This window comes from Serratia sp. Res13-Sevr-LER1-36-b (assembly GCF_015673035.1).
Taxonomy (GTDB): Bacteria; Pseudomonadota; Gammaproteobacteria; order Enterobacterales; family Enterobacteriaceae; genus Chania; species Chania fonticola_C.
Genome location: NZ_JADACK010000023.1, coordinates 57047 through 113773, shown reverse-complemented (window position 1 = coordinate 113773; position 56727 = coordinate 57047). Strand labels below are relative to the sequence as shown.

The following is a 56727-nucleotide window of genomic DNA, read 5'->3' as shown; positions in this document are numbered from 1 at the left end:
CGCCACCAGCTGCTGCATCGCGTTGAAGAAACCGGCCAATTGCTCCACGTTGCGTACATCGGCTGGCTTGTCGCCCAGTTGGCGATAGACCTGCGCCAACGCCGTTGCCCCCAGGGCATTGTGGCCATTACCCAGGTCGATCAGTAACAGTGCGCTATCACCTTTGTCGGTACGCAGTTGCGGCGTCACGGTGTGGCGCACATCTTCGACGCGAGCAAATGCGGTGATCACCAGCGACAATGGTGACGTCATTTCCCGCTGTTCATTGCCTTCCTGCCAACGGGTTTTCATCGACATCGAGTCTTTACCCACCGGAATGGTAATCCCCAATGCTGGGCAAAGTTCTTCCCCCACCGCCTTCACCGCTTCATACAGACCGGCATCTTCGCCAGGGTGGCCCGCTGCGGCCATCCAGTTGGCGGAAAGTTTCACCCGCTTGAGCGAACCGATTTCCACTGCGGCCAGGTTGGTCAACGCTTCCCCTACCGCCAGGCGGCCAGAGGCGGCAAAATCCAGCAATGCGACGGGAGCACGCTCACCGATCGACATCGCTTCCCCGTAATAGCTGTCCAGGCTGGCTGTGGTTACTGCACAGTCGGCTACCGGGATCTGCCACGGGCCGACCATCTGGTCACGCGCAACCATGCCGGTGACGGTACGGTCGCCAATGGTGATCAGGAAGGTTTTCTCCGCGACGGCTGGCAAGTGCAGCACCCGCTCGACCGCATCGGCAATGGAGATACCAGCACGCTGCAACGCTTCGCCGCTCGCCTGTTGACGTTTCACGTCGCGGGTCATTTTTGGCGTTTTGCCCAGCAGCACATCCAACGGCATGTCGATCGGCTGATTGTCAAAGTGACGATCGTTGAGCGTCAGATGGCGTTCTTCCGTCGCTTCGCCAATCACCGCGAAAGGCGCGCGCTCACGGCGGCAGATTTCCTCGAAGGTCGCCATCTGCTCAGGCGCTACCGCCATCACATAACGCTCTTGGGATTCGTTACACCACACTTCCAGCGGGCTCATGCCCGGCTCGTCGTTGAGAATGTCACGCAGTTCGAAACGGCCACCGCGGCCACCATCGCTAACCAGTTCCGGCATCGCGTTCGACAGGCCACCGGCACCCACATCGTGGATAAACAGGATCGGGTTGCTATCGCCCATCTGCCAGCAGCGGTCGATCACTTCCTGGCAGCGGCGTTCCATTTCCGGGTTATCACGCTGCACCGAAGCAAAATCCAAATCGGCATCAGACTGGCCAGAGGCCATCGACGAAGCCGCCCCGCCGCCCAAACCGATGTTCATCGCCGGGCCACCCAGCACCACCAGTTTGGCACCAACGGTGATCTCACCTTTTTGCACATGATCGGCGCGGATGTTGCCCAGGCCGCCTGCCAGCATGATCGGTTTGTGGTAGCCACGCAGCTCAACGCCGTTGTGGCTATTGACGCGCTCTTCATAAGTACGGAAGTAACCGACCAGCGCCGGACGACCAAACTCGTTATTGAATGCCGCGCCGCCCAATGGGCCTTCGGTCATGATATCCAGCGCGGTAACGATGCGATCCGGTTTGCCGAAATCCTGCTCCCAAGGCTGTTCGAAACCCGGAATACGCAGGTTGGAAACCGAGAACCCTACCAGGCCAGCTTTCGGCTTCGCGCCACGGCCTGTTGCGCCTTCATCGCGGATCTCACCGCCAGAACCGGTCGCAGCGCCTGGCCAAGGCGAGATCGCCGTTGGATGGTTGTGGGTTTCCACCTTCATCAGGATGTGTGCTTCTTCCTGATGATAGTCATACAGGCCGCTTTGCGGCGCGGCAAAGAAGCGCCCTACCTGGGAACCCTCCATCACCGCTGCGTTATCTTTATAAGCAGAAAGCACGTAGTCCGGCGTCTGCTCAAAGGTATTTTTGATCATTTTGAACAGCGACTTCGGTTGCTGTTCGCCGTCGATGACCCAGTCGGCATTGAAAATCTTGTGGCGGCAATGTTCGGAGTTGGCCTGTGCGAACATGTACAGCTCAATATCCGTTGGGTTGCGCCCCAACTCGGTAAAGGCGGCCAGCAGGTAGTCGATCTCGTCCTGCGCCAGGGCCAGCCCCAGTTTGGTGTTGGCCTGTTCCAGCGCGCTGCGGCCTTGCGCCAGGATATCCACCGTCTGATACGGAGCGGGCTGATGATGAGAGAACAGTGTTTCCGCCTGCTGCAACTCGCTGAATACCGTTTCCATCATGCGATCGTGCAGCAGGGTGGCAAGCTGTTGCCACTGGGCCTCGGTCAGGGTCGGCGCTGTGACATAAAATGCCAGGCCGCGTTCAAGACGAACCACCTGCGTCAGGCCACAGTTATGGGCGATATCGGTGGCTTTGGAAGACCACGGCGAAATGGTGCCCGGGCGTGGCGTCACCAACAGCAGTCGGCCTTGCGGAGCATGTTCAGCGAGAGAAGGGCCGTACTTGAGCAACCGCTGCAGCTTGGCCTGCTCTTCGACGCTTAACGGTACGCTGACATCGGCAAAGTGAACGTACTCAGCATAGATATCAACGATCGGGAGTTGAGCATCCTGGCAGCGGGACAGTAGTTTGGTAATACGAAAAGCCGATAAAGCGGGCGAACCACGCAGTATTTCCATAATCAAAGTTCTCTCGTCTTCGAAGCAACTGGGTTCAGCACTTCATTGGGCGCAACAGGGGGAAAACGCGCGCCATTATAGATAATCCAAGTCGCCGACGAAACCGTTTGCGTAGCTATTATTGATAAAAGCTATTCCCGCTGCCGAATTCTCATAACCTATCAATAAAGTTGCGCGCTGGCGTAATGTTGCGCAAAATGCCCCGGCACTGGTGATTTAACCATAAAAAAAACCTGATTACGGTCAACATAAAGCGTGCATTTATTTGAGATAACTATTTGAAACGCCTAAAAATAAATTACATTCTAATCGGTGTTGTAGCCCTACTGCTGGCGCTTGCCCTGTGGCCCAATATCGCCTGGCGTGGTGGACAGGGAGGCCAACTCGAGGCGATCAAAGCGCGGGGGGAACTGCGCGTCAGCACGTTAAACTCACCGTTAACCTATTTCACTACCCCACAGGGGCCTAGTGGCCTTGACTATGAGCTGGCCAAAAGTTTTGCCAACTACCTGGGGGTCAAGCTGGTGGTGATCCCACACCAAAACATCAATGACCTGTTTGACGATCTCGATGATGACAATGCCGATATTCTCGCCGCCGGGCTGATCTACAACCGGGATCGCCTCAGCCGGGCCAGTACCGGCCCAGCGTACTATTCCGTTTCCCAGCAGTTGGTTTACCGGCTGGGAACCACGCGGCCAAAAACCTTTGCCGATATCAAAGGCAAGCTGGCGGTCGCCTCCGGTTCAGCCCACGTCAGCACGCTAAAGCAGCTCAAACAAAGCAAATACCCCGATCTCAGTTGGGAAGCGTCGAGCGATATGACCTCGAAAGAGCTGCTGGAACAGGTGGCCGATGGCAAGCTGGATTACACCATCGGCGACTCCGTGACCATTGCCCTGTTGCAACGCATCCATCCACAGCTGGCCGTCGCTTTTGACATTACCGATGAAGAACCTGTGACCTGGTATCTTAAGCGCAGCAATGACGATAGCCTGTACGCCGCGCTGCTGGATTTTTATAGCCAAAGGGTAGAAGACGGCACGCTGGCCCGATTGGAAGAGAAGTATCTGGGGCACGTGGGCAGTTTTGACTACGTTGATACCAAAACCTTCCTGTCGGCCATCGACTCGGTATTGCCCACTTTCCGCTCGCTGTTTGAAAAGTATGCCAGCGAAATTGACTGGAAGCTGCTGGCCGCCATCGCTTACCAGGAATCGCACTGGAATCCGCAGGCGACCTCCCCCACCGGGGTCCGTGGGCTGATGATGCTGACCAGAGCTACTGCCGACGGCCTGGGCGTCACCGACAGGCTCGATCCGGAACAGAGTATTCAAGGCGGGGCGCTCTATCTGCAGCGTCTGATGGAGAAGGTGCCCGACACGGTGCCGGAAGATGAACGGATCTGGTTCGCACTGGCCGCCTATAACATGGGCTGGGGCCATATGCTGGACGCGCGTAAACTCACCAAAAGCCAGCAAGGCAACCCCGACAGCTGGGTCGATGTGAAACAGCGCCTGCCGATGCTGAGCCAGAAGCGCTACTATCCGTCACTCACCTATGGCTATGCCCGTGGCCGCGAAGCCTATAACTACGTGGAAAACATCCGCCGTTATCAGGTCAGCCTGGTGGGCTATCTGTTGGAAAAAGAGAAGAAAGCGGTAGAAGCGATGAAACAGGCCGAACTGGCCAAGGGCTATCCGGCCGTGGAGGCCGAACTGGCGCTGGCCCTGTAGTTACTCCCGATAATTCTTTACTGCGGGTCTTTTGCGGCCCGCTGCGCCAGTTTCAGCGCTTTTTTCTGATCGCGGCGCATGCGGAAAAAGTTGCTGAGGGTGGCAGCGCACTCTTCTGCCAGCACGCCCGAGACGATTTCTACCTGATGATTCATGCCCGGATGGCGCAGAATATCCACCAGCGAACCCACCGCTCCGGTTTTTTCATCGGCCGCACCGTATACCAAACGACGGATGCGGCTGTGCACCATAGCCCCGGCGCACATCACGCAAGGCTCCAGCGTGACATACAGCGTGGCATTCAGCAGGCGGTAATTCTGCAATACCGCCCCCCCCTGCCGCAGCGCCATGATTTCAGCATGAGCGGTGGGATCGTGGCGGCCGATCGGCCGGTTCCAACCTTCGCCAATCACCTGATTGTCCAGCACCAGCAGCGCCCCAACCGGCACCTCACCTTCTTCCTGCGCACGTTGAGCCAGGCTTAACGCCTGACGCATCCAATACTCATCACTATATTCATTCACCACATCAGTCCTCGTGCGCATCGCGGCGGGCATTATACACACTAGTCCCTTTTGCCGCAGCCACTCGGCCTTGTTGATGCAAATAAGCCTGAACCTGCCACGTTTGTCGATCGCTCAAAACGCCACCAACAAATCAATAACATCATATTTAATGATGATTAAATTTTGTTCACCTCTTAGAATTTCAGATAAACGTTATAAACTGGTGGAAAATCAAGCCGTAAAATTAAGCAAATTTTTTCTAACTAAATTGTGATAGATCATATTCTCTTATGCATTAGCACGATAAGGTTTACCTCACGCAAAAAGCCTTTATAAGGAGTAGGTTATGGCTGCCTCAACATTCTTTATCCCTTCCGTCAACATGATTGGTTCCGGCTGTCTGGAAGACGCGGCAAAAACCATGAAAGAGCATGGTCTGCATAACGCACTGATCGTGACCGACAAGGTTTTGAACGGCATTGGCGTCGTAGCTCAGGTGCAAGCCCTGTTAGCGGCACAAGACATTGAAAGCTGCGTCTATGACGGCACGCATCCCAACCCGACCACGGAAAACGTAAAACAGGGCCTGGCACTGTTGCGCGAACATCACTGCGACTGTGTCGTTTCTCTGGGTGGCGGTTCGCCGCATGACTGTGCGAAAGGGATTGCCCTGGTCGCCGCTAACGGCGGGGAAATCAAAGACTATGAAGGGGTTGATCGCTCAGCTAAACCGCAGCTGCCGGTCGTCGCGATCAACACCACTGCGGGTACCGCTTCCGAGATGACGCGTTTTTGTATCATCACCGACGAAGCGCGCCACATCAAAATGGCGATTGTCGACAAGCATGTCACCCCGATCCTGTCGGTAAACGATCCTCACCTGATGGCTGGCATGCCAAAAGGCCTGACCGCCGCCACGGGTATGGATGCTCTGACCCACGCTATCGAAGCTTACGTCTCCAGCGCCGCCAACCCAATCACCGATGCCTGCGCGCTGAAAGCCGCCACCATGATTGCCGAGTCTTTACGTGATGCGGTCAACGATGGGCAAAACATGCAGGCGCGCGAGAACATGGCCTATGCCCAGTTCCTGGCCGGTATGGCATTTAATAACGCCTCATTGGGTTATGTGCACGCTATGGCGCACCAGTTGGGTGGTTTCTACAACCTGCCACATGGCGTGTGTAACGCCGTGCTGTTGCCGCACGTGCAAGAGTTCAATACTCAGGTTGCCGCTGGGCGTCTGAAAGACATTGCCGCCGCTATGGGCGTAAATGTTGCAGGCCTTAGCGATGAGCAAGGGGCTGCCGCTTGTATCGCCGCCATTCGCCAACTGGCGAAAGACGTGGGAATTCCTGCTGGCTTACGCGATCTGCAAGTCAAAGAAGAAGACTTTGCTACGTTAGCCACTAACGCCCTGAACGACGCCTGCGGATTTACCAACCCAATTCAGGCAAGCCACGAACAGATCGTTGCAATCTTTAAAGCAGCCATGTAACCGCTGCCAGGCTCCCTCGTTTTACTGAGGGAGCCTCATTTAATCCAACTGCTGTAACTCGCCTTCTTTACCTACCCGCCAGCGGTGTTCGCAAAAGTAGAGCAAAGGGTTATCCTGCTTGCTGTCGCTGTAGCCACTGAACAATTTCAATGGCGCTCCCAGACGCTGCTCCAGTTGCACCACCTTTTGAACTCCCAGGCAGCGCATGGGCAATACCCAGCCCCCGTAACGACGCACAATGCTGCTCCCCACCAGTTGTACCCGTGGCAGGAACGCAGAGTCCCGATAAACCTGCTCCACCAGCCGTTCCGGCGAGCCGGTGATCAACCACACCTGAGCATCCTGGGCATCCAGGTACTGGCGCAAACGCATCTGCACGACCGGAAAGGCGGTGACCTTACGGCGAAAATAGTCGACGAATTTCGCCTCCAGTGCTTTCAGCCTGGCCTCTGAACGGCCAAAAGTCATTGCCCACAATAGCAGGCTCATGGGCCAGCGCGTTGCCCGCCCACCGATCAACAAACCCAATCCGATAATGGGCAACAGTGGCACCAGCAGCACCAGGTTCAACGGCAGATGCCGTAGCAAAAAGCGCAGGAAACTGCCAAACATGTCTTCCTGATGCAAGGTGCCATCCAGATCGAAAAATACCACGCGCTGGGCCTGTGCAACCGGTTTGTCAGTCAAGCGTTACTCCTCGGGATCGTTGACCCCATTATGCAGGTGAAAATACAACCGGCTATTATCGTAATCACTAGACCGACCAGATACAACCGACATTGGTCAACGCCAAAGGCGCGTTAACTCATCAAGTCATAGTGTTGCTGCTCGCAAAAATGATTGCTGCCCGTTTTGCCACCGGCATGGCAGAATGCCAGCTGGCTCAAAGGAAAAAACCATGAGTACCCTTCTTCGCATTCGTCAGATTTACCCAACGCTGGCACAAAACGATCGCAAACTGGCGGACTTTCTGTTGGATAACGCCGAACAGGCCCGCCACCTCAGCTCACAAAAGCTGGCCCAGTTGGCCGGTGTCAGCCAATCGAGCGTGGTCAAGTTTGCCCAGAAACTGGGCTACAAAGGATTTCCGGCGCTGAAACTGGCATTGGGTGAAGTGCTGGCTCAACCGCAGGTCGCACCGGTGGTGACTGTACATAATCATATTCTGAGCAGCGATCCACTCAAAACCGTCGGTGAGAAATTGCTGCTGGAAAAGCAGGCCGCATTACGAGCTACTCTGGATATCAACAGTGAACAGCGGCTACTTACCGCCCTGGAGATGCTGCGTGCGGCGCGGCGGGTGATCTTGGTTGGCATCGGGGCTTCCGGGCTAGTGGCCAAAGACCTGTCGTTCAAGCTGCTAAAGATTGGCGTGATGGCGGTGGCAGAAGCGGATATGTACGTTCAACTGGCGACGATAAAGGCGCTGAGTAAGGAGGACCTGCTGCTGGCGATCTCGTTTAGCGGCGAGCGGCGTGAAATCAACCTGGCCGCCGAAAAAGCACGTATTGCCGGAGCCAAGGTGTTGGCACTGACCAGCTTCTCGCCTAATGGTCTACAGCAACGGGCCGATCACTGCCTTTATACCATTGCGCAAGAGCCCAATATCCGCAGCGCGGCGATATCCTCCAGCACCGCGCAGTTCGCCCTGACCGACCTGCTGTTTATGGCGCTGCTCCAGCACGAGCTCGATCAAACCCACGATCGCATCCACCACAGCGAACAATTAGTGAAAAAACGGGTGTAAGGCGTATAATCTGCGCTCCGCGAAATACCCCTGTAAATAATGAGAGAGTTGCCATGGCCCTGCTAATCACACGCAAATGTATCAACTGCGATATGTGCGAGCCGGAATGCCCGAACCAGGCGATTTCGATGGGGGATGAGATTTATCAGATCGATGCCAACCGCTGCACCGAATGCGTGGGGCATTACGAGACCCCAACCTGCCAGCAGGTGTGCCCGATCGATAACACCATCATTACCGATCCGCAGCACGTAGAGAACCAGGAACAGCTGTGGGATAAGTTTGTCGTGCTGCACCATGCCGATAGCCTGTGAGTTAAATGCCCTCACCCAAAGGGAGAGGGGGCCGATCGAGCTATTTATCGTTACTGAGCTCACCTTTGCTCTTCCAACGAAGGTGCCATAGACTTACTTCTGTAACAGACGGCGACACCTAACTAGCTCCTTCTCTCTGTGGGAGAAGGTTGGGATGAGGGGACTAGATTGACTCCGGCACCTGACAACCACTCAGGGCAAATCCGTCCTTACCCCTCGATGATCACCGTAGCACAGGCATAGCGGCGTTCATCCGCCAGAGAAACATGGATCGACTTCACCCCCATCTCCTGCGCCAGCTCGGCAGCACGTTCATGCAGCCGGATATTGGGTTTCCCCAAGCCATCATTGAACACTTCGAACTGATTGAACGCCAGGCCGTTGCGGATGCCGGTGCCGAACGCCTTGGCGGCGGCCTCTTTGACCGCAAAACGTTTAGCCAGGAAGCGTACCGGCTGCTGATGCTGCTGATACACCTCCCATTCGGCCGGGCTTAACACCCGGCGAGCCAGGCGATCGCCGCTACGTTCCACCACCGCTTCGATACGCGCCATCTCCACGATGTCGGTTCCCAAGCCCAGTATCGCCATTAGCGACGCGCTTCCCGCATCAACAGTTTCATGTCCGCCACCGCGGCCGGTAAACCGCTCATCACCGCCTGGCCAATGATGGCATGCCCGATATTCAGCTCATACATCTCTGGCAGCGCGGCGATCGGCTGCACGTTATGATAGGTCAAACCGTGGCCCGCATTCACCTTCAGGCCTTTGCTGGCCGCGTAGGTGGCCGCTTTGGCAATGCGCTTGAGCTCGGCTTGAATCGCCAGATCGCCCTGCGCTTCGGCATAAGCACCGGTATGGATCTCGATATAAGGTGCGCCTACGGCCACCGCCGCGTCGATCTGGCGGTGATCGGCATCGATAAACAACGAAACCAAAATGCCAGCCTGTGCCAGGCGTTCAACCGCCACCGCCATTTTGTCCTGCTGCCCGGCCACGTCCAACCCGCCTTCGGTGGTCACTTCCTGACGTTTTTCCGGCACCAGACAGCAAAACTGAGGTTTCAGCTCAATGGCGATATCGAGCATTTCATCGGTGACGGCCATTTCCAGGTTCATACGGGTCTGGATGGTTTGGCGCAGGATACGCACGTCGCGGTCGGTGATATGACGGCGATCTTCACGCAGGTGAACGGTGATGCCATCGGCACCCGCCTGCTCGGCAATAAATGCCGCCTGCACCGGGTCCGGGTAATTGGTGCCGCGCGCGTTACGTAACGTGGCAATATGATCGATATTGACGCCCAGCAGTAAATCAGCCATGACAACCCTCTACTAAGTCATTTTCAGTAGCAGCAGTTTACACGGGCGGGCAAAACGGCAAAAGCAGAAACCGCTCAGGCTTCGTCGACGGGGGTATCAGGTTGTTTGCGCACGAACTGACGAAACAGTTCACGGCTCTTCAGTGGCTTACCACCGAGATAGGGTTTCAACGCCATACGGGTAAAGCGCTTGGCTGCACGCAGGGTTGCTGCATCGGGGAATTGGCGTTCATACAGGGCACGGAGTTCACGGCCGGTAAAACTGTAATGATCCACCACCAGGCTGGCGATAAAGCCTTTTTCTTCGCGATAGCGATAGGTCATGCCGTCATCCACCGGTTCGCCGCTGCCAGCACAATGTAGAAAATCCAGCCCGTAACCCAGGTGCCCCAACAGCGCCAACTCGAACTGCCGCAGGGCATGTTCCGGGGAACTGTCCTCCGCCGCCAAAGCCTGTAAGCATTGCAGATAATCGAAGAACAACACCGAATAGTTGCCCTCCTGCTCCAGCACCCGTGACAACAGTTCATTCACGTAAAGGCCACTGTAAAGCATCATGCCGCTGAGGGGTAAACCAAGGGAGACCGCTTCGGCACCGCGCAGCGTTTTGACTTCGCCACGACCGCCCCAGCGTACTAACAGAGGAGTAAAGGGTTGCAAACAACCCTTTAGATTGGAACGACGACTGCGTGCGCCTTTTGCCAGCAAGCGCACCCGCCCATGGCCTTCCGTGAACAAGTCCAGCATCAGGCTGGTTTCACTAAAGGGCCGCCCATGCAGGACGAAAGCGCGCTCCCAGCCATCCATTGGATAGTTTATTTCAGGTCGTCGGTATAGCCCAGGCTACGCAGCGCACGTTCGTCGTCCGCCCAGCCGGATTTCACTTTCACCCACAGCTCCAGATGCACTTTAGCTTCAAACATCTGTTCCATGTCCTGACGGGCTTCAATACCGATGGTCTTGATCTTTGAACCTTTGTTGCCGATAACCATCTTCTTCTGGCCTTCACGCTCAACCAGGATCAGACCGTGCACGTCGTAACCACCGCGCTCATTCGGTACGAACTGTTCGATTTCGACCGTCACCGAGTAAGGCAGCTCCTCACCCAGGAAACGCATCAGCTTTTCACGGATGATTTCCGACGCCATAAAGCGCTGAGAACGGTCAGTGATGTAATCGTCCGGGAAATGGTGTTCCGCTTCCGGCAACACTTTGCGCGCGATAGCCGCAATAGTGTCCACGTTCATGCCTTTTTCGGCAGAGATCGGCACCACATCAAGGAAGTTCATCTGCTTGCTTAGGAACGCAATGTGCGGCAACAGCTTGGATTTGTCGGTAACGTTGTCGACCTTGTTGATCGCCAGCAGCACCGGGCTTTTCAGGCTGCGCAGCTTGTTGACCACCATTTCATCATCGGCAGTCCAGTTCGTGCCTTCTACGACGAAGATCACCAGCTCGACGTCGCCGATTGAGCTGCTGGCCGCGCGGTTCATCAAACGGTTGATGGCGCGCTTTTCTTCGATATGCAGACCCGGGGTGTCGACGTAAATGGCCTGATAAGCGCCATCGGTATCGATACCCATAATACGGTGACGGGTCGTCTGTGGTTTACGCGAGGTGATGGAGACTTTTTGCCCCAGCAGTTGGTTCAGCAACGTGGATTTGCCCACGTTGGGACGACCTACGATCGCAATAAAACCGCAGTATTGTTTTTCTTCGCTCATTCAAGCTCCAGCTTTTTCAGCGCTTGTTCCGCTGCCGCCTGCTCGGCTTTACGGCGGCTTGAGCCGGTGCCCACGACGGGCTCGCTCAAACCACTCACCTGACAGTGGATAGTAAACTCCTGATCGTGCGCCTCACCGCGAACCTGCACCACCAGATATGTTGGCAACGGCAGATGACGACCTTGTAAAAACTCCTGCAAGCGGGTTTTCGGGTCTTTCTGCTTATCACCGGGGCTGATTTCGTCCAACCGGCTACGATACCAGTCCAAAATCAGTCGCTCAACGTTTTGAATATCGCTATCCAGGAACACACCGCCAATCAGTGCCTCCACCGTATCCGCCAGGATTGACTCGCGGCGGAATCCACCACTTTTCAGTTCGCCCGGCCCAAGGCGTAAACACTCGCCCAGATCGAATTCACGCGCCATCTCCGCCAACGTATTGCCCCGCACCAGCGTGGCACGCATGCGGCTCATGTCTCCCTCGTCTACGCGAGGAAAACGCTGGTAGAGCGCATTGGCGATGACAAAACTAAGGATCGAATCACCCAGAAACTCGAGACGTTCATTGTGTTTACTGCTGGCGCTACGGTGAGTTAACGCTTGCAGTAAGAGCTCCTGCTGTTGAAAAGTGTAGCCCAGCTTCCGCTGCAGCCTGTTTATTACGATGGGGTTCATGAGTTACCAATAGATCAAGAATGCGTCAAAAACTTGCAGCATACGGAACAGGCCTGCTTTGCCAAAAGCCAATCCAAAGCTGTTTCGTTTGCAGTGGCGCCCAAAAGGGGCCAACTTTTATCGCTCGAGGGGCTATTCTACAACGAGTGGAAATATATTGCTGCGTTTTTCCCGTCGTCTTTCAAGCTGCAGCGTTGTTACCTGCACTATTTCCCCCCAGTCACTTACCCAAAAGTAAGCTCCTGGGGATTAAATAGCGTGTCGCCTAGCTGCAACTCGAAATCCATAGGGATCTTGACCATATAAACTGCAGCCTAATTGGCTGCAGTTGGCAAAACGCTATTAGTGAATACCACCGATACGGCTCAATCTGACGCCCGTTGGCCATTCACCTTCCTGCTTTTCAAAACTCATCCAGATCGCAGTGGCTTTACCTACCAGATTCTTCTCAGGCACGAATCCCCAATAACGGCTGTCTGCACTATTATCGCGGTTATCGCCCATCATGAAGTAATGGCCAGCGGGTACTACCCACTCGCCCAACGGCTGGCCTGCTTGCTGATAGTAAGCGCCGACCTGATCTTGTGCACCTGGCACGGTCAGAATGCGGTGAGTTACGTTGCCCAACGTTTCCTTGCGCTCACCCAGGCGAATACCGCCCTGTGGCACGTTATCCGTCAGTGGGATCTGGAAGAAACCGTTGCTGGCTTCGCCCATGCCGCTGCGGGTAAACATCTGCACAAAATCGCTCGGTTGCATATCGCTGTAGGTGACCGCCAATGCGGTATCACACGCCTGGCCACTATTACAGGACTCTTGCACCGTCACGCGCTTATTCACCGGATCATAGGTCACACGATCGCCAGGTACACCAATCACGCGTTTGATATAATCCAGTTTGGTGTCGCGTGGATATTTAAAGACCGCAATATCGCCGCGCTTGGGATGACCGGTTTCAATTAGCGTGGTCTGGGTGATTGGATCCTTTACGCCGTAGGCAAATTTTTCCACCAGAATGAAATCACCAATCAACAGCGTCGGCATCATTGAGCCTGAAGGGATCTGGAACGGCTCGTAAATAAACGAACGCACCACGAACACCAACAGCAATACCGGGAACACTGAAGCCCCGGTTTCAACCCAACCTGGCTGCCTGGCCACTTTCGCCAAAGCCGCTTCGTCGATCGTTCCAGCCGCCTGTGCATTGACCGCCGCGATTTTCGCCCGGCGTGCCGGCGCCCATTTAAAGCGCTCGAAGCACCAGATGATCCCGGTCACCAAAGTGGCTATCGCCAAGATCAAGGCAAACATATTCGCCATGCAAACTCCCTAGTTACGCGAGCTTTCGCTCTTACTTACCGTCTTTACCCACGTGCAGAATGGCCAGGAACGCTTCCTGCGGCAACTCAACGTTACCCACCTGCTTCATGCGTTTTTTACCGTCTTTCTGCTTCTGCAGCAGCTTCTTCTTACGGCTGACGTCGCCGCCGTAGCACTTGGCCAACACGTTTTTACGCAGTTGCTTCACCGTAGAACGAGCGATGATATGCGTGCCGATCGCCGCCTGGATCGCAATATCAAATTGCTGGCGTGGGATCAGCTCTTTCATTTTCTCAACCAGTTCACGGCCACGATACTGCGCGTTATCACGGTGAGTGATCAGCGCCAGCGCATCTACGCGTTCGTTGTTGATCAACACGTCAACACGCACCATGTCCGAGGCCTGGAAACGTTTGAAGTTATAGTCCAGTGACGCGTAACCGCGCGAGGTGGATTTCAAACGGTCAAAGAAGTCTAGCACCACTTCGGCCATTGGGATTTCGTAGGTCAGCGCCACCTGGTTACCGTGGTAAACCATGTTGGTCTGTACGCCACGCTTCTCAATACATAGCGTGATCACGTTGCCCAGATATTCCTGCGGCATCAGCATGTGACACTCCGCAATCGGCTCACGCAGTTCAGCGATGTTATTCAACGGCGGCAGCTTGGAAGGGCTATCGACGTAGATGGTTTCATTGCCGGTGGTTTCGACTTCATACACTACCGTAGGTGCCGTAGTGATCAGTTCCAGATCGTATTCACGCTCCAGACGCTCCTGAATGATCTCCATGTGCAGCAGACCCAGGAAGCCACAGCGGAAGCCAAAGCCCAACGCGGTGGAACTCTCTGGTTCATAGAACAGGGAGGCGTCGTTCAGGCTCAGCTTGCCCAGCGCATCACGGAAGGCTTCATAATCGTCGGAACTGATCGGGAACAGGCCGGCATACACCTGTGGCTTCACTTTTTTGAAGCCTGGCAGCATTTTGTCTGCCGGCTGGCGAGCCAGCGTCAAGGTATCGCCCACCGGCGCGCCGAGGATATCTTTAATGGCGCAGACCAACCAGCCCACTTCGCCACAGTTCAGCACGTCGCGATCGACACGTTTCGGGGTGAAAATCCCCAGACGGTCGGCGTTATAAGTTTGGCCAGTACTCATGACCTTAACTTTATCGCCCTTGCGCAGGGTGCCGTTTTTCACGCGGATCAGGGAGACAACGCCAAGGTAGTTATCAAACCAGGAGTCGATGATCAACGCCTGCAGCGGAGCATCCGCATCACCTTCTGGTGGCGGGATATCACGCACCAGACGCTCCAGCACTTCAGGCACGCCAACGCCGGTTTTTGCCGAGCAGCGCACCGCGTCAGTCGCATCAATGCCCACGATATCTTCGATTTCCTGTGCAGCGCGATCCGGATCGGCGGCAGGCAGGTCAATCTTGTTCAACACCGGCACCACTTCCAGATCCATGTCCAGTGCGGTATAGCAGTTTGCCAAGGTCTGGGCTTCTACGCCCTGCCCGGCATCCACCACCAGCAATGCGCCTTCACAGGCGGCCAGTGAGCGGGAAACCTCATAGGAGAAGTCAACGTGCCCAGGGGTGTCGATAAAGTTAAGGTGGTAAACCTGCCCATCCTTGGCTTTATAGTCGAGCGTTACGCTCTGCGCTTTGATGGTAATACCACGCTCACGTTCCAGATCCATAGAATCCAGCACCTGTGCGGCCATTTCACGTTCGGTCAGGCCGCCGCAGATTTGGATAATACGGTCAGACAGCGTCGACTTACCGTGGTCAATATGGGCAATGATAGAAAAATTTCTTATGTGTTTCATTTAATTAGTTTTTCTGCCTTGGTATTTCTGAATTACTCGCCTATGGAACCCGCATGGACATAAAGCGACGGTGAATGGGTCGGCTATTTTTCGCCTGAATCGCAGCATTCTACATGCCACAACACTGAAAACCTAGCAATCGGTGTAGGGAAGCTATTCGATTATACGTAGTTTAGTGTTACAACGCGCCGCAGTTGATGAAAGCAGATATTAACGCGGAGAAGGCCTGATAAAAATTGTGGGTTAATTACGCCAATCCTCTTGGCCAGACACTATTTACCCGGTGGTAATACATATTACGCGATTACGCAATAAACCCAATCTTAATTGTTTAATAAATAATATTTTTATCAATAACTTACATTTAAACCACGACGCGACCGCTTTAGGATAAACCTGATATACGCTCCTTTGCCCCTCGGTTACAAGTGGCAAGAACTTTGGATAAAAACAGACTTCAGGGCACTACGACATCGGCAAGCCCACCAGAGTTCACCAGCATCTCCTCTGAACATTGATTGGAAGGTTTATCATGATCGATAAAGGGCAAATGCTGAGCCGGCACGATTTTTCCAAGGTCAACTGGGGCATTTTGGCAGCGGTAACGCTGTTGTTCACTCTCGGTGCGGCGCTGTTGTTAATGCCGTTATTGAGCAACATGGAAGATCCTCACGTACTGGCCTTACTGCAAGCCGGCGCGGCAACCATTCTGTTAGGCACTACTTTGTTGGCATTGCGCCATTATCTGCGGCCAATGCTGACCTATCGCCTGTATGAGCATGGCGTACGCGTGCTGGATCATCACAGTCATAAAGAACGGTTTATCGCGTTTGAAAAGATTGCCGATATCTACCATTCTCGCGGTAGCAGGCTGCTTGGCGGGCTAAACGACAGTATGGCGTTTCGCACCTCGGAGGCGGCTTTCTGGTACAGCATCAAGAGCAATATCTCTCACTCTCGGCAGCTGATTGAAACCCTGATCCAGCAACAGATCCAGCAGCGTGGACCGCTGGCATTAAATTCGCTTTATCAGGGGGAAATATTGACCTTCGGCTATCTCATTAGCGGTAGGGGCTGGCTTGGTTCGTGGCAAGAGAAGCCGACTCAAACATTATGGCTTAGCGCTACGACGCTGAGTACCGCCCAGGCCAGGGTTCAGATCGAAAAGATCCACCGGCTGGAAAACAATATACCGCATGGCACCCTTCGTTTGCTGGATCTACAAGGCAATGAGCTGTTTTCGCTGGGTTATGACTCGCTGTTCAGCGCCGATCTGTTTATTGCGCTGATGGAGCATATGATCAACAACCGCATCCCCGCCTATAACAACCCGGCGATGACGCGGCCAGCATATTAAAGCGAGGATTCGGTTTCGGTGTTCAACCGCAAGGCACCGGGCGGCAAACCGATTTGCAGCACCACGGGTTGATAATTGGCCTGTTCGCCGAGGCGTTTTGCCAAGGCGCGTGCGATCAGGAAAGCGAGGCCGCCCCCTAAAATCCCACCGAGTGCCGCCGCTGCGTCACTGCCCAGCCACCATTGCAGCAGACCACCACCTAGCATCATGCCTAATAGCGGGGTCAGATAGACCAGCATCGCCGAGCGCAACAGGCTGCCTTCGGCGATACCGACTTCAACGCGCTGGCCGGGTTCCAGAGGCTGGGCGATTGCCACCTGCAGGTGATGTTCACTTTCAGGCACCAGTTCGTCGAATGCGCGAGCACCGCAGCCAGAGCGCGCGGTGCAGCTGCCACAGCCAGCTTTAGGCTCACAACGCAGCTGTGCTACACCCTGTTGCCACGAGATGACCGTGGCCCACTCTTTCATCATTTCGGCGCTACCTTGAAAGTAATACTGTCGGCAATGCGTTTCGCCGTTGAAGGAGGTAATTCTCCAACCACGGTAATTTCATTGCCATTACGAATTTCGGTTTGGATGGTGCGCCGGCCCTGACGATAAAACTGTTGGCTGGTATTGCTGCCCGAAGGGCTGATGTTAACCGAGAAGCTGAACAAGCCATCGCTATAAAGCCGCGATTCAACCGGCACCGCCACATTCGGTAACTTGCGGCGATTACGCGCCACCTCGTTAACGCCAGCGGGCAACCAACCGGCATTCCAGGCCAGCTTAACGTCTTCAGCGGCGGGTAAGGTCAATAGCGGTGGCAGATTGGCCTTGAGCAACGGTTGCATGACGTTTTTCACCTGATCGCCCACCACTACCGAGATGACCCGATACTGTTCCAGCGTTTCGCCATCACGATCGAGCAAATCGACCCGAAGCGGCAACTTGGTCTCCATATCCATCCAGACCACATAGCTGTAACGGGAACCGTCACGAGCCACGACGCGGTAGACGTCACAAGGCCGATCGGAAATGCGGGTGCGGCCAACGGAGATGAAGTCGTAGTATTTCGCCAGATAGTCGAAATCGGCAAATACAATGGCGGGCAAGGCGTCGACGATGTGATCGCCAGACAGCGTGAACGGTTCCAGACCAGGCTCAAAATAGCTGATCCCACCACCACGTTGCAGCACTTCCCGACGAGGGCCGTCCATATGCAGTAACTGCCCAAGGGGCTGCTTATCGATCACCGCATGGCGATAGCGTAATGACTCTATCCCCTGCTTGCTGATGCTGATATAGGCGAGTTCATAGTTGAGTGAACGGCTGGCACTGCTCATTTGTTGCAATAACGCCCCGGACGCAGGTTCCTGCGCCGAGGCGATATTCGAATTGAGCAGGCCGCCCGTTAAAAGACAAACGGAGAACCAGATTTGCTTCATTACTGCTGTTGCATTCCTAAAGACTGTGTTCCAGGAACCTGAACTGCGGCCTGCTGTGGCCTGCTTTGTTCAAGTTGCAGCTGATCGGAGTGCAAACGGCGTTGCAGCTCATAATCCTGCAGCATGGCATTGATACGCTTACGCTGTTCCTGCACCTGCTGCTGTTGACCGCTGCCGGTTGAGAAACTGTCTGCCGGGACGCCCAGGCTGACCGGGGAAGCTTGCCCCATGATTGGCAACGTATTGAACGCTGGTGCTTCAGCCGCACCTGATTGGGCTGTTGGCTGATTGTACTGTTGCACACCCACGATCACTGCCAGAGAGACACAAGCGGCAACGCCAACTTGAGTTAGCTGACTAGCCCAAGGACGCACCTTGTGCCAGAACGGCAGTTTACCCCAGGTGTGAGGTTGCGGTTGAGATTCGGGGATTGCCGAAGGAACCAGACGAGCGGGCTCTTTTTCCAATGCGGCAGCAACACGGTCTGCGATATCGAAATGCATGACTTGCCCGATATCACCCCGTAACGTGTCACGGATTAGGTGATAGCTCTGCCAGCTTTGTTGAAGCGCCCGATCTTTACTCAATGAACTCAGCAGCTCATTGTCGAGCATTTCACCATCCATTAGAGCGGAAAGCTTTTCTTTCTGCATGCCTAAGTACCCTTCCAGTGTCCGCTATCGCTAACGTTGGATCAGCGGTTGAACTTTATTATCGATAGCCTCCCGAGCACGGAAAATACGTGAACGTACGGTTCCGACCGGGCAATCCATGATGGCGGCTATCTCTTCGTAGCTTAGACCATCCAACTCCCGCAGGGTAATCGCCATGCGAAGATCCTCTGGGAGTGACTCAATGGTACGGAAAACTATCTGTCTCAGTTCTTCTGACAACATTAAGTTCTCAGGGTTCGAAATTTCTTTCAGTGCACCCGCACTTTCGTAATTTTCGGCATCATTGGCATCCACATCGCTTGACGGTGGGCGCCGGCCCTGAGCAACCAGATAATTTTTTGCTGTATTGACAGCAATTCGATACAACCAGGTGTAAAAGGCGCTATCGCCACGGAACGACTCCAGTGCGCGATAAGCTTTAATAAACGACTCCTGCACCACATCCGGCACGTCGCCCTGTGGTACGTAGCGCGAAACGAGACTCGCCACTTTATGCTGGTAACGAATTACCAGTAAGTTAAACGATTTCTGATCGCCCTTCTGGACCCGCTCAACCAGAACCTGATCCGTTAACTGCTCGCTCATCCGAGGTAAATTCTCCCCAAATCTATCTCCACGCGTGAAATTGTACCGCCAGCCATACATTATTTTCCTGAGCAAGCACTCGCTTGGAGTTCATACGGAACGCTAAGTTCCATACCGCCATTGTTTTTTTGTTGATGTCACCTTGTCCGTGGCTTTTGCCCGGACAAGTAGGCTAACATGAATTTCACTCTTCTTCTGCACACATCATACGTTATGCAACCATCATCTGAACATGTTAGCGATGTATTGATCGTCGGTAGCGGTGCTGCTGGCCTCTCCCTGGCGTTGCGCCTGGCGCAACATTGCAAGGTTACTGTACTCAGCAAAGGTCCGCTCAATGAAGGCGCCACCTTTTATGCCCAAGGCGGGATCGCCGCGGTGTTTGATGAAACGGACAGCATCGCCTCACACGTTGATGACACGCTGATCGCCGGAGCCGGCCTGTGTGACAAAGACGCCGTCGAGTTTATTGCCGGCAATGCACGCCACTGCGTACAGTGGCTGATCGATCAGGGCGTCCTGTTCGACACCGAAACCAACTCCCAAGGTGAAGAACGCTATCACCTGACGCGGGAAGGCGGACACAGCCATCGGCGCATCCTGCACGCTGCAGACGCCACCGGCAAAGAAGTAGAGACTACCCTGGTAGCGAAAGCAAGTGCTCACCCCAATATTTGCGTGATGGAGCGCCGCAATGCGGTCGACCTGATCACCTCCAACAAGATCGGCTTGCCGGGCACCAAGCGCGTAGTGGGCGCTTACGTCTGGAACCGTGAGCGGGAGCAGGTGGAAACCTACCGTGCCAAAACGGTGGTGTTAGCCACTGGCGGAGCGGCCAAGGTTTATCAATATACCACCAACCCGGATATCTCTTCAGGCGACGGCATCGCCATGGCCTGGCGCGCAGGCTGCCGGGTCGCCAACCTGGAATTCAACCAGTTCCACCCAACCTGCCTGTTCCACCCACAGGCACGTAACTTCCTGCTGACCGAAGCGCTGCGCGGTGAAGGTGCCCACCTGAAACGCCCGGACGGCAGCCGCTTTATGCCAGATTTTGATCCGCGTGGTGAACTGGCTCCACGTGATATCGTCGCCCGTGCGATTGACCATGAGATGAAGCGCCTGGGTGCCGACTGCATGTATCTGGATATCAGCCACAAACCGGCGGAATTCATCACCCAGCACTTCCCGATGATCCACGAAAAATTGATGACGCTGGGCTTTGACCTGACACAGCAGCCGATCCCGATCGTTCCTGCGGCGCATTACACCTGCGGCGGCGTGATGGTCGATCAGCATGGCCGCACCGATCTGGATGGCCTGTATGCGATTGGCGAAGTGAGCTACACCGGCCTGCACGGAGCCAACCGCATGGCGTCCAACTCACTGCTGGAATGCCTGGTTTATGGCTGGTCCGCCGCCGAAGATATTCTGACGCGTCTGCCTGCCATCAAGCTGGCCAAACAATTGCCGCAGTGGGATGAAAGCCGCGTGGATGACTCGGATGAACGCGTGGTGATCCAGCATAACTGGCACGAACTGCGGTTGTTTATGTGGGACTACGTCGGGATCGTACGCACCACCAAACGCCTGGAGCGGGCGCTACGCCGCATCAATACGTTGCAGCAGGAGATTGACGAGTATTACGCCAACTTCCGCATCTCCAACAATCTGCTGGAGCTACGTAATCTGGTGCAGGTGGCGGAACTGATTGTGCGCAGCGCGATGGAGCGTAAGGAAAGCCGTGGGCTGCATTACACGCTGGATTACCCGGATATGTTGCCGGAGCCAAAACCCACCATTCTGCAACCCTGAGGCTTCAGTAGTTCAGATAGAAATCGGTAATCAACTGGCGGAAATCGGTGGTGTAGCTGCCATCCGCCAGTTTTATTGCCAGCTCGGCCTCTTCTTTCGCCACCGGTTTGCGCGCTAACGCCAGCATCAAACGGTGTTTTGGCGTGTCGGCCCGGTCGCTGATGTTCAGCCGCCGTGCGGTGTGCCAGCCACGTTGGTGGGCATTCACTTCAAAAGCTTCGCCAATCTCATAAGGCAGCACTACGCAGAACTGCCCCTCGGCCGTTATCAGCCTTTCGGCGCTATCCAGTAAGGCGTTATGAGTCAGGGTTTCGGTATAGCGGGCGTTGGTGCGAGCCAGATCGCGACAGGCGACGGAAGGCTCAAAATACGGTGGATTGCTGACGATCAGATCGTAACAATGGGCATGCTGCTGGGCAAAATGATGGATATCCTGGCTGTGCACCTGGATCTTCTGCGGCCAAGGCGACTCCAACACGTTATCACGTGCCTGCAAGGCGGCGGCGTTATCCAGCTCAACCGCATCGATGGTGACCTCGCCAGCCGTGCGCTGCGCCAACATCAGGGCGATCAGCCCACTGCCGCATCCAATATCCAGCACCCGCTGCACGTTATCCACGGCAGCCCAGGCGCCGAGCATAACCGCATCGGTACCCACCTTCATCGCGCAACGATCGTGGGCGACAAAGAACTGCTTAAAGGTAAAACCGCCGCGCCGCGGGGTCGATTTAGTTTTAATTTGATTACTCACAATAGCCACCAGCAGACAAAACTGGCGTAGCATAAGGCAAACTGATCTAGGGTAAAAGTTAAAAAGGGTGAACCCTGCGGCCATCCCGTCTATAATCGGCGCCCCAAGTAGAGGTAGATAATGACAGCAACCAATTTTTCCGAACTCGAACTCGATGAGCGCCTGATCCTCGCTTTGCGTGATAAAGGCTACGATCGCCCCACCGCTATCCAGGCCGAGGCAATCCCGCCAGCCATGGACGGGCGCGACGTATTAGGTTCGGCACCGACCGGCACGGGCAAAACCGCCGCATTCTTGCTGCCGGTTCTGCAGCATCTGCTGGATTTCCCACGTAAGAAGTCTGGCCCACCGCGCGTACTGATCCTCACCCCGACGCGTGAGCTGGCAATGCAGGTGGCCGATCAGGCTCGTGAATTGGCTGCGCATACCTCGCTGGATATCGCCACCATCACCGGCGGCGTGGCGTATATGAACCACGCCGAAGTCTTTAGTGAAAACCAGGACGTGGTGGTTGCTACCACCGGCCGCCTGCTGCAATACATCAAAGAAGAAAACTTTGACTGCCGTGCGGTAGAAACGCTGATCCTGGACGAAGCCGACCGCATGCTCGATATGGGCTTTGCGCAAGACATCGAGACCATCTCGGCGGAAACCCGCTGGCGTACCCAGACGTTGCTGTTCTCCGCAACGTTGGAAGGCGAAGCTATCCGCGAGTTTGCCGAGCGCATCCTGAAGGAGCCGGTTGAGGTTGAAGCCGATCCTTCCCGCCGCGAACGTAAAAAGATCCTGCAATGGTATTACCGCGCCGATGACGTGAAGCATAAAACCGCCCTGCTGGTGCATCTGTTGCAACAGCCGGACGTGCAGAAGTCAGTGATCTTTGTACGTAAGCGTGAGCGCGTGCATGAGCTGGCCGCCTGGCTACGTGAAGCGGGCATCAATACCTGCTATCTTGAAGGGGAAATGGTGCAGGCCAAGCGTAACGAAGCGGTAAAACGCATGATGGATGGCCGCGTCAACGTGCTGGTCGCCACCGACGTTGCAGCGCGCGGGCTGGATATCCTGGATATCACCCACGTGTTCAACTTCGATATGCCGCGCACTGCCGATACCTATCTGCACCGCATTGGCCGTACTGGCCGTGCCGGGCGTAAAGGCACCGCCATTTCGCTGGTAGAGGCGCACGACCATCTGCTGCTGGGCAAAGTGGGGCGTTACCTCAATGAGCCACTGAAAGCCCGTGTGATCGACGAACTGCGTCCATCCACCAAGGTACCTAGTGAGAAGAGCAACGGTAAACCTTCGAAGAAGGTGCTGGCCAAGCGCATCGAAGACAAGCTGAAGAACAAAGAGAAGGCCAAGGTGAAGGTACGCCATCGCGACGCGAAAAACGTCGGTAAGCGCCGCCAGCCAAAAGCCAAACCAGACGCACAATAATCTCTCTGCCATCAAAAAACCGCCATCACTTTGAAGGCGGTTTTTTATTTTCAAGGCTGAGTATAGTGCCCTGCCAATTTCTGACTTTTGAGCCAGCTCTCCAATTGACGGTACTGCTCACGCAACTCGCTATTCTGTAAATGCACTGGCGTCTGGGCAAAGTAATACTGGAACGTTCTCCCTTGCTGATTTAGTGCCTTGGCATCAGCCCCCGTTTGTAACAGGAGCAGCGCCAACTGTGGTGCGTTGATTTTTGCGGCCAGGTGCAAGGGCGTATCCCCTACTCTGTCACTCAATGTACTGTCGGCCCCGGCATTCAACAGTATACGTACCTGCTCCTCCCGCTCCGCCAGCACAGCGGCGGCTAATGGCGTAGCCCCAGTGACCAGATTACGTATATTAACCTGGGGAGCCTGTTGCAATAGCAAGCGTAAATATTGCGCATCCTTGACCATCGCCGCCGTATGCAATGCCCCGTTGCCCTCCATACCAGGTTGCCCAATATCTGCCCCCGCCTGTATCAATGCCTGCACACTGCCTGGCCTCTGCTGCAGAATCGCCCACTGCAACAGTGTGATCTGCAAATCTCCCCGCACATGAAGCCGTTCAGCTGTTGCTTGCTGGCTAATTTGCCAAACATCATCTTCAGCCACCGCCTGTGATAAAGACAGGCTATCGGTACCCGCAAATGGCGAATTTTGCTGTTCCATATAGTGCTCCTTGGCTACCATCAATAACCCAGCGATCCCAAACAGGGGCAAAACGAGAGCCGCTATCCAGCAGCCTCTGCACCACCTTTTAGGCATTCGCCTTGATCTCCCATGGCTTTTGTTCCGCCATTGAACTGATTACCTTATCGATGCCATGTGCCGTCATGCTGCGATCGAAATATTTGCTTGGCCGCCAAGCATCAGTGCCGCTCAGAGTTTCATTGTTGGCAATGGTTATTTTATGCCCGATAGCATCTGGAAGCAGAGAGGTCGACTCCTGTGTCCCCGTCAACATATCGTATTGTTCACTGTAACGACGGATCCCGCCAGATTCTGCATCTTGCTTTGCCGCAGCGGGATTAATACCGAAACGGTTCAGAGTATGATCGGAAACCCCAGCGGCGTTGAATGTTACCGCCAGAGAACCGGTTGCCAACGCCGCCGTTGCCGCCAATCCTCCCCCCAACGAATGGCCGGTGATCACTAACGCTTCACCAAACGCAGCTTTGGCATTCTTGGCAATCGCCACGGCATGATTGTACTGCACATCGTCGTACCCGGTAGCCTGGCGCACATTGCTCAGCCAATCGCGCATATCATTAGTACCAGCGAAAGCCAGCACATAATGCTGCTTATTCGAATAAATACCCGCCTGTAAGCCCGAGGCTGTATCCAATAGACTTGCGGGGTCAATGCCAACACTCAGCAAATCGTTATCACTCATGCGCGAAAAACCCTCTGCACCATGCCCCGTTAGGTTGTAGACATCCTTGGCCAATAGCGCCAAAGAGTAATCGCCCTGCTGAGACTCTTGCCCACGAGACACCTCCAGCCTAGCAGCCAAAGGGACCGCAGCAGAGAGATCGCGAGTCAGTGAATTCAACAGGTTTTGTGCATTACGACTATTTTCAGAGGGGAACGACACAGCAGTTTTTGTCACCTGTGGCTCGTCGGTTTGGACTGGTTTTATTGCGTTTTGAGCCGGGAGTGCCGCAGCAGATACAGCGGATATGGGCGTCATCGTCGAGATGAAACTCAAAGGCAAACTCATAGAGACTCCTTATCAATAGACAGCCCCAAATGGAACTGATTTAGCTATCGGCGAGTCATACGAGTTCTGTAATGGGAATGATTATTTTTTGCAGGTAATGTGATCAAAATCTATTTTCTGCCGTGAAGGCATTAAAAAAGGGAGCCGAAGCTCCCTTTTGTCTACCTAGCCGAAAATTACAGGCTTTCGGTAAAGGTACGTGCGATAACGTCACGTTGCTGTTCTGGCGTCAGTGAGTTGAAACGCACCGCATAACCAGAAACACGAATGGTCAGCTGCGGGTATTTTTCTGGGTTCTTAACCGCATCTTCCAGCGTTTCACGGCGCAGCACGTTCACGTTCAGGTGCTGACCACCTTCTACGCGCACGGTAGGTTGCATTTCCATCGGCACTTCGCGGTACTCGATCTGGCCCAGTTCGCTAACAGGCACGATCTGATCTTCCGCATAATCCGCTTTGGCACATACACAGCGCGCTTCTGATTTCTCTTCATCCAGCAGCCAGAAAGAGTTCACCAGTGCTTGATTGTTCGCTTTAGTGATTTGAATACCAGTAATCATTTTGTTGCCTCCGTAATAGGGAGAAAAATTTCTACGTCGCCGAAAACTCGGTTGTGGTTTCCGGCCATTTGGTAAAACCAATGTTGTCTTGTTGTTCTGTATACCAGTCAAACCGGGTCAATTCTTTGACTAAAATCAATTTTTACGGGGTACTGAAATGAGTGGTAGAGGCAAATTTATGTTTTATATCAATTTTACCTTTTTACTCATTAAAATTATTTTTGTAAATTTTCAAAAATATTTGTATATCTCGCTCGCCATACCCATTGAAAAAGCGGGTTTCGCCGAGCGAAGGTTAACGGTAAGCTATGCACCATGAATTGCTAACAAAAACAAAGGAGAGTGCTTATGTCTACCTCCCTCACCTGGCACGACGTCATCGGCAAAGAGAAAGAGCAGCCCTACTTTCTGGATACACTCGCCTTTGTAGCTAATGAACGCCAGGCTGGTAAGACCATTTACCCACCGCAGAAAGACGTGTTTAACGCTTTCCGCTTTACCGAGTTGGCAGACGTCAAAGTGGTGATCCTGGGGCAAGATCCCTATCACGGCCCCAACCAGGCCCATGGCCTGTCGTTTTCCGTGCGCCCAGGCATCCCTGCGCCGCCTTCACTGGTCAATATGTACAAAGAGCTGGTGACGGATATCCCCGGCTTTGAACGCCCGACACACGGCTGCCTGCAAAGCTGGGCCGAGCAAGGCGTACTGCTGCTCAATACCGTATTAACCGTTGAAGGTGGCCGGGCGCATTCTCATGCCAATCTGGGCTGGGAAACCTTTACCGACAAGGTCATTGCCGCGTTAAACGAAAATCGCGAGGGTGTCGTGTTCCTGCTGTGGGGGTCACACGCACAAAAGAAAGGGAGCTTTATCGATCGCCAGCGCCATCATGTGTTGAAAGCGCCGCATCCCTCCCCGCTTTCTGCCCATCGCGGTTTCCTGGGTTGCCACCACTTTTCGCAAACCAATCAGTTACTGGAACAACAAGGCCTGGCACCGATTGACTGGGTGCCGCACCTGCCGCAGGAATGATCCAGGCACAAAAAAGGCACCGCGCGGGTGCCTTTATCCTCAGCAGGTCTTATTAGGACTTGGCTTTGGATACCGCTACCATCGCAGGGCGCAGCAGGCGGCCATTCAGCGTGTAGCCTTTCTGCATCACCATCATCACATGGTTCGGCTGATGGTCGGCTGATTCCATCAGGCTCATCGCCTGGTGAACGTCCGGGTTGAATGGCACGTTGAGTTCGCCTACCACTTCGATGCCGTACTTGCGTACCGCGTCCAGCAGTGACTTCAGCGTCAGTTCAATCCCTTCGATCATCGCGACCAGTTCAGGGTTGTTCTTGTCCGCCAGCTCCAGTGCACGCTCCAGGTTGTCGATCACCGGCAGCAAATCACCGGAGAATTTTTCCAGCGCGAATTTGTGAGCCTTCTCGACATCCAGCTCGCTACGGCGACGAACGTTTTCCATTTCGGCCTTGGCACGCAGCACACTATCACGCTCGCGTTGCTGAGCTTCAGCCAGTTGGGCTTCCAACTCGGCAATGCGATCATCGCGCAGATCGGCGCCTGCCGCCATGGCTTCCTCATGCTGTGCTTGCTGTTCCATTTCTTCCGAGGCTTGCTCGTTTGGCGTCTTCTGTTCTTTACTACTCATGAATATCTCCGCGTTTTAGCATTAATCTCGCAACTTGGCTTATTATGGGGATCAAAACCGGGGTTTCAAGTCAACCGGTCACAATGTGGGGCATAAACCGTCCCTGGTGAGGAAAATGGCAGCGATGAAGAAAAAATTTGCATGTATTGGCATTGTTGGGCACCCGCGTCACCCTTCCGCATTGGCTACTCATGAAATGCTGTTCGAATGGTTGGTTGCCCGTGGCTACAAGGTGATCCTTGAACGCCAGATTGCCCACGATTTGGGCATGAAAGACGTAGATACCGGCAGCCTGGCGGAGATTGGTCAACGGGCCGATCTGGCCGTCGTGGTGGGTGGTGACGGTAATATGCTGGGCGCAGCGCGCGTATTGGCGCGTTATGACATCAAGGTGATCGGGGTAAACCGTGGCAATCTCGGCTTCCTGACCGATCTCGACCCAGACAACGCACTCCAGCAGTTGGCGGACGTGCTGGAAGGGGAATATATCGACGAGAAGCGCTTCCTGCTGGAAACCATCGTCCATAAAGAACACCAGCAATGCCGAGTCAGCACCGCGATTAACGAAGTGGTGTTACACCCTGGCAAAGTGGCACATATGATCGAGTTCGAGGTCTATATTGACGATCGCTTCGCCTTCTCGCAGCGTTCCGATGGCCTGATCATCGCCACGCCAACCGGTTCTACCGCCTACTCGCTTTCCGCAGGTGGGCCCATTCTGACCCCATCGCTGGAAGCCATCGCACTGGTGCCGATGTTCCCGCACACGCTTTCCGCCCGGCCGCTGGTGATCAACGGCGACAGCACCATTCGCCTGAAGTTTTCCCATATCGGCAGCGATCTGGAAATCAGCTGCGACAGCCAGATCGCCCTGCCCATTCAGGAAGGCGAAGAGGTACTGATCCGCCGCAGTGACTTCCACTTAAACCTGATCCACCCCAAGGACTACAGCTATTTCAATACGTTGAGCACCAAATTGGGCTGGTCAAAAAAATTATTCTAAAAATGGCGCCAACCGCTTTACTGTATATAAAACCAGTTTATACTGTATGAAATCACAGTTATGTGTTTATACACAGGAAGGTCCCTATGTTGGCGCAATTAACCATCAGCAATTTTGCTATCGTTCGTGAGTTGGAGATCGACTTTCAAGCGGGTATGACGGCAATCACCGGTGAGACCGGTGCCGGTAAGTCGATTGCTATTGATGCGTTGGGCCTGTGCCTCGGCAACCGCGCAGACGGCAACGTGGTACGTCTGGGGGCCTCTCGTGCCGATATCTGTGCCCGCTTCTCACTGGCGGATACCCCATCCGCCCGCGAATGGCTGGAACAAAACCAGCTGGATGACAGCAACGAGTGCCTGCTGCGCCGCGTGATCGGGACAGATGGCCGCTCCCGTGGCTTTATCAACGGCACCGCCGTTCCCCTTTCCCAATTGCGGGAACTTGGCCAGCGCCTGATCCAGATCCACGGCCAGCACGCTCACCAGTTGCTGCTAAAACCCGAACACCAAAAACAGTTGCTGGATGCCTATGCTGGCGAACCGGTCTTGCAGGCCGCCATGCACCAGGCTTACCACCAATGGCATCAAAGCTGCCGCGAACTGGCGCACCATCAGCAGCAATCTCTCGAGCGCGATGCCCGCAAGCAACTGCTGCAATACCAGTTGAAAGAGCTGAACGAATTCGCCCCACAGGCCGGTGAATTTGAGCAGATCGACAGCGAATACAAACGTCTGGCCAACAGCGGCCAGTTGCTGACCCTCAGCCAGCAGGCCCTGCAACTGCTGGCCGATGACGAACAACACAACATGCTCAGCCAACTCTACACCACCAAGCACCTGCTGCTGGACCTGATCGGCATGGATGAGAAGTTGAGCGGCCTGCTGGATATGCTGGAAGAAGCCTCGATCCAAATCAGCGAAGCCAGCGATGAACTGCGCCATTACGCAGACCGCATGGATCTCGATCCCAACCGCCTGCATGAGCTGGAGCAGCGCCTGTCGCGCCAAATCAGCCTGGCACGTAAGCACCATGTTTCACCGGAAGAATTACCCAGTCTGCATCAACAACTGCTGGATGAGCAACAGCTTCTTTCCCAACAGGCTAGCGATCAGCAACACCTGAGCGAAGCAGTCAACCTGCATCATCAACAGGCGCTGGCGCTGGCTGAGCAATTGCACCAGAAGCGGCAGCACTATGCAGCCGAGTTAACCACCCTGATCACCGAGAGCATGAATGCACTCTCGATGCCGCACGGCAAATTCAATATCGACGTCCGCTTTGAACCGGAATACCTGAGCAGTGAGGGGGCCAGCCGCGTTGAGTTCTGCGTCTCCACCAACCCGGGGCAACCGCTGCAACCATTGGCAAAAGTGGCCTCCGGCGGTGAGCTTTCCCGCATCGCATTAGCCATCCAGGTCATTACCGCCCGTAAAATGGAAACTCCGGCGCTGATCTTCGATGAGGTGGACGTAGGTATCAGTGGCCCAACGGCCGCCATTGTTGGCCGCTTGCTGCGCCAGTTGGGTGAATCAACCCAGGTTATGTGCGTAACCCACCTGCCGCAGGTCGCCGGTTGCGGTCATCAGCATTTATTTGTCAGCAAGCAAACCGACGGCACGGTAACCGAAACCCAGATGTCCCCCTTGGACAAACGCGCCCGTCTGCAAGAGTTGGCGCGCCTGCTTGGCGGCAGTGAAGTCACTAAAAATACGCTGGCAAATGCAAAAGAATTGCTGGCCGCATAACTTTTTTACTTTCCTGAGGTCATAATGAGGCCCTGTAAAGGTTCCCAACTGCTGCAAGGTCTATTATCATCGGCATCCTATGCCCTAAAGGAATGTGATTATTATGCGCTGTAAAATGCTGACAGCTGCCGCTGTGGTTCTTGTGATGCTGACCGCAGGCTGTTCTACTTTTGAGAAGGTGGTTTACCGGCCTGATATCAACCAGGGTAACTACCTGACACCAACCGACGTGGCAAAAATCCACAAGGGAATGACGCAACAACAGGTTGCTTACACATTGGGCACGCCAATGATGCAGGATCCGTTTGGTACCCAGACGTGGTTCTACGTGTTCCGCCAAGAGCCAGGCCATGAGAAGATCACACAGCAAACGCTGACGTTGACGTTCGACAGCGCAGGCGTGTTGACGGATCTGCAGAATAAACCGGCACTGACTGAGTAAGCCGAGCCGGAGCTGTCATCCGGCCCGTGGGGGAAGAGTGAGATCCTTCATGACAGTCGCAGGCTGCAACTCGGAAGACAACGTTCTGATGAAGATAAGGCGCATTAAGCGCCTTATTTTTTTGCCTTTTCCGCCCGCTGACGGCGCAGTTCTTTCGGATCGGCAATCAATGGCCGGTAAATCTCTACCCTGTCGCCATCATTGAGCTCATCGCTCAGCTTAGCCGGTCGGCTGTAAATACCCACCTTGTTGCTGGCCAAATCAATATCGCTCCGTAGCTCTAACAGCCCAGAAACCAGGATGGCCTGCTCAACGCTGCTGCCTGCTGCCAACTTAACCTGGCGCACATATTGGCGTTCTGGCAACGCATAGACCACCTCAACGCGTATCTCAGACACTGTAGACCTCTTTGGCGCGCTGAGTGAACGCTTGCACCATGCTACCGGCCAGTTCTTTAAACACTTTACCGAAGGCCAGCTCGATCAGTTTGTTGGTGAACTCAAAATCCAGGTGCAGCTCTACCTTGCACGCCTCGGGGCTTAACGCAGTGAACTGCCAGCCGCCCATCAGCTTACGGAACGGGCCATCGACCAGCTGCATATTGATGCTTTGGTTATCCAGCAGCGTATTGCGCGTGGTAAAGGTTTTGCTGATGCCGGCTTTTGCCACCTCTACCGCGGCGGTCATTTCATTAGGAGAAGCGGCAATCACCCGGCTGCCGGTGCATCCTGGCAGAAAATCGGGGTAAGAATGAACATCGTTAACCAACTGATACATCTGCTCAGCGCTAAACGGCACTAAGGCAGAACGACTGATCTGGGGCATATCATTTCCTGAGAGGCAAAAAACGTACAGATAATACCATTTATCTGGCGCCAAACAAAAAATCTGCTACGCGCGGCACGGATCCAAAATGCGAGAAATTGCGCAGGTGCTGAGTGGGAAAGGATTTCTTTCGCTGCGTCATCCAGTATAATGAGCGCACTATGACAAAGAAAAAAGCATACAAACCCGGTTCCGCAACCATTGCACAAAACAAGCGAGCACGTTTCGAATACTCCATTGAAGAGGAGATCGAGGCGGGTTTGGCCCTGCAAGGTTGGGAAGTAAAATCACTGCGTGCTGGCAAAGCTAACATCAGCGACAGTTATGTGATGTTCCGCGACGGTGAAGCCTATCTGTTTGGCGCCACCATTTCGCCGCTGAACGTTGCTTCAACTCATGTGGTATGCGATCCAACACGTTCCCGTAAACTCCTGCTGAAAAAACGTGAGCTAGACTCACTGATCGGCCGCGTTACCCGCGATGGTTATACCGTCGTCGCCCTCTCCATGTATTGGAAAAATGCCTGGAGCAAGGTGAAGATCGGCGTAGCCAAAGGTAAGAAAGAACACGATAAGCGCGATGACATCAAAGATCGTGAGTGGCAGACGGCGAAAGCCCGTATCATGAAGCATGCCAACCGTTAAGCCGCTGGCTTAACAGGGTAATCTTCTGGTATACTGCACACAGTACTTGGGGCTGATTCTGGATTCGACGGGATTTGCGAAGCCCTAGGAGCATGCCGAGGGGCGGTTTGCCTCGTAAAAAGCCGCAAAAAAATAGTCGCAAACGACGAAAACTACGCACTAGCAGCTTAATACCCTGCTTAGAGCCCTCTCTCCCTAGCTTCCGCTCTTAAGACGGGGATAAAGAGAGGTCAAACCCAAAAGAGATCGCATGGAAGTCCTGCCTGGGGCTAAAGTGCTAAATCTAATCAGGCTAGTTTGTTAGTGGCGTGTCCATCCGCAGCTGACCGGCGAATGTAAAGATTGGACTAAGCATGTAGTGCCGACGGTGTAGTAATTTCGGACGGGGGTTCAAATCCCCCCAGCTCCACCAAATAGGTCGCCAGTGATACCAGATAGACCCGGCGACAGTGACGAAAAAGCCCGCAATTCACGTTGCGGGCTTTTTTGTGTCTTTGGGAAGGCAAACTGTGGCTGATTTGCCGCCTTCCCCCTAATGTCGATTTAGAGTCCCCTCTGCTAACGTTAAAACAACCCACACAACCATTGAGCAAACTCGGATGACTAACGAATTTTCCGGCGGCTGCCTATGCGGAGCCATCCGCTTTAAGGCAATAAGCCCCACCAACCCACACACTTGTTCATGTGACATTTGCCAAAAGCATACTGGTGCGCAGTCCGCCGCATGGGTTGAGTTTTCGGCCCCTAATGTCCAATGGACGGGGAAAAATGGTAAACCTGCTACCTACCGTTCCTCACCCGCCTCAAGCCGAGCCTTTTGTCCACGGTGTGGCAGTTCCATTGGAGCCATAGATGACGGCCCCGTTATCGCATTACTAACTGGGATATTTGATAATCCAAATGATCCTGCGCTGGCACCGGAATACCACTCGTTTGAAGATATGAAACCTGAATGGTGGCAGAAACTGTTTCCTGATAGCCCACCTTGACAGTGCATAGAATTCATCCGATCTTGGGATAGTCGTGACACCAGCTAAAGGAAGATACTATGGTGATTTACAGTTTTTTCGTGAAGAACGATCAGATTGTGGTATTGGATAACTCTGTACCCGATTTCGCAGATAATCAAAAGCACCTGCTAGATAAAGGGTATGCCAAGCAATTTGAAGAGTTGCAAGCCACCTCCCCGCAATCAGCCCTTGCCAGATTTAAAGACATTAAGGGTGAGGAATACAAAACAGCGCATGCCTTTACTACTGGGGGCGTATTTATCTCACTAATTGGAGCTTTACTGCCCAAAGGCTGACGGCATATTTACCTGATGGTATGAGACAACCAAGGATTGATGACAGCGAACATGTTCGCTCGTAGGGGCGCCGCAAGCTGCGCCCATTTAACCACCCTTACATCGCGAGTCGGTTGAGGTTTAGCTACTTTCTAAAACCCCGAACTATGCAAGGCTTTATTCAAAGACTGCCCAGTCCGGCAGTTGGTTCACCCACTTTCCCAAATAATGAAATAGCGCCATCAATATGCTGTAGTATCCGCTTTTCCAAGTCGTAAACCACATAAACAGGCCCTGATCTTCAGCAAGATATGCCGTAGGTTATCGTAATTTTATTTGAGACTAACACCTTGCTGACGCCCGCTTAAAACCTCTTGGGTAATGAGTTTATACTGATCAATAAACCCTTTTTAATCACTATATAACCGCCCTCTTTCAGGGTTGCCAGCGTTTTCATGATCCCACTACGAGAGAGCAAACTACGTTCTTGAATATACTCCAATGCAGTGGTAGTCGCTCTTATCTCAAAGCTTTCAGCACTCAGTGACAACAGCAGATTACAGATCAACTCATAATTACTGATACCTACCGTTTCTTTTTGGTACTCGCTAAAGCGCGTAGCGGAAAGCATCAGCATATAGCAGATGTTTTTCCAGAGATGGTTATCATCCACATAAGAGAGAAAATCATCCACGGCTACCATCCCGTACTCTATATCACTCATTGCCAACAGATGCATATCGGACTTAGCGTGAAAAAAATCTTGCAGCCCAAATATGCTTGGTGATCGGATGGTTGATAACACTAACGAATCATTGGTTCTTTTTGCAATACAGGTCCCACTGTAGAGTAAAAAACACATTCTTTTATCACTCTGATCAAGATAGAAACGCAGACCAGGCCGTCCATGCCTTACTTGAGTGATCGATTTTATTGACGTTAAAACTTCTCCCATCGAGATAATAGGAATATCTTGTTCAATAACTTTGCTAAAATCATACATATCAGTTACTCAAATGAACGATAAGATCCTGTTGCAGGCATCGAAAATCAGCCTAAAGGTGAAACCTCATATTAAATAGCAATATGAAACCCTCAATTACTCTGAGATTCGAAATTAGGTGGAAAATAATCTTTTAATTTATTATTTTCTCAATGGTTTCACCCAGCTTCCTGATGACTCATGCTAAATCCTTTTATAAACGAGAGGCTATCTGCCACTGCTTAGCTAAAGTAAAAACGTTACCGACACCGTCTTGGTCTCTTTCGTGTTTGAGTATTATCTTATAGTAACCTAATAGGCTCAAAGGCTTTATGGTGCATTTTTGCTCTCAAAATCCAAAAGTAGACTTATGTGCATGCACCTGGCGCTCAAGTTATGAGCAGGTAGACCATGGCAAGCTTTTTTAACCGCCTCTTTGGCTGTACCTGTCTTATACTTAACAACCTATGTCTTTTCGAGGGTAAACTCATGGATAATTATGATAAAAATGGCCTTACGTCCAAACCAGTGGCGCATATACAAGCCTTGATCGACTCCCTTCTTCCTCTGACTCTCTTCCCTGTTAGGAAGGGTAAACCAGGACAATCCTTCCAGTTTTTATTGCAGGATAAGAGGATGTGCTTTCTGTTAGTACGAGGAGAATGTGTCATCAAACGCAACAGTGACTCACTGATCTTGCATGCCATGATAGCTCCCGGTATTACTGGCCTCAGCAATTTTACGCCAGCACCTGCTCATTTGAAGGTCCAGGCGACTACTGCCATAGAATATATCTATCTATCACTGGACGAGTTCTATCGCCACGTTGACGATCACGATCTATGGAAAGCAGTGGCTTATTCACTAATGCATGTTAACTCACGCTTCAACGAATATATGAAGTCAACAACGGCAATACCTAATTATGAGCTAATTTGCAATTTATTAACCGCATTAAGCGAGGAGGGTTTTGAAACCCGGGCAACGGTCTCAGCCGTACAATACATTCTGGATAGAACGTCATTGTCGCGTAGTGGCGTGATGAAAACCTTAGCTGCGCTTAATGCAGGTGGTTATATCGTCATCAAAAGAGGTTTACTGATTAAAATGAATAAATTACCAGAAAAATTTTGATTAGCTCTCCTTATCTGCTATCGCCAAAAGCCAGCACTTAAGATTTTTTCTGCACCAAAAAAATGCATTCTAAGTGCAAACAACTCAGCATCGTCATAAACCCCCAATTTTTGCATCGAGTTACGTTTATGGGCGCTAACCGTCTTGATATTACGTTTCAGCCGCTTGGCCACCTCCGTCAGGCTGAAACCGTCGAACAACAGATGTAAAACTTCACGCTCTCTGCTGGTCAACCGGTGCCAAACCGTTATATCTTCCTTAGCATATTCACTAATGGCAGCCTGGATCTTAGGGCTACAGACTCTAAAACCGTTCAATGCCTGCGTGAAGCACTCTCTCACCTGTTCCTGCGTTTCCTGGCGAGAAATCAGACTCACCTGTGGCTGATGACCCAATCTATGTAAAAGCTTGCCGCAACGGCTATAAATGTAAATGATCTGCCGAATTTCGGGCCGTAAGAAACACAACTTGATTAGCTTTTCTACCCCTTTAGCGGCACTTTCCTGTGACCCTGCAAGCCCACTGATCAATAAATCGATTGGCTGCTCCTGTACTCGCTGGCAGAGTTGATACACTGAAGCGACTTGTATCTGACAGCGGATCTCCTGATTCAATGACAGAGCAAACTGCTCAATGCCAAGACGGGTTAATGGGCTCTCCGCCATGATAGCCAGGTTGATAATCGGTGACGGTGTATTCATACTTGTTTGGCATCTTCTAAGTTGTAAAGGCCATTTCTCAACATCCACAGGCCACGAGTATAAAGATCATTATTATTTTTATATCCAAGTTTTGTCAGCGCATGGCACTTATGGTTGCTGATGGTTCGGATATCACGATTGAGCATACGTGACACCTCACTCACACTGCGACCAGCCAATAGATAAGCCAGCACCTCAATCTCTTTTTTGGTAAGCATTTGGAGTGAATGGCATTTACTATTTAGCAACTTTTGAATCGTCGGGCTGTCCAGATGTAAGCCACATCTAGCATGCATAATGCAATCTTCAATGGACTCTAATGAATCATGTTTAAAGCAAATACTGCTAACCTGAAGTGATTTAACCTGTTGCAAAAAGCGTACGTCACTCAGTGCCGTACACACCACTATGGGGAGTTGCGGCCAACCTTGTTGACAGGTAGAAATAATACGTAAACCTTCCCATACCGACTCGCCGTCCCCACATAACTCCATAACGACTACATCTGGCAAACCCGACTTCAGGCAGAGAAGAATATCAGACGCTTTATTAAGTATCATGACTTCGCCAGCCTTAAACTGTGTTTTTTTCAATACCGAGCTAAGGCCGTTACGCGTCATTACGCAAGTATCCATAATTAATGCCCAGGGAACTCTCATTGCTGAAGCCAGAGCCGCATTGGCATTGATAAAACTGTTAACTTCACTCATCATTCCCATGCTTCCCAATTAAAATAAAACCAGCTATAAACAACATGTTAGATACCTGCCACGATAATATATCGTGGCCTATTCAATAAAATATCATTTCTATTTGGCTCACTCCCTGAGCAGGCAACACTTATTGGTAGGTAAAGTTCATTACCAAAACGCTACTCAGGGTACCTGCTACAGTATCGCCATTGACGCTATAGATCCGCCCCGCCAGGGCATATATCGCCTCATGTTGGGCATCAACATTAACCGTCATACGACTGCCGTTTCCCTGCACCAGCGCTTTATTTGCATCTTGTACCACCTGCACGGCGACATTCTTTGCCGTGCCGCTATTGGCAAACAAATCCGCACCATCAGTTGACGGGGAGCCCGAGAAGGTGACCGTCGCCTTGCTGGTTGAAAGCGGGCAGTGAGTCAGTTTTACGGTAAAAGGTTTCCAGTCGGTGGCGGTTCCCGCCTCTTTTAAATCGGTGCTACGCAACTGGCCGAAATCGACGTCCTGACTGACAGACCCACTGTCAACATTACACGCGCTGGCCACCACATTACCGACGATGTTGATGTTGGTGGCCTGCACAGCCCAACTCATTGAGCTAGCGACCATTATCAGCAGGGTATTTTTTATCAGTGCGTTCATTCAGGCCACTCCTTGTGAACAACATGGCTTTAGTTATAGGTGAAGTTGGCCTGTACCACGGCGCTGATATTGCCAGGCATAACACTACCCGCAACTGAATAGGCACGGGCATTCAATGCATAGGTCACGGTTCTATCTGGTTGAACGGCCTGCGTTAACGTACTGCCGTTACCCAGGATGGTCCCTGTGCCTTGTTGCGAAAGCTCCACGGCGAGATTAGTGGCTGTTCCGGTATTTTTATACCTGGTTGGTGCAGTTGTCTCTGGGGCCCCGGAGAAACTGACCTTGACGCTACTCGTTCCCGAAGGGCACCCCGTTAACGATAAAGTAAATGGTGTTAGTGTTGAACCCGAACCTCCTGCTGACAAATCAGAAGCCTGAATATTCCTGCCTAAATCAACATTAAGATTACTGTCATTATTATTAACGATACAAGGCGCGGCAACCACTACCCCAGTAATGTTGATATTTATCGGAGCAGCCTGTGCAACATTAATGGATAAAACCAGGCCTAAAAGTACAAAAAAAGGCTGTGTCATTAATTTTTTCATCACTATACGTTTATCTCTCTAAGTTTAGGTGTGAATATTTATGTAAAAAATGGAGTAACAAAACTCTGTGAGGCCTTACTATTAGTTATAAAAAACAGTAATCGTAATCGAAGAGTTAAATACTCCAACATTAGCAAAGCCTCTAATCCATGATAGCTCCGCAAGGTATGGAATATCTACAGAGTTATCCACAGTCAGATCAGCAAAGCTATTAATGTCTCCATATTGAACATAGGAGTTGGTGATCATATTTTTAACCTTCACACCCAGGCCATTCCCCATATCCAAAGTATCCGTGCCAACTTTAGTGGCTGGCGAACTATAAACAGCTGTTAGCTTAAAGGGTGAATTACAATCTTTTGTCACTGTAGCTTTAAAAGCATTCGACTTAGCAAGCTGGCCAACCTGTACATTTGTTGGTGCTACGATAGTGCCAAAATCTATATTATTTGGCGTTACAGACACCATCGCATTACAGTTAATAAACTTAATGTTATTCATACCTGTAATATTATATCTAAAGTTCGAGTTCGGCGTCGTATTTAGACCACCAACACCATCTATCTGAAAAACAGGAAGGTAATCACTCCCACCATAATGATCACCTATCAAGTCCCCCACTTTTGAAATGTACACATAATAGTTCCAAGTAAAGGTGACCGATGCATTATCTCTACACCAGTCTGAAGACTGGTCGCAATAAGGAACAATAACACCTGGTACTTGGGTACGATAGTTATTTATATCGATAGTCTGGCCATTAGCGACGATCCCTACCGTTATTCCATAGCCACTTTGAAAGTAATAGCCAGGGTTTGGGTAGGTATATACGTTTTCTGCTGCCGCCTCTGTCGGTCCATTCCACCCCTGATCTTTCCAGCATTTAACCGTCATGGTCCTATTTTCAGAACGCCAAATCACTGTGCCATTGGGCAACGTCTGTGGAACAGTAGCAGTGATAATATTATCGGTTAAAAAAGCACTGCCATCAGATGCATTTTTACAGGCTAGAGCATAGGCATGACTTGATGTAAATAACCCAACAATTAATAGAAAAAGAAGTTTAAACACCGCTCCACAAAGGTTTATTTTAAACTTTATCTCACTCATTTTCATTACTTTACTCCAGAATTCCATAACGGAAATCCGCATCGATTGATATTGAATCAATGACATACTCCATTCATTGTCTTAATACCAAAATCGGTTGATTGCGTTGTCAAAGAGTACTTCACCTGACACTGCTGCGAAGCCTCATTGCCCCATTTAGCGATTAATACCCCACTGTCCGCCAACCCTGTCAGATAGACCTGCCCACCGTCTCCAACAATAAACGCCTGGGTGTTTTTCTGTTGCGGATCAGAGACTGTCGCACCAAACGGCAGTGGTTCTCCACCCTGGTGTAATAATGTCATCATTACACGCTGCCCCACGTTGGCATTAAAGCTGGCTCGCACGACCGCACCACGAGTGGGAACCGTATTCTGAGTCGTCAAGGTCAGCTCCACATCCGCTGGCAACGTTTCAGTATTTAACTGCACCTGATTTTTACGGTAGGGTGACGCGTAAGGCACGATGGCATAGCCATGCCAGTCGGTTTTAACCCCAGTCTGGTTGCTGACGCCGACGCCAACGGCCCCGGGAGCCTGAACTAGCGCGATGGTTTCACCTAGGGGCTGTCCCAGCGTTACGCCATTTTCATGCACCACGACACCACCCTGTAGGCCATAATTCAGCCGCTGGCTGTTTTGGTCATAAGCATAACCACCGTTAATTTCACCATAGGTCCCGCGATAATCAGCATTCAGGTTACCGCTGTTGCCAACACCCTTGCTGCCATAACCTTCTTGTACACTCCAACTCAGATTATTATCTGCCAGAGCCGTACCATTTATACCCAGCGTATTGGTCGTATTTCCGTTCTTACTGGTATTCATGTTGTGAGTGACATAGGTATTTTTCAGCCAGCGAGATAGGGGCACGCTGACATTGAAGGCGAACAACTGGTCGCGATCGTAGATCCGCTCATTACTATCGCCATTGGCGACGTAACTACGATTCACCGTCGAGTTCTCGTTGTAACTGTAATTGAGACCGTAACTAATACCATTCCAGCTATTGTTGTAACCCACACCAATAGACTTCATATTGCGGTCACTGTTCCAGTAATCTTCACGCACCAAACTTATCGACAACGATCCAGCGTTATTCCATAAACTCTGATTCATGGTTAGCTCGGCGCGGTTGCGCCGGCGCTCAATCAGCGAACTGCTGTTCCCGCTATGGTAAGTATCAAGTACTTCCTGCAAGCTGTAGTAACCTGCCGTAGAATAGCGGTAACCAGCTATCGCGAAGTTGGTCCCAGTTTGAATAAAGTTCTTACTGTAACGTGCACGCCACGACTGGCCACTATCTTTCGGCTGATCCTTCATCGTAGACCAGGCCTGGCTGACATCCACGGAAAGCGCACCAACACTACCAAGGTTTTTCCCTACCCCCATTGCTAGCGATTGGTATTTGCTGGCAAACTGACCACCGCCGTAACCCGTAAAACCAAACGGCAGACCATAAATGGCGGTCCCCTGGCTAAAGACGGTTTTATCCACATCGCTGTCGTATGAGCGATATTGCCCACTGGTCAGGGAAAACTTCAAACGCCCTTCGCGCTGCAACACCGGCAAAGAAGCATAAGGAACCACCAGTTGTTGTTCGCTGCCATCAGCCTCTTTAATCGTGACATATAAATCACCGCTACCACCGGTCGGGTACATATCGGTGATTTCAAACGCGCCGGGTGCAACATAACTCTGATAGATCACATAACCATTCTGGCGAATGATGACCTGCGCATTGCTCCGAGCAATACCGCGTACTACTGGCGCATAACCCTTCATGCTGTCTGGCATCATATCGTCATCCGAGGCTATCTGCGCCCCACGAAAAGGGATGCTGTCAAACACGTCTGATGGCGAACTGCTGTCACCCAACGTCAGTTGGCTTTTCAGCGCAACAATATTGCGCTGAGCGTAGGTATAAACCGTATCCCACTTATCCTGACCGTCGCTACTGCGGTTGTAAGTGGAATAATTTCGCAACCGCCAGGGGCCAAAATTTATCCCAGGACGCAGGTTGACATATTGACTGTCGCTATCCTGCACCGTGTTGTTGCGTGCATAGTTGCTGGCCCCTGTCATGCTGTAATTCAACAGGGCTGCCGATATCCCTTCGTCCCACAGTTCAGGGGGTACATAACCTCGTGCAGCCTGCGATACCGCCGCCTGAGGAATGCTGATCAATAATTGCTGTGCATTGAAGCGTAACTCGGTGCTGGCCTGTGGGATCGCACTCAAATCAGCACACTCCGTCTCGCCTAAACCAGGAAAAAGCTTGGTTTTTACTCCCATCTCAGCTAAAGCCTGGGCGCTCAGGCACGGCTGCAGGCTTTTTTGACCAGGCTGCAGTTTAAAGGTCACATCGCGGGTATCAACCTTGTCATTGTTCAGATAGATATCAACATGGTAAGTGCCTGGAGCCTGGCTCCCACTTTCTTCATACACCGACAGGTCTGTTTTACCCTGCTGTGGGTTATCGACCTGTAACAGTTCAGGATTAAAGTAGTCACGTGCCATGACGCTATAAGAAAGACCGCTAGTTAACAGGGTAATCAACCAGGCCAGTTGGCTGAGACGCGGGGTCTTGCGCCTTATTTTATTGTGTCGTGTGCTGTTCATCCGTTACTGCTCCAAAACCTCTAGGCCTGATGATTGTTCTGTTCCCACTTTCCTGAGAGAACACTTGCTGGTTCGTAATTACTGCCCGCTGGTATGGAGCGCGCCGACTCCACCGTAGTCACTAATGATTTTCCAACCCACGCTGCCGTTGGTAGCACCGGCAGGCAAGGCAAAACTGGCGCTGCTCATTGGCGCAACATAGGTCGCACTCGCCACCTCTTTACCCGCCAATGTCACCTGCTGAAAGTTCATATAAAAAGGGGTAGGGTTCGTCACCACTAGCTGATTACCGTTGCGCTGCCATTTAAGGTTTTGTGTGACTTCTTCAGGGACCCCTTTCAAACCTTGAGGGCGGAAAATCAACTTAAGACGCGTTTTTACCGCCACCTGTAAGGTATTCCTGCCTTCTTTTTTCTCTGAAGATGGGATGGATTTAATGTTTATCCAGTAAAGGGATTCCTTATCACTGGCCAGATTGCCCCCGGCACGTATTACTCGCAGAATATTTTGCTGCCCGCCGTCAAGACGAAACAGAGGAGGGGTGATCATAAAGGGGGCTTTCTCAGCGCCACCGTCAGTGACATCAACCCAGGACTGGATCAAATAAGGCACTTTATCCGGATTATTGACGCTCAGTGAAGACTCCTTTTTCGCTCCGTCATATATCAGCCTTGTTCCACCAATAATAACCCCGGCCTGTGCTGTTGATGCAGTCACAAATAAAACAGCAGTCAATGCGGTTGATAAATATTTCATATTATAGGTCCACGTAAAATTAAGAAGAGCGGATCAACGGAATTAACCGCTGATCCGATCTGGATATTCATCACCGTGAGTTAAATACTCTGGCGAAAAATATTAGTTGTAGATAACAGAGAAGCTAGCTACAGAGTTTGCCGGGCCCGCATTAATGTCATCATCAGTAGTTGCGATGTAACGTGCTACGAAGTCCAGGTTGTTCACTGTGCTGCCAGCAACCAGTGTGTATGAAGTTGAAGCAGTAAATAACGGCAGAACTGCATTTGATGCATCAGACAGCTGAATGCCAACACCGGTAGCAACGCCAGACTCTTGAGTCAGTTGCAGTACGTTGTTGTCGCCACCTTCTGCAGTACCATCAAACTTGACCGCGGCTTTAGTCACAGAATCCGGGCAGTTTTTCAGTTGCAGGGTGAATTTAGTTGCTGCAGCAGTAGAACCCGCACCGGTAAAGGCCGTTTTAGCCACTTGACCCAAGGTCACGTCCAGCGGGTTGCTTACGTTGTTGACCACTTCGCAAGCGGAATCGATGATTTCACCTTTGAAGTGAACCTCACCATCAGCAGCCATTGCAGAAGCAGCAGACAGAGTTGAAACGGTAACGATAGCAGCAATAAGATTCTTTTTCATAACAATATTCCTTAGTAAAAAAATGTTCGCCGATAAATGAAAAACAATCTCACTGCCTACTTTGAAAGTGGGTAGTCATTCACTCAGCTTTTCCATAGTTAATGTTTGTTTACAGCCTATCCCAGTAAGATACCCTCTCAGTAATAAATCGAAACTCAATGAGCAAATCACGAGAATCCTATTGCGACCTGCACAAGATGTTTCTTTCATTTCTAAGTATCATCTCATCTGTTGCTGTGTATTATCCATAGCAACAAAAGCATCTCAACCTGTTTTGGGTGCAAATATAGTGCAAAAATCCACTATTGGACTTAAGGGTTTATTTTATATATTTACCCATCATCACTAAAACCTAAACACCAGTAATTATATTAACTTTCAATGTTACATTGATTAGATTGGTAAAAGGATAAAAACGGTGCGGGGTGTCTTAATCTATATAAGATGGGTTGCAATACGACTTAAACCAGGAGATTTGATTGTTGTTTCCAGAAGACGTCCATCAACGCTAATCGAGGAGCTGCGACATAGATGTGATGCGATTCGCATCGCCGGTGCAGGACTAGCCATATCATTGGCGTTTGAGCGCAGAAAGGATAGCCGAGATGGAACCACTACATGCAATCACCCTGACGATCGGCCTGTTTGTGTTAACGTTTTTCAACCCCGGCGCTAACCTGTTCGTCGTGGTGCAGACCAGTCTGGCCTCCGGTAGCCGTGCAGGCATGCTCACCGGGCTTGGCGTAGCGCTGGGTGACGCCGTTTATTCCGGGCTGGGCCTGTTTGGCATGGCTACGTTGATCACCCAATGCGAGGGGATCTTCTCGTTCATCAAGGTCGTCGGCGGGTTATATCTCCTGTGGTTCGCCTATAAAAGTATGAATAAACAGACGGCGCCATATTCCCCTGCGCTGCAACAACCGCTCAGTGCACCTTGGTATGTCTTCTTCCGCCGGGGCCTGATCACCGATCTCTCTAATCCGCAGACGGTGCTGTTTTTCATCAGTATCTTCTCCGTAACCCTGAGCCCCAATACGCCCACCTGGGCCAAACTGAGTGCCTGGCTGGGAATAGTGCTCAGTTCGGTTATCTGGCGCGTTTTTCTCAGCCAGGCATTTTCCTTGCCAGCGGTACGGCGCACCTATGCCAGCATGCAACGGATAGCCAGCCGAGCGTTCGGTGTGGTGATCGGGGCTTTCGCCATTAAGCTGATTTACGAAGGCCTCACGCGCCGCTCCCTATAGCCGCTATATATCCAATGCTGTAATGAGCTCAAGTGTGAGCCTTTGTCTGCCGCTTTAAAAAACACGTGCATTTTCCCGCCAATTACTTTAGTGTTTACTAAACTTAGCAAATACTAAAATAACTAATGACTGACGAAAACGCCTCGCTGCTTGCCAGCGCCAATGCCGCCGCGACGTTGCTCAAAGCCATGAGCAACCCCCGCCGCCTGTTGATCCTTTGTATGCTGGTTGATGCTCCAGGCACCAGTGCCGGCGAGTTAGCACTAGCTACCGGGCTTAGCCCATCAGCGACCTCACAACATCTGGCCAAGATGCGCGAGGAAGGGCTGATTGAAAGCACCCGCGATCGGCAGCGCATCAACTACTCGATTAAAAATAGCGCCGTGCAGCAGGTCATCAGCACGTTAAAAGCCATCTATTGCCCCTGAGGACACCATGAACATAGAAACGATAACTGCCCAGCAAGCGAAAAAATTTATCATGCAGGGAGCGCAGCTACTGGATATTCGCGGAATGGATGAATATGCCCACGAGCATATTGCCCAAGCCAGCTTGCTATCGCTGCCTGATATTGAGAAAGGTGGGAAACCGCAGGCGGTTAACGAGGAGGATGTTGTGATTTTTCACTGTCAGTCTGGCCGCCGTACGGCAGAAAACGCAGCGCTATTGGCAGGAGCCGCAACACCTGCCAAGGTTTATCTGCTTGAAGGAGGTATCAACGGCTGGAAGCAACAGGGATTGCCTATCGTGAAGGGTAAGAACCAGCCGCTTCCCATCATGCGACAGGTGCAGATTGCTGCTGGCTCACTTATTCTGGCTGGGACAATCTTGGGGTATGTCATATCTCCCCTGTTCTTCCTGCTGTCCGGCTTTGTAGGTGCTGGGTTGCTATTTGCCGGCATCAGCGGATTTTGCGGAATGGCGACGCTGTTGGTCAAAATGCCTTGGAACCAGCCCAAATAGCGAGATGCTCAACCGTAGGGGCGCCGCTGCGCCCGTTTAACCGCTACGCCACTAGGCAAGATCCAACGAATAAACCCGTGACGACTCGCCCCACGGGTGGTAGCCAAGCCCATCAAAGCTGAAACCCAATTTCTCGTAATAACCCACATGATCGGTACACAAATGCAAACAGGGAAATCCCAGCTCGCTTGCGGCCTTGGCTACGTGGTTGACCAACAATGCGCCGCAACCTTGCCCACGATAATGCTCATCGACGTACAACGCACATAGCCACGGATACAGTTCCATGCGGCTGATAAAGTCATTGGTAATCAGACCCGCGCAACCCACAACGGTTTCCCCATCCAGCAACAAATACCACTGCGGCAGCGGATTTACCGCCTCGATACAACGGGTTATCGAGTCTTGATACAGCATCATGGTCTCTGGCGATGCCCACTGATGCTGGAAATAATCGATAGCCACATCGCGATAGGCCGGCTCCTGACGCACCGAAATAATTTTCACCCAAACTCCTGATTTATTATGTGGTGGCTACATTATGCCCTATTTTTGTTGGCAGTCTGTTTGCTGAACGAATACCATTAACGCGCCGCGCTGTTATGCGGTTTATTAAATACAGGAGACGTTATGTCGCAAAATATCTATGACAATCAAACCTTCTTTGACGGCTATGCGCAACTCAGCCGTTCATTACAGGGTTTAGATGGTGCGCCGGAATGGCCAACCATCCGCTGCATCCTGCCCGATTTACAGGGCAAAAAGGTGGTCGATCTTGGCTGTGGCTACGGTTGGTTCTGCCGCAGCGCTCGTGAGCAAGGTTCAGCCCAGGTACTGGGAATGGATCTGTCAGAGAAGATGTTGGGCAAGGCGAAAGAGATGACCAAGGATCCAGCGATTGAATACCGTCAGCAGGATCTGGAAGCACTTCAGCTTCCGGCTGCCAGCTTTGATTTGGTCTATAGCTCGCTAACGCTGCACTATATCGAAGACCTCGGCAAGCTGTTCGCAACCGTTTATCAGGCATTGGTGAATGGTGGGGAGTTTATTTTTACCGCCGAGCACCCGATTTATACTGCGCCAAAGCATCAGGGCTGGTTAGTGGATGAAGCAGGGCAAAAATCCTGGCCGATCAATGGCTATCAGCAAGAAGGGCAACGTATTTCCAACTGGCTGGCGGAAGGAGTGATCAAGCAGCACCGTATGCTGGGCACCTATATCAATTTGTTAGTCCAGCAAGGGTTTACCATCCGCTACCTGAACGAGTGGGGTCCTTCGGCTCAACAGATTGCCGACAACCCAGCACTGGATGAAGAAAAAGAACGCCCGATGATCTTTATCCTGGCGGTACAAAAACCCGCTGCGTAATTGCTGTTAGTTTCGTAAACATCTTTAGAACATCCAATATTGGGGAGGCTGCCTCCCCCCAATACTTTCCAAGCTTATTCACAGCGAACGGTTCTGGGCAACTGCAGGACAACACCGTTTCACTGTCGGTACAACTTACTTGCTCGCCATTTCGCCTTCGTGGCTTTCAGGCTCTGGCTCACTCTGAACTTCCTCAACCGGCGGCATCCCCAAGCGCAGATCGATCCAGCGCCCTTCAGGAATATCCATCGGCTCCCCGGCAACGATTGCGGCGGTATCAATATCAAAGCGACGTTTGCTGACCTTGACCGTGATCGTGCCGTCTTCGGCCGCTTCGGTGGCGACGAAGCATAGGCGATTGCCGTTGACGTCCTGCGGAACTTCGATGTTCCAGCCTTCCAGCGCGAAACCTAGCGAACCCGTCACTTTGTATACGCCAACCGAGACTCGCTCTGCGGTAACGCCCGCAGCCTCGCCATTCACCGCTGCCAGCCCGGACAGGGTAAATCCATCCAGGTATTCGTCGGGCATTTTCTCTGGGTTACTGGAGAGACGCGCGATCGGTGAGGCTTTCTTGATAAATCCGTTGGAATCAACAGTAGTATTCCCCGTTGTCCAGAGAAAAAACTCTTGATATTGTGTGCCAACAGTATTGCCCGTGATACATTTAATTTCAGGAGAATTATAATACGGCATCAACATTGCATATGTATCGCCAGTATTCCAAACTAAGCTTGAATGATATGGGGAATATCCTGTAATTGGAAGTCCCAAACGGAATGGCATTAGTCCGTTTGACGATCTTAGCCATTCCTTGAAAGCTGATGTATCCGCAAACGTTTTACTCACACCTTGCGCTGGAGCATAACGACTATCATTATAGTTTTGACCTCTGTAAATATCCCATACAGACCATAAGCTAGTACTTGCATCATATACCCGCTGATAATAATAATCCCCAGCCTTGTATGGGTAATAAAGCTGAGTAATATAAGTTCGGCCTGAAACAGCAGCACGAGAAACAAGAACACGCAAGAATCCTGCCTGTGGATTTGGATAATGATTATCGACAGTGGCATTTGCATTCAGACTTTGATAAAAATCCCCTTCTGTTTTAATATCATCTAAATTCTGCGTAATCAATGATGTCGCTTGAGTTGAAACTTTCACATTACCAATGTAAATATTATTAGGGAAGGAAGAGGTACCATCTTTTTTTAACTGAAGACTATGTGTAGTTCCGCCCCAGCGTAACGTCATTTCCCCAGTTGTGGGAGTGCTATAAAGAGCCCCTTGCTCCACGCCATCGAAATCTCTATATCTAAGAACAACGCTAGCACCGGAGGTTACAGACTGAAAATTCGCATTACCTATAGATATTAATCCGTTACTAAACGTTGGGGTTTTAGAAAACTGAACCGTTCCTGCAATACTCTGATCTGTAGTAACGGTTCTAGATAAATAATCCTTTTGAATTTTCGCCAACGTCGGCACAGTCAATTTTGTACCATCATCCTTGGTAAAGGTCATATCCCCGGAACCAGTAAACCAACTAACCGTATCATTGCGGCTGCCCTGGAAGAAGGTGAGCATCGCGGCAAAGCGAGCGGAGAACTGGCTGATATCACCTTCATAAGTGGTGATAATCGCATAGCTCTGCCCGCTGGCCGTTGGACCGGCATAGTTACTGTTAAGGGTTAGTGAGGTATTGCTATTCACCTGTTTAACTTCATACAACTTATTGTCCGGTGCCAATAAAATCATGCCTGGCATTACACCGAACTTGGCATCAGCCCACGCGGTGCCGGTACCGGTTACGGTGGCATTATTAGCGATTAAATTGATTGTACCTGTTTTGTACCACATAGATTCTTACTCCAAAATATGAAAAACCGCTCGCGGCGGATTTTAGTTAGTGACGTTATTAAAAATAATATTCTGTGTGGAACGAGATAATATAATGGAGCATTGTAAGAAAAACGCTACCCAATTTGCCTCGTATCCATCATTGAAGACTCTCAATACCAACTGATTATCACTACTACTGGCTTTTATGGTTATGGGTATACTACTTATTATTCCCGGCAAGTAGCCGTTAGTACCATAGTCTCTATATGATTTAGCTATCACATTGCCATTTAATAACAGAGCAATTGAGCCATTCGCCCCCCCATATCCCCATACGCTTGCAACATTCCCCGGAGCAACAGACACCCCTCGTTCTGGATAATGACTCAATCCATTAGGTAGTAGCCCTTGTATTACTCCTCTTTTTTCAAAACTGGATGCCGTTATAGTAACCAGCGGAATGTCAACATAAGACTCCTTATTAATATGCCTCGAAATATTAATCACGTTAGGCATACTGTTGGTATCTACTAGATCGCCTATTATTTTATTTGCGTAAATAGTTCCTGAGAATGTCCCGTTAGCCCCGGTAATATCCCCTCTAAAATATCCACTATCTGCATAGATATTTCCGCGAACAGAAACCTGATTAAACTGGGCGTTACCGTCAGACTTATTGATAGCCCAGCCCTGTCTCCCATCAATGAAGTTATCAGAACCTATCCAACCCGTTATTTTCGCGTTAGTAATCGTCCCATCAGCAATAAACGCCGAGTTAATAAACGTCTGGCCATTTTGCACCGCGAAGGGAACAGACACATTGCCTTCATCTTTGGTCACTAAGGCAAACCTGTCGGCCCGCACCAGGAATTGCCGGTTACCAGCATCATCCACCCCCAACGCCAAACCAGCAACGCTGCTTTCCCCCTTCTTACTGGTTTCAACTTTTACCGACCAGGTTGCGGAAACCTTGCCATCCAAGGTCGCCTGCGCAGAACTCACCTGCTGGACTGCCGCCTTGTTATCCCCCACCGCCGTATTCAATAACTTGATATCGTTGGCCGTTGCCGATTGGTTATCGGTCACGGTTTTCGACAGTGAGGTAATCGCCGAAGTATTGTCACCGGTAGCGGATTGCAAAGCGCCAATTTGCTGAGCCGTCGCGCTATTGCTATCGGTCAGCGTTTGGCTCAAAGCGGTAACCGAGGCCTCATTCGCCCCTGTTCGGCTGGTCAGGTCGTTAATCAGCTTGGCCTGGGCGCTGTCCGTATCCACCAGCACCTGCAGTTGCTGATTGAGTTGGGCATTGTTGTCCCCCACGGTGCCTGCCAGCGTAGTCACTTGCTGGGCTAACGCCTTGTCAGCTTCCGCACGCACCGTCTGTTCCGTCATCAAGCGCGCATCAACATCACCAAAGCTTGCGCGTAATTCGGTGATCTGCTGCGCCTGGGCGTGCTGATCGTCCGCCATTACGTTCTGCTGGGTCTTGATCGATGCGGTGACCACGTCATTGCTGATAACGTCTTCCGCCTGCTTTAACGACTGCTCGATATCCGCCTTGGCAATGGCTTCAAGCGAACTGCTGAGCGAGGCCTGCGAACCGGCCGAGTCGCTTTGTGCCTGCTTCAATTCGCCGATCGCCGCACTGTTTTCGCCAGAGGTCGCCGTTAATGAACCAATCTGCTCCGCCATGGCAGAGTCTTGATTGGCCAACGTCTGTAGCCGATCGTTGATGGCGGCCGTATTTTGCCCAACGGTAGAATCTAGCGAACTCAATTGCCGGGATAACGCTTCATCCGCCGTGGTACGCGCTTGCGATTCAGCGGCGATCGCCGCTTTATTTTCGCCACTGGCTGCCCCTAGACCGGTAATTAACGACGCTTGAGCACTGTCGCTATCCACCAGCGCCTGCAAACGCTGATCCACCTCGGCCTGATTACTGCCGACATCTGCGCTCAGATGATCAAAGCGTTGTGACAACGCGCCAGTCTCGCTGGCCCTGGTGGTGATCTCCTGCTGCAACTGCGCAGACACATCACCAAAGTTCGCGTCCAGCTGCGTGATTTGCTGGGCCTGCGCCTGCTGCAGATCGGCGAAAACGGTTTGCGCCGTGGTTAACCGGGCGCTGCTCTCGTCCAGACGTTGAACATCGCTGTCCTGTTTAAGCGCCTGTTCGATATTCGCCTTGGCCGTAGCCTCCAAAGCCTGTTGCAGGCTGGCCGTGCTGCTTTCGGCTTCGGTTTGCGCGATGCCAAGGCGGGTGATGGCCGCCGTGTTTTCCTGGCTGGTCGCCTGGATCACGTCAACCCGTTGGCTCAGCGCCCCATCGGCATCGGCACGGGATTTCGCCTCTGCCTGGATAGCCGCAGTGTTACTGCCCGTGCTGGCCTGCAAACCGGAAATCTGCTGGGCCTGAGCCGAGTCTGTCGCCGCCAGCGTTTTCAGCTGTTGGGTTACATCCGCTCGGTTTTCGCTGAACTCAGAAGTCAGGCCGCTGAGCTGCTGGCCCTGTGTTTTCTGCTGATCGGCCAGCGCTTCGGTTTTCTGCGTAACCTGCGAGTTAACCTTGTCCTGTTCCGTCTTGTTGCTGCCGATTGCCTTGGCGTTGGCGGAAACGTTGGACTCCACCTTAGCCAAAGAAGAATCGGCATCGGCCTGCGCCTGCTCCAGCTTGATAATCAATCCCAGCTGATTATCCGCCGTGGCTTTCACCGAGCTGATATCCTTGGCTAACGCCCCATCGGCATCCACACGCGCCGCTTTCTCCTGCGCGATTTGCGCTGCGTTCCCTTCAGCTTTGGCAATTACCACGTCTAGCTTGCTGGCCAGTTGCTGGTCGCCGTCCTGCAATTGAGTGATCTGCGAAGCGACCTGGGCCATTGCCGCGTTGGTGCCACCGGTAAGGGCATCGACCTTGGCCTGCAGTTCGGCATCTGCACGCGTCAAGCTGGCGCGGGTGCTGTCAATTTCCCCGCGCGCATCCTTGATATCGCTATTCAGCGCCTCCTGGGCCTGGGAGAGTTTTTGGCGGTTATGCTCGATGGTCAGGCTGTTTTCGATGGCAGCTTTGCCTAGCTGCGTCAAATCCTGTTGCAGCACGTCGACAGCATTGCTCAGATCGGCATTGCGGCCTGCAAGCTCGGCATTAACCTTGTTCAGCGCTGCTTGCAGGGTATCGACATCCCCTTGCAGCGCATCCCTGTTCGCCTCGATATCGGCCTGCGCCTGGGCGATCTTCTCGGCAAGATCCTGCACGTTCTGATCCGAAGGCAGGCTGTTGATCTTCTCCAACAGATCTTTGCCCAGTTCGGTCTCGGTAATGCTTTGTGCGATCTGCGCCAGCACCACGTCCGCGCTGTCCGAAGCCATCCCGCGTACAAACTCGCTCCAGTCGGACTGGTTGCCGGTTTTGTCGGTAAAGGCCGCGCGGAAGTAAAGCACCTGCCCGGCACGTAGGCCTTGCATGTCATAGCGATGCTGCGGATAAGGCACATCGGCCAGTAAGCGTTCATCGGCGAAATCTGCCCGGCTGGCTACCATCAGGGTGGTTTTCAGGCCATCGGCAGAGTTCTGGCCAAATCGCCAGGAAAGCTGGATGCCAAACACCACATCTTTGGTTGCCGCCAACGAGACAATATTGGGTGGCGAGCCCGCTTTGCCTGCCAGATAACTCGGCTCGGCGTGCCCCCACTGCGAGGAAACACCCACCGCATTCACCGCTCGCACCCGCACGTCGTAGTTACCGGCATAAATGCCGTTAACATCAAACCCGAGTGAAGGCGTCGATCCCACATTCACCCAGTTGCCGTTATCTTTGCGCCACTGGGCTTCATAGGTCACCGCGCCAGCGACGGCCCGCCACTGCACCCGCATTGAGGCAACGTTAATCCCCTGGCTGACATAGTCGTAGCGCGAGAGAGTGATATTCGCCGGAGCAGGCATCGCTCCTGGTGGCGTCACGGTGATTGGCGGCGCATCCAGGTGGATGCCGTTATCGATAAAGGCGTATTTATCCGGATCGTGCTCAACGGCGTTAATGGCGAAGGTGCCATCATCGTTGGACTGGACCGACACCACGCGGAACTGCTGGATCGCCAGGCTGTCGGAATCGATACTCCAGACCGCTTCAGGCTCTGGTTGCTGGCGGAACGGAGCGGTCAGCGTCACCGTAAGCTTGTCCGCCGCGATACTGGCGATGGTGCGAGCCTGCGCCGTGCCGTCTGGCAGATTGACGATCAGGCGATCGCCTTTGCCGAACGCTACTTCACGATCCAGCACCACCACGCGATCCTGCGCGGAATGGATGCGCCCACCGTTGGTCTTGCCTGCCAGCATGGCATCCGCAATGCCGATGATCCGAGCTGGCAGCGGGATATTGCCGTCCAACCCGACGGTAAAGCTGACGGTACGATCTTTGGCGTTACTCAGGATCGCCCAGCGCCCACGGCGGTGAGCCTCGGTGCGCCGCGTACAGCCAATGGCGGTGATTTCAGTCTGGTTAACGCCGTAGCGCTTCACCAGTTCGTTATCGTAAGCTGCTTCCACCGCGTCGGCATAATGGTTGGCCGGATCGCCCCATTTCACCAGCGCAGAGGTATAGCGATTCTTGTAAGAACCCGACGCATAGGCAAATTCACCACCGATGACGTTGGCCCGCGAATAAACGAAATCCACATCGCGCGGCATATCCGCGTAGGCAAACAGTTGGTCGTTGCCCCAGTAGGTGATGCCACGGAAGATGGCGGCGATATCCCGCAATACGGTGTAGGCATCCTGCTGCGACTGGATATACACGTCGCACAGGAAACGCGGTTCTTTGCCCCCGCCCCCCAAACCGTCATCAATCAGCTCATCGCAATACTGCGCGATGCTGTACAGCCCCCATTTGTCGATCTCGGCGGCGGTTACCCGGTTGCCTAAGCCGTAATTCTTGTCCAGCGCGATGTCGTAAAACACCCAGGCAGGGTTGTTGCTCCAGGCCCATTTAAAGCTGCCATCCCAATTGCCGCTATACGTCCGCGCCAACGGATCGTAGTTGGTCGGCACGCGGATGATTTTGCCCTTCGGCTTGAGCGTAATTTTCGGCACTGAACTGAACTGCTGGGCATCGAACTCGATAAACAGCAAGGCGGTGTTGGGATAGCGGAACTTGGCGTCCACGATCTCGGTGTAGGTCTGGATCTGGGTAGTGTTTACCAGCTTGCTGCTGGTGGAGTCTGGGGTGATGCGCTTGATGCGCAGCGTCCAACTGGTGGTCGCTTTTGGCAGATTAATCCGGTGATCGCGCTCGTACAGGCTGGTGGTTTTGCCCTTTAGCGTACCGGTGACCACGGTTTTATAGGCTCCGCCGTCGGTGGAAAGCTCGATCAGGTATTCCACCAGCGAACCGTTCATATCGCCGTTATCTTCCTGCTGGAACAGCGCCGGGAAGCCCATGCGTATGCGCAGCGCGTCGATATCGGTTCGGGTGAAGGTTTTGGTCCAGACGTTCGTGGTAGTCAGCTTAACGTTGACCGGCGTTTCAGACTCTACATCCGGCATACCCTGGATATAATCCTGAGTCTGGGTGCCGTTACGTACCTCCCACTTCAGGCCGGTAAAGTTTTCACTGCCGTCGGGATTATGTACCGGGGTGCCGTCGAGCAGAATGCGGGTGCCGTCTAACTCACCGGCAATTTCCCCTTCAGACAGCGCCAGCAGGATTTTGATTTTAGCGTTGGACTGCAAATCATCGGGAGCTTCAACCGGCGTATGCGCCGATCCACCACCGCCCTTGCGCCCATGAATAGTTAACTTTGTCATATTGCGCCCATAAAAAAAGGCCGCGAATGCGACCTGTAGAAAAATGCCCTAAAGGGGGTTATTGCTGGTTTTCAGCGTAAATACCGGCGGAAATTACCGCACCACCGATTTCACGCTCACCGTACAGCACTGGCACCGGGTAGCCCTGCGCCGTGGTGTTGACCGGTGAGCCAAAGGCATAGGAAGGTTTGTTTTCCACCGACTGGGAAGAGGACATGCCGAAGTTCGGCTGTGGCGTCATCAATTGCATGACACCACCGAGTACCATCGTTGAACCCAGCAGGGTTAAGTTGGTAACAGCTGCCACGGCGGAGGCACTGAGTGTCGCTGTTGCTCCCGACGCGCCAAGTGCACCACTCCAAGCACTCAACGACCAACCTGCGGTATAGAATGCCCCGACCAACGCCGCCACGCCGATGACAATCTGGAGCATCCCGCCACTCTTACTCCCCGCAATCACCGGCATAATGCGGATATCGGCACTGCCTTTGGAGGTGGCAAACTCGGCCAGGCCGATATTCTGCGAGCCATTGAAGAAGGCAAACTGCACGCCGTCCTTATGGGCATTCATCATAAAGCTCTCAAATCCGGGCAAGGTGATACACAGCGCCCGCAGTGCTTCGCGAGTATCCGCTACCACCAGCCGATGGGTCTTGCCGAACTTTTTACCCAGTTGGCCACCCAACCGGATCAGTCTTGTTGTTTGCATCATAGAAGCTCCTTCCTGCGGACTACGCGTACCGTCCGCTCCTGAAAATATCCGCTGTAGGGATAACGCTGGCTCAGTTGGCCGAACAGGTGATGCAGCATCATGCCGTCCCCCAGATAGATACCCGCGTGGTTGGTAACCGGGGCTGAAACCTGCATCATGATCATATCGCCCGCGCGCATCGGCCCCTGAAATTCTCGGAACCCTTCGGCGTACCAGTGATCGTCATACAGGCGGGTTTTGCCGTCGATCCACCATTCATGCTCCACCGAGTAATCGTTCAGCGCGATGCCGTGTTCCTGGCGATAATAATCCCGGATCAATGACCAGCAGTCGGCATGCCCCAACAGCCAGCTGCGCCCGACTAACGGCCGCTCACCGCGTGGCACAACTTCGGTGTAATCTCCTTCCGGCCACGAGACGATGCCCCAGACAATGCCCGAGTGATCGCACTGCAGGCGATCCATCTCCGAAGGGATCAATACGGGCACATCAGGGTGGCTGTGAATGATGCGAATGATCTCGCCTTGATCTTCCGCCTGCGCATATTCCTGAGGGGAAATGACAAAGTTATCCAACGCGTTTTCCGCCACATTGCGGCATGGCAGATAACGCGCCTTACGCCCGTTCTGCACCACAAAACCGCAGGACTCATTGGGATACTCCGTTGCGGCATGCTCACAAATGGCCTGCATGATTTCAGCCTGCATCATTACCTCCCCAACAGGTTGGAGCCTGGGAACCCGCCAAAGGCCAGGGGTTGCGCATCACCGAAGCGTTTTTTACAGGAGGATACCCGGCCACCGCAGACATCCAACGCCGGATCGTCGATCGGTTCATCGTCCTTATCAAAACAGGCCCCGCCGCTGTAATCGCAACCTCTGCCGCTACGGTACCAACCCCGGATGCACCAGGTGCAAAGCCCGTGAATTTGCCGCGAGGGCAGTTGCTGGCCTTGCAGATCGAACGGTGTACAAAGCTGGAACTCCACCACGCTGTTGGTTTCGGTGCTTTTGCTGTCGATGTAGAAAACCTGCACTCGCTCCTGCGAAGCATCAGCCAAAGCGTTCCCCTCGGGGAAGTTGACCGCATCCAGGTATTTGGCAAAGGTGTCATGCACCCGCACTTTCGCCTGCACCATGTCGTTGAAGGTCAGACACAACGAAGACACCAGATTGCTGAGGTTGGCGACGCTGAGCCTGGGCGTTGGTTGTGAACCGTCGCTGGTTGCTGCCAGGCCGGTGATCTCGTAGGGATAGGCCTCATACTCGTTTCCCTGCCACCAGATCGATTTTGGTTTCAGCCGCTGGGCATCGTTGCCCGCCGCCGCGATCTCGGCCTGAGTGTGGGGGATATTGTGCGCATGAAAGCGCATAATGGCCGCGCCAAAAGCGGTGCCATCAATTTCAATCAGCTGGATCAGTTCCCCAGGCACCAGCTTTTGCACTTCACTGTTAAATGACATGATTGCACCTATACGCCGAAGGCTTGTTCAAAGGCAAAACTCAACGCCTCCACATTGCGCGCAAGCGGCGTGACGGAGATTGAATCCGACTTGACGCGAAATAGCGCTTTCTTGCCGTTGGGCGGCGTCCAGAAAAAGGCGACGAGCACGTGTTGATTTAAAAAGGCCAGCATCGACTGGGTCACGGCCGGATGGCCGGTATAGGCCAAC

At 52.5% G+C, this 56727-nt stretch carries 56 protein-coding genes and 1 other RNA gene (2 of these 57 only partly in view); 20 read left to right on the top strand and 37 right to left on the bottom strand.

Annotation, left to right across the window (positions count from 1 at the left end; translation table 11 throughout):
- Positions 1 to 2631, bottom strand: partial view of a phosphoribosylformylglycinamidine synthase gene (gene purL, locus IMQ33_RS18180; protein WP_196062095.1) — the 5' portion only. It extends 1263 nt beyond the left edge of the window; the window shows 2631 of its 3894 coding nt (coding positions 1-2631); it begins with the start codon at positions 2629 to 2631; its stop codon lies beyond the left edge, outside the window.
- Between the two features lie 275 nt (positions 2632 to 2906).
- Here purL and mltF point away from each other — a divergent pair, with 275 nt between their 5' ends.
- Positions 2907 to 4364 carry a membrane-bound lytic murein transglycosylase MltF gene (gene mltF, locus IMQ33_RS18175; protein WP_098930037.1) on the top strand — a complete coding sequence of 486 codons (1458 nt, stop codon included), beginning with the start codon at positions 2907 to 2909 and terminating at the stop codon, positions 4362 to 4364.
- Positions 4365 to 4381: 17 nt separating this feature from the next.
- Here mltF and tadA read toward each other — a convergent pair whose 3' ends face one another.
- A complete protein-coding gene (tadA, locus tag IMQ33_RS18170) occupies positions 4382 to 4888 on the bottom strand; it encodes a tRNA adenosine(34) deaminase TadA (protein WP_098931840.1) in 507 nt (168 codons plus the stop codon).
- Positions 4889 to 5216: 328 nt separating this feature from the next.
- Between tadA and yiaY the strand changes: the two genes are divergently transcribed.
- The gene (gene yiaY / locus IMQ33_RS18165) at positions 5217 to 6368 is read left to right on the top strand and encodes an L-threonine dehydrogenase (RefSeq protein ID WP_161712150.1); all 1152 of its coding nucleotides are present in this window, start codon (positions 5217 to 5219) and stop codon (positions 6366 to 6368) included.
- Between the two features lie 39 nt (positions 6369 to 6407).
- On the opposite strand, the gene yfhb is transcribed toward yiaY, so the two are convergent.
- Positions 6408 to 7055 carry a phosphatidylglycerophosphatase C gene (yfhb, locus tag IMQ33_RS18160; RefSeq protein ID WP_196062076.1) on the bottom strand — a complete coding sequence of 216 codons (648 nt, stop codon included), beginning with the start codon at positions 7053 to 7055 and terminating at the stop codon, positions 6408 to 6410.
- A 211-nt stretch (positions 7056 to 7266) separates the two neighbouring features.
- Between yfhb and IMQ33_RS18155 the strand changes: the two genes are divergently transcribed.
- Together IMQ33_RS18155 and IMQ33_RS18150 are read left to right on the top strand one after the other, a co-directional pair.
- Positions 7267 to 8115: a MurR/RpiR family transcriptional regulator gene (locus tag IMQ33_RS18155; RefSeq protein WP_196062077.1), complete on the top strand. Its 849-nt coding sequence runs from the start codon at positions 7267 to 7269 to the stop codon at positions 8113 to 8115.
- A 53-nt stretch (positions 8116 to 8168) separates the two neighbouring features.
- Positions 8169 to 8429: a YfhL family 4Fe-4S dicluster ferredoxin gene (locus IMQ33_RS18150; protein ID WP_021807691.1), complete on the top strand. Its 261-nt coding sequence runs from the start codon at positions 8169 to 8171 to the stop codon at positions 8427 to 8429.
- Positions 8430 to 8638: 209 nt separating this feature from the next.
- Here IMQ33_RS18150 and acpS read toward each other — a convergent pair whose 3' ends face one another.
- The 7 genes from acpS to lepA form a co-directional block, all read right to left on the bottom strand.
- Positions 8639 to 9019 (bottom strand): holo-ACP synthase, encoded by a 381-nt coding sequence (gene acpS, locus IMQ33_RS18145; RefSeq protein WP_065686629.1) that lies wholly within the window; start codon positions 9017 to 9019, stop codon positions 8639 to 8641.
- Complete coding sequence (gene pdxJ, locus IMQ33_RS18140) at positions 9019 to 9750, bottom strand: pyridoxine 5'-phosphate synthase (protein WP_065686630.1); 732 nt, start codon at positions 9748 to 9750, stop codon at positions 9019 to 9021. Before pdxJ ends, acpS begins: the two co-directional genes overlap by 1 nt.
- Positions 9751 to 9824: 74 nt before the next feature.
- Positions 9825 to 10556: a DNA repair protein RecO gene (recO, locus tag IMQ33_RS18135; RefSeq protein ID WP_065686631.1), complete on the bottom strand. Its 732-nt coding sequence runs from the start codon at positions 10554 to 10556 to the stop codon at positions 9825 to 9827.
- Between the two features lie 8 nt (positions 10557 to 10564).
- Positions 10565 to 11473, bottom strand: coding sequence for a GTPase Era (era, locus tag IMQ33_RS18130; protein ID WP_065686632.1), 909 nt, complete (start codon positions 11471 to 11473; stop codon positions 10565 to 10567).
- Positions 11470 to 12150, bottom strand: a complete 681-nt coding sequence (gene rnc, locus IMQ33_RS18125) for a ribonuclease III (RefSeq protein WP_021178901.1) — start codon at positions 12148 to 12150, stop codon at positions 11470 to 11472. Before rnc ends, era begins: the two co-directional genes overlap by 4 nt.
- 342 nt (positions 12151 to 12492) lie before the next feature.
- The gene (gene lepB, locus IMQ33_RS18120) at positions 12493 to 13470 is read right to left on the bottom strand and encodes a signal peptidase I (protein ID WP_065686633.1); all 978 of its coding nucleotides are present in this window, start codon (positions 13468 to 13470) and stop codon (positions 12493 to 12495) included.
- Between the two features lie 31 nt (positions 13471 to 13501).
- Complete coding sequence (lepA, locus tag IMQ33_RS18115) at positions 13502 to 15301, bottom strand: translation elongation factor 4 (RefSeq protein ID WP_024529376.1); 1800 nt, start codon at positions 15299 to 15301, stop codon at positions 13502 to 13504.
- A 532-nt stretch (positions 15302 to 15833) separates the two neighbouring features.
- Here lepA and IMQ33_RS18110 point away from each other — a divergent pair.
- The gene (locus IMQ33_RS18110) at positions 15834 to 16658 is read left to right on the top strand and encodes a hypothetical protein (RefSeq protein WP_196062078.1); all 825 of its coding nucleotides are present in this window, start codon (positions 15834 to 15836) and stop codon (positions 16656 to 16658) included.
- Here the strand turns inward: IMQ33_RS18110 and rseC are convergent.
- Genes rseC through rpoE form a run of 4 tightly spaced genes read right to left on the bottom strand, consistent with a single transcriptional unit; the run spans position 16655 to position 19346 of the window.
- Complete coding sequence (gene rseC, locus IMQ33_RS18105; protein ID WP_065686635.1) at positions 16655 to 17131, bottom strand: SoxR-reducing system protein RseC; 477 nt, start codon at positions 17129 to 17131, stop codon at positions 16655 to 16657. The two genes, IMQ33_RS18110 and rseC, sit on opposite strands and share 4 nt — an antisense overlap.
- The gene (gene rseB, locus IMQ33_RS18100) at positions 17128 to 18087 is read right to left on the bottom strand and encodes a sigma-E factor regulatory protein RseB (RefSeq protein WP_024485798.1); all 960 of its coding nucleotides are present in this window, start codon (positions 18085 to 18087) and stop codon (positions 17128 to 17130) included. The genes rseC and rseB overlap by 4 nt, the downstream gene beginning before the upstream one ends.
- A complete protein-coding gene (rseA, locus tag IMQ33_RS18095; protein ID WP_065686636.1) occupies positions 18087 to 18740 on the bottom strand; it encodes an anti-sigma-E factor RseA in 654 nt (217 codons plus the stop codon). Before rseA ends, rseB begins: the two co-directional genes overlap by 1 nt.
- Positions 18741 to 18770: 30 nt before the next feature.
- Entirely contained in the window at positions 18771 to 19346 is a 576-nt protein-coding gene (rpoE, locus tag IMQ33_RS18090; protein WP_012146382.1) for an RNA polymerase sigma factor RpoE, read from the bottom strand.
- Positions 19347 to 19559: 213 nt separating this feature from the next.
- Here rpoE and nadB point away from each other — a divergent pair, with 213 nt between their 5' ends.
- A complete protein-coding gene (gene nadB, locus IMQ33_RS18085) occupies positions 19560 to 21161 on the top strand; it encodes an L-aspartate oxidase (RefSeq protein WP_024529381.1) in 1602 nt (533 codons plus the stop codon).
- 4 nt (positions 21162 to 21165) lie between these two features.
- Here the strand turns inward: nadB and IMQ33_RS18080 are convergent, their stop codons facing one another.
- Complete coding sequence (locus IMQ33_RS18080; protein ID WP_196062079.1) at positions 21166 to 21945, bottom strand: tRNA1(Val) (adenine(37)-N6)-methyltransferase; 780 nt, start codon at positions 21943 to 21945, stop codon at positions 21166 to 21168.
- A gap of 87 nt (positions 21946 to 22032) precedes the next feature.
- On the opposite strand from IMQ33_RS18080, the gene srmB reads away from it, so the two are divergent.
- The gene (gene srmB / locus IMQ33_RS18075) at positions 22033 to 23349 is read left to right on the top strand and encodes an ATP-dependent RNA helicase SrmB (RefSeq protein ID WP_024485802.1); all 1317 of its coding nucleotides are present in this window, start codon (positions 22033 to 22035) and stop codon (positions 23347 to 23349) included.
- 50 nt (positions 23350 to 23399) lie between these two features.
- On the opposite strand, the gene IMQ33_RS18070 is transcribed toward srmB, so the two are convergent.
- The 3 genes from IMQ33_RS18070 to grcA form a co-directional block, all read right to left on the bottom strand.
- Entirely contained in the window at positions 23400 to 24155 is a 756-nt protein-coding gene (locus tag IMQ33_RS18070) for an ankyrin repeat domain-containing protein (RefSeq protein ID WP_196062080.1), read from the bottom strand.
- On the bottom strand, positions 24148 to 25110 hold the full coding sequence (locus IMQ33_RS18065; protein WP_098930030.1) for a DUF2974 domain-containing protein: 963 nt from the start codon (positions 25108 to 25110) through the stop codon (positions 24148 to 24150). The genes IMQ33_RS18070 and IMQ33_RS18065 overlap by 8 nt, the downstream gene beginning before the upstream one ends.
- Positions 25111 to 25286: 176 nt before the next feature.
- Positions 25287 to 25670, bottom strand: a complete 384-nt coding sequence (gene grcA, locus IMQ33_RS18060; protein ID WP_021178913.1) for an autonomous glycyl radical cofactor GrcA — start codon at positions 25668 to 25670, stop codon at positions 25287 to 25289.
- A 348-nt stretch (positions 25671 to 26018) separates the two neighbouring features.
- On the opposite strand from grcA, the gene ung reads away from it, so the two are divergent.
- A complete protein-coding gene (ung, locus tag IMQ33_RS18055; protein WP_021178914.1) occupies positions 26019 to 26702 on the top strand; it encodes a uracil-DNA glycosylase in 684 nt (227 codons plus the stop codon).
- Between the two features lie 52 nt (positions 26703 to 26754).
- Here ung and grpE read toward each other — a convergent pair whose 3' ends face one another.
- Positions 26755 to 27330, bottom strand: a complete 576-nt coding sequence (gene grpE, locus IMQ33_RS18050) for a nucleotide exchange factor GrpE (protein WP_021178915.1) — start codon at positions 27328 to 27330, stop codon at positions 26755 to 26757.
- A gap of 124 nt (positions 27331 to 27454) precedes the next feature.
- Between grpE and nadK the strand changes: the two genes are divergently transcribed.
- The 3 genes from nadK to bamE all read left to right on the top strand — a co-directional run bounded on the left by nadK (position 27455) and on the right by bamE (position 30523).
- Complete coding sequence (gene nadK / locus IMQ33_RS18045) at positions 27455 to 28333, top strand: NAD(+) kinase (protein WP_024485805.1); 879 nt, start codon at positions 27455 to 27457, stop codon at positions 28331 to 28333.
- 86 nt (positions 28334 to 28419) lie between these two features.
- Entirely contained in the window at positions 28420 to 30081 is a 1662-nt protein-coding gene (gene recN, locus IMQ33_RS18040; protein WP_186531020.1) for a DNA repair protein RecN, read from the top strand.
- Positions 30082 to 30184: 103 nt separating this feature from the next.
- Positions 30185 to 30523: an outer membrane protein assembly factor BamE gene (gene bamE, locus IMQ33_RS18035; RefSeq protein WP_021178918.1), complete on the top strand. Its 339-nt coding sequence runs from the start codon at positions 30185 to 30187 to the stop codon at positions 30521 to 30523.
- Positions 30524 to 30636: 113 nt separating this feature from the next.
- Here bamE and IMQ33_RS18030 read toward each other — a convergent pair whose 3' ends face one another.
- Both IMQ33_RS18030 and IMQ33_RS18025 read right to left on the bottom strand, forming a co-directional pair.
- A complete protein-coding gene (locus tag IMQ33_RS18030; protein WP_196062081.1) occupies positions 30637 to 30921 on the bottom strand; it encodes an RnfH family protein in 285 nt (94 codons plus the stop codon).
- Positions 30914 to 31348 (bottom strand): type II toxin-antitoxin system RatA family toxin, encoded by a 435-nt coding sequence (locus tag IMQ33_RS18025; protein ID WP_021178920.1) that lies wholly within the window; start codon positions 31346 to 31348, stop codon positions 30914 to 30916. The genes IMQ33_RS18030 and IMQ33_RS18025 overlap by 8 nt, the downstream gene beginning before the upstream one ends.
- A 161-nt stretch (positions 31349 to 31509) precedes the next feature.
- Between IMQ33_RS18025 and smpB the strand changes: the two genes are divergently transcribed.
- From smpB to IMQ33_RS18005, 4 genes are all read left to right on the top strand, one after another.
- Positions 31510 to 31992, top strand: a complete 483-nt coding sequence (gene smpB, locus IMQ33_RS18020) for an SsrA-binding protein SmpB (protein ID WP_021178921.1) — start codon at positions 31510 to 31512, stop codon at positions 31990 to 31992.
- Between the two features lie 48 nt (positions 31993 to 32040).
- Positions 32041 to 32404: a transfer-messenger RNA gene (ssrA, locus tag IMQ33_RS18015) on the top strand.
- 187 nt (positions 32405 to 32591) lie between these two features.
- Positions 32592 to 32981, top strand: coding sequence for a GFA family protein (locus IMQ33_RS18010; RefSeq protein ID WP_196062082.1), 390 nt, complete (start codon positions 32592 to 32594; stop codon positions 32979 to 32981).
- 59 nt (positions 32982 to 33040) lie between these two features.
- On the top strand, positions 33041 to 33298 hold the full coding sequence (locus tag IMQ33_RS18005) for a hypothetical protein (protein WP_173408860.1): 258 nt from the start codon (positions 33041 to 33043) through the stop codon (positions 33296 to 33298).
- Between the two features lie 343 nt (positions 33299 to 33641).
- Here the strand turns inward: IMQ33_RS18005 and IMQ33_RS18000 are convergent, their stop codons facing one another.
- On the bottom strand, positions 33642 to 34280 hold the full coding sequence (locus tag IMQ33_RS18000; protein ID WP_065686643.1) for a helix-turn-helix domain-containing protein: 639 nt from the start codon (positions 34278 to 34280) through the stop codon (positions 33642 to 33644).
- A 468-nt stretch (positions 34281 to 34748) separates the two neighbouring features.
- On the opposite strand from IMQ33_RS18000, the gene IMQ33_RS17995 reads away from it, so the two are divergent.
- Entirely contained in the window at positions 34749 to 35393 is a 645-nt protein-coding gene (locus IMQ33_RS17995) for a helix-turn-helix domain-containing protein (RefSeq protein ID WP_161712176.1), read from the top strand.
- A gap of 17 nt (positions 35394 to 35410) precedes the next feature.
- Here IMQ33_RS17995 and IMQ33_RS26325 read toward each other — a convergent pair whose 3' ends face one another.
- The 8 genes from IMQ33_RS26325 to IMQ33_RS17955 form a co-directional block, all read right to left on the bottom strand.
- Positions 35411 to 36094 (bottom strand): response regulator transcription factor, encoded by a 684-nt coding sequence (locus tag IMQ33_RS26325; RefSeq protein WP_304621666.1) that lies wholly within the window; start codon positions 36092 to 36094, stop codon positions 35411 to 35413.
- Positions 36091 to 36807 (bottom strand): response regulator transcription factor, encoded by a 717-nt coding sequence (locus tag IMQ33_RS17985; protein ID WP_196062083.1) that lies wholly within the window; start codon positions 36805 to 36807, stop codon positions 36091 to 36093. Before IMQ33_RS17985 ends, IMQ33_RS26325 begins: the two co-directional genes overlap by 4 nt.
- Positions 36808 to 36934: 127 nt before the next feature.
- Positions 36935 to 37447 carry a fimbrial protein gene (locus IMQ33_RS17980; RefSeq protein WP_196062084.1) on the bottom strand — a complete coding sequence of 171 codons (513 nt, stop codon included), beginning with the start codon at positions 37445 to 37447 and terminating at the stop codon, positions 36935 to 36937.
- A 29-nt stretch (positions 37448 to 37476) separates the two neighbouring features.
- Positions 37477 to 37998 carry a fimbrial protein gene (locus tag IMQ33_RS17975; RefSeq protein WP_074423408.1) on the bottom strand — a complete coding sequence of 174 codons (522 nt, stop codon included), beginning with the start codon at positions 37996 to 37998 and terminating at the stop codon, positions 37477 to 37479.
- An 81-nt stretch (positions 37999 to 38079) separates the two neighbouring features.
- Positions 38080 to 39174, bottom strand: coding sequence for a hypothetical protein (locus IMQ33_RS17970; protein WP_065686648.1), 1095 nt, complete (start codon positions 39172 to 39174; stop codon positions 38080 to 38082).
- The gene (locus IMQ33_RS17965; RefSeq protein WP_196062085.1) at positions 39165 to 41729 is read right to left on the bottom strand and encodes a fimbria/pilus outer membrane usher protein; all 2565 of its coding nucleotides are present in this window, start codon (positions 41727 to 41729) and stop codon (positions 39165 to 39167) included. The genes IMQ33_RS17970 and IMQ33_RS17965 overlap by 10 nt, the downstream gene beginning before the upstream one ends.
- Positions 41730 to 41807: 78 nt before the next feature.
- Positions 41808 to 42485 (bottom strand): molecular chaperone, encoded by a 678-nt coding sequence (locus tag IMQ33_RS17960; protein WP_161712180.1) that lies wholly within the window; start codon positions 42483 to 42485, stop codon positions 41808 to 41810.
- A 102-nt stretch (positions 42486 to 42587) separates the two neighbouring features.
- On the bottom strand, positions 42588 to 43118 hold the full coding sequence (locus IMQ33_RS17955) for a fimbrial protein (RefSeq protein ID WP_196062086.1): 531 nt from the start codon (positions 43116 to 43118) through the stop codon (positions 42588 to 42590).
- A gap of 605 nt (positions 43119 to 43723) precedes the next feature.
- On the opposite strand from IMQ33_RS17955, the gene IMQ33_RS17950 reads away from it, so the two are divergent.
- The 3 genes from IMQ33_RS17950 (at position 43724) to IMQ33_RS17940 (ending at position 45325) form a co-directional block, all read left to right on the top strand.
- Positions 43724 to 44362 (top strand): LysE family transporter, encoded by a 639-nt coding sequence (locus tag IMQ33_RS17950; protein ID WP_196062087.1) that lies wholly within the window; start codon positions 43724 to 43726, stop codon positions 44360 to 44362.
- Between the two features lie 125 nt (positions 44363 to 44487).
- On the top strand, positions 44488 to 44790 hold the full coding sequence (locus tag IMQ33_RS17945; protein ID WP_024530946.1) for a helix-turn-helix transcriptional regulator: 303 nt from the start codon (positions 44488 to 44490) through the stop codon (positions 44788 to 44790).
- Between the two features lie 7 nt (positions 44791 to 44797).
- Positions 44798 to 45325: a rhodanese family protein gene (locus IMQ33_RS17940; RefSeq protein ID WP_161712183.1), complete on the top strand. Its 528-nt coding sequence runs from the start codon at positions 44798 to 44800 to the stop codon at positions 45323 to 45325.
- Positions 45326 to 45376: 51 nt separating this feature from the next.
- On the opposite strand, the gene IMQ33_RS17935 is transcribed toward IMQ33_RS17940, so the two are convergent.
- On the bottom strand, positions 45377 to 45832 hold the full coding sequence (locus tag IMQ33_RS17935; protein WP_161712184.1) for a GNAT family N-acetyltransferase: 456 nt from the start codon (positions 45830 to 45832) through the stop codon (positions 45377 to 45379).
- Positions 45833 to 45955: 123 nt separating this feature from the next.
- Between IMQ33_RS17935 and IMQ33_RS17930 the strand changes: the two genes are divergently transcribed.
- Entirely contained in the window at positions 45956 to 46693 is a 738-nt protein-coding gene (locus IMQ33_RS17930; RefSeq protein ID WP_196062088.1) for a bifunctional 2-polyprenyl-6-hydroxyphenol methylase/3-demethylubiquinol 3-O-methyltransferase UbiG, read from the top strand.
- A 135-nt stretch (positions 46694 to 46828) separates the two neighbouring features.
- Here the strand turns inward: IMQ33_RS17930 and IMQ33_RS17925 are convergent, their stop codons facing one another.
- The 6 genes in view from IMQ33_RS17925 to IMQ33_RS17900 are tightly spaced (at most 58 nt apart) and all read right to left on the bottom strand, a layout consistent with a single transcriptional unit that may run on beyond the window.
- On the bottom strand, positions 46829 to 48559 hold the full coding sequence (locus IMQ33_RS17925; protein ID WP_196062089.1) for a pyocin knob domain-containing protein: 1731 nt from the start codon (positions 48557 to 48559) through the stop codon (positions 46829 to 46831).
- A 42-nt stretch (positions 48560 to 48601) separates the two neighbouring features.
- Positions 48602 to 54343: a DUF1983 domain-containing protein gene (locus IMQ33_RS17920; protein ID WP_196062090.1), complete on the bottom strand. Its 5742-nt coding sequence runs from the start codon at positions 54341 to 54343 to the stop codon at positions 48602 to 48604.
- 58 nt (positions 54344 to 54401) lie between these two features.
- Positions 54402 to 55052, bottom strand: a complete 651-nt coding sequence (locus IMQ33_RS17915) for a tail assembly protein (protein ID WP_370572244.1) — start codon at positions 55050 to 55052, stop codon at positions 54402 to 54404.
- Positions 55052 to 55762, bottom strand: a complete 711-nt coding sequence (locus IMQ33_RS17910; RefSeq protein ID WP_065686658.1) for a C40 family peptidase — start codon at positions 55760 to 55762, stop codon at positions 55052 to 55054. The genes IMQ33_RS17915 and IMQ33_RS17910 overlap by 1 nt, the downstream gene beginning before the upstream one ends.
- 2 nt (positions 55763 to 55764) lie before the next feature.
- Positions 55765 to 56517 carry a phage minor tail protein L gene (locus tag IMQ33_RS17905; RefSeq protein ID WP_196062091.1) on the bottom strand — a complete coding sequence of 251 codons (753 nt, stop codon included), beginning with the start codon at positions 56515 to 56517 and terminating at the stop codon, positions 55765 to 55767.
- An 8-nt stretch (positions 56518 to 56525) separates the two neighbouring features.
- Positions 56526 to 56727 carry the 3' portion of a phage tail protein gene (locus tag IMQ33_RS17900; protein ID WP_024486957.1) on the bottom strand. 140 nt of this gene lie beyond the right edge of the window, so 202 of the gene's 342 nt are visible here — the last part of the coding sequence; its start codon lies off the right edge, out of view — the gene reads right to left on this strand; the stop codon is at positions 56526 to 56528.

Excerpts from the sequence above, each read along its gene's own strand:
- yiaY (WP_161712150.1), top strand. The coding sequence starts at position 5,217 with ATGGCTGCCTCAACATTCTTTATCCCTTCCGTCAACATGATTGGTTCC.
- IMQ33_RS18155 (WP_196062077.1), top strand. The coding sequence starts at position 7,267 with ATGAGTACCCTTCTTCGCATTCGTCAGATTTACCCAACGCTGGCACAA.
- IMQ33_RS18150 (WP_021807691.1), top strand. The coding sequence starts at position 8,169 with ATGGCCCTGCTAATCACACGCAAATGTATCAACTGCGATATGTGCGAG.
- acpS (WP_065686629.1), bottom strand. The coding sequence starts at position 9,019 with ATGGCGATACTGGGCTTGGGAACCGACATCGTGGAGATGGCGCGTATC.
- pdxJ (WP_065686630.1), bottom strand. The coding sequence starts at position 9,750 with ATGGCTGATTTACTGCTGGGCGTCAATATCGATCATATTGCCACGTTA.
- recO (WP_065686631.1), bottom strand. The coding sequence starts at position 10,556 with ATGGATGGCTGGGAGCGCGCTTTCGTCCTGCATGGGCGGCCCTTTAGT.
- era (WP_065686632.1), bottom strand. The coding sequence starts at position 11,473 with ATGAGCGAAGAAAAACAATACTGCGGTTTTATTGCGATCGTAGGTCGT.
- rnc (WP_021178901.1), bottom strand. The coding sequence starts at position 12,150 with ATGAACCCCATCGTAATAAACAGGCTGCAGCGGAAGCTGGGCTACACT.
- lepB (WP_065686633.1), bottom strand. The coding sequence starts at position 13,470 with ATGGCGAATATGTTTGCCTTGATCTTGGCGATAGCCACTTTGGTGACC.
- lepA (WP_024529376.1), bottom strand. The coding sequence starts at position 15,301 with ATGAAACACATAAGAAATTTTTCTATCATTGCCCATATTGACCACGGT.
- IMQ33_RS18110 (WP_196062078.1), top strand. The coding sequence starts at position 15,834 with ATGATCGATAAAGGGCAAATGCTGAGCCGGCACGATTTTTCCAAGGTC.
- rseC (WP_065686635.1), bottom strand. The coding sequence starts at position 17,131 with ATGATGAAAGAGTGGGCCACGGTCATCTCGTGGCAACAGGGTGTAGCA.
- rseB (WP_024485798.1), bottom strand. The coding sequence starts at position 18,087 with ATGAAGCAAATCTGGTTCTCCGTTTGTCTTTTAACGGGCGGCCTGCTC.
- rseA (WP_065686636.1), bottom strand. The coding sequence starts at position 18,740 with ATGCAGAAAGAAAAGCTTTCCGCTCTAATGGATGGTGAAATGCTCGAC.
- rpoE (WP_012146382.1), bottom strand. The coding sequence starts at position 19,346 with ATGAGCGAGCAGTTAACGGATCAGGTTCTGGTTGAGCGGGTCCAGAAG.
- nadB (WP_024529381.1), top strand. The coding sequence starts at position 19,560 with ATGCAACCATCATCTGAACATGTTAGCGATGTATTGATCGTCGGTAGC.
- IMQ33_RS18080 (WP_196062079.1), bottom strand. The coding sequence starts at position 21,945 with ATGCTACGCCAGTTTTGTCTGCTGGTGGCTATTGTGAGTAATCAAATT.
- srmB (WP_024485802.1), top strand. The coding sequence starts at position 22,033 with ATGACAGCAACCAATTTTTCCGAACTCGAACTCGATGAGCGCCTGATC.
- IMQ33_RS18070 (WP_196062080.1), bottom strand. The coding sequence starts at position 24,155 with ATGCCTAAAAGGTGGTGCAGAGGCTGCTGGATAGCGGCTCTCGTTTTG.
- IMQ33_RS18065 (WP_098930030.1), bottom strand. The coding sequence starts at position 25,110 with ATGAGTTTGCCTTTGAGTTTCATCTCGACGATGACGCCCATATCCGCT.
- grcA (WP_021178913.1), bottom strand. The coding sequence starts at position 25,670 with ATGATTACTGGTATTCAAATCACTAAAGCGAACAATCAAGCACTGGTG.
- ung (WP_021178914.1), top strand. The coding sequence starts at position 26,019 with ATGTCTACCTCCCTCACCTGGCACGACGTCATCGGCAAAGAGAAAGAG.
- grpE (WP_021178915.1), bottom strand. The coding sequence starts at position 27,330 with ATGAGTAGTAAAGAACAGAAGACGCCAAACGAGCAAGCCTCGGAAGAA.
- nadK (WP_024485805.1), top strand. The coding sequence starts at position 27,455 with ATGAAGAAAAAATTTGCATGTATTGGCATTGTTGGGCACCCGCGTCAC.
- recN (WP_186531020.1), top strand. The coding sequence starts at position 28,420 with ATGTTGGCGCAATTAACCATCAGCAATTTTGCTATCGTTCGTGAGTTG.
- bamE (WP_021178918.1), top strand. The coding sequence starts at position 30,185 with ATGCGCTGTAAAATGCTGACAGCTGCCGCTGTGGTTCTTGTGATGCTG.
- IMQ33_RS18025 (WP_021178920.1), bottom strand. The coding sequence starts at position 31,348 with ATGCCCCAGATCAGTCGTTCTGCCTTAGTGCCGTTTAGCGCTGAGCAG.
- smpB (WP_021178921.1), top strand. The coding sequence starts at position 31,510 with ATGACAAAGAAAAAAGCATACAAACCCGGTTCCGCAACCATTGCACAA.
- IMQ33_RS18010 (WP_196062082.1), top strand. The coding sequence starts at position 32,592 with ATGACTAACGAATTTTCCGGCGGCTGCCTATGCGGAGCCATCCGCTTT.
- IMQ33_RS18005 (WP_173408860.1), top strand. The coding sequence starts at position 33,041 with ATGGTGATTTACAGTTTTTTCGTGAAGAACGATCAGATTGTGGTATTG.
- IMQ33_RS18000 (WP_065686643.1), bottom strand. The coding sequence starts at position 34,280 with ATGTATGATTTTAGCAAAGTTATTGAACAAGATATTCCTATTATCTCG.
- IMQ33_RS17995 (WP_161712176.1), top strand. The coding sequence starts at position 34,749 with ATGGATAATTATGATAAAAATGGCCTTACGTCCAAACCAGTGGCGCAT.
- IMQ33_RS26325 (WP_304621666.1), bottom strand. The coding sequence starts at position 36,094 with ATGAATACACCGTCACCGATTATCAACCTGGCTATCATGGCGGAGAGC.
- IMQ33_RS17985 (WP_196062083.1), bottom strand. The coding sequence starts at position 36,807 with ATGATGAGTGAAGTTAACAGTTTTATCAATGCCAATGCGGCTCTGGCT.
- IMQ33_RS17980 (WP_196062084.1), bottom strand. The coding sequence starts at position 37,447 with ATGAACGCACTGATAAAAAATACCCTGCTGATAATGGTCGCTAGCTCA.
- IMQ33_RS17975 (WP_074423408.1), bottom strand. The coding sequence starts at position 37,998 with ATGAAAAAATTAATGACACAGCCTTTTTTTGTACTTTTAGGCCTGGTT.
- IMQ33_RS17970 (WP_065686648.1), bottom strand. The coding sequence starts at position 39,174 with ATGTCATTGATTCAATATCAATCGATGCGGATTTCCGTTATGGAATTC.
- IMQ33_RS17965 (WP_196062085.1), bottom strand. The coding sequence starts at position 41,729 with ATGAACAGCACACGACACAATAAAATAAGGCGCAAGACCCCGCGTCTC.
- IMQ33_RS17960 (WP_161712180.1), bottom strand. The coding sequence starts at position 42,485 with ATGAAATATTTATCAACCGCATTGACTGCTGTTTTATTTGTGACTGCA.
- IMQ33_RS17955 (WP_196062086.1), bottom strand. The coding sequence starts at position 43,118 with ATGAAAAAGAATCTTATTGCTGCTATCGTTACCGTTTCAACTCTGTCT.
- IMQ33_RS17950 (WP_196062087.1), top strand. The coding sequence starts at position 43,724 with ATGGAACCACTACATGCAATCACCCTGACGATCGGCCTGTTTGTGTTA.
- IMQ33_RS17945 (WP_024530946.1), top strand. The coding sequence starts at position 44,488 with ATGACTGACGAAAACGCCTCGCTGCTTGCCAGCGCCAATGCCGCCGCG.
- IMQ33_RS17940 (WP_161712183.1), top strand. The coding sequence starts at position 44,798 with ATGAACATAGAAACGATAACTGCCCAGCAAGCGAAAAAATTTATCATG.
- IMQ33_RS17930 (WP_196062088.1), top strand. The coding sequence starts at position 45,956 with ATGTCGCAAAATATCTATGACAATCAAACCTTCTTTGACGGCTATGCG.
- IMQ33_RS17925 (WP_196062089.1), bottom strand. The coding sequence starts at position 48,559 with ATGTGGTACAAAACAGGTACAATCAATTTAATCGCTAATAATGCCACC.
- IMQ33_RS17920 (WP_196062090.1), bottom strand. The coding sequence starts at position 54,343 with ATGACAAAGTTAACTATTCATGGGCGCAAGGGCGGTGGTGGATCGGCG.
- IMQ33_RS17915 (WP_370572244.1), bottom strand. The coding sequence starts at position 55,052 with ATGCAAACAACAAGACTGATCCGGTTGGGTGGCCAACTGGGTAAAAAG.
- IMQ33_RS17910 (WP_065686658.1), bottom strand. The coding sequence starts at position 55,762 with ATGCAGGCTGAAATCATGCAGGCCATTTGTGAGCATGCCGCAACGGAG.
- IMQ33_RS17905 (WP_196062091.1), bottom strand. The coding sequence starts at position 56,517 with ATGTCATTTAACAGTGAAGTGCAAAAGCTGGTGCCTGGGGAACTGATC.